Genomic DNA, 55,778 nt, shown 5'->3' with positions numbered 1-55,778 from the left:
CGCCACCGGCCGCAACTGGATGGCAATGCGCGACATGGACGTCGCCGCCTCCGTGATCGGCATCCGCCCGGTCTACGCCAAGCTCAGCGCCTTCGCCGTGAGCTCCTTCATCGTCGGCATCGCCGGCGCGCTCTGGGGCTTCGTGCACCTGGGCGCCTGGGAGCCCGCGGCCTTCAGCCTGGACCGCTCCTTCCAGCTGCTGTTCATGATCATCATCGGCGGCCTGGGCTCGATCATGGGCAGCCTGTTCGGCGCGGCCTTCTTCGTGCTGCTGCCACTGGTGCTCACGCATGTGCCGCACTGGCTCGGCCTGCCCCTTTCCACGGCCAGCGCGACCTACATCGAACACATGGTGTTCGGCGCGCTGATCGTCTTCTTCCTGATCGTCGAACCCCACGGCCTGGCCCGGCTGTGGTCCACCGCCAAGCAGAAACTGCGGCTCTGGCCTTTCCCGCATTGAGCCGTTTGCCCCAAAGCACTCGCAGAAGTGCCTCGCGCCCTTGTGATCCCTAAACCATTCAGGAGACAAAGCATGATGTTGAAGAAAGCCGCGCTTGCCGCCGCCACCGCCGCCCTGGGATTCGGGGCGCTGACGGCGGCCCCCATGGTCCACGCGCAGGACCAGTTCGTGCCGCTGCTGGTCTACCGCACCGGCCAGTTCGCCCCGCTGGGCATTCCCTGGGCCGACGGCAAGCAGGACTATCTCAAGCTGGTCAACGCCAAGGGCGGCGTCAATGGCGTGAAGATCGCCTACGAGGAGTGCGAGACCGCCTACGACACGGCCAAGGGCGTCGAATGCTACGAGCGCCTGAAGAACAAGGACGGCGGCGCCGCCGGGTTCGATCCGCAATCCACCGGCATCACCTTCGCGGTGAGCGACAAGGCCCCGGGCGACAAGCGCCCCATCGTCACCGTCGGCTACGGCCTGTCGCAGTCGGCCAACGGCGCGGTGTTCGAGTGGAACTTCCCGCTGCTGGGCAACTACTGGACCGCGGCCGACTCCATCATCCAGGACATCCTGAAGAAGGAGAAGGGCAGCCTCAAGGGCAAGAAGATCGCGCTGGTCTACCACGACTCGCCCTACGGCAAGGAGCCGATTCCGCTGCTGCAAAAGCGCGCCGAGAAGGAGGGCTTCCAGCTGATGCTGCTGCCGGTGACGGCGCCCGGCGTCGAGCAGAAGTCGACCTGGCTGCAGGTGCGCCAGCAGCGCCCCGACTACGTGCTGCTGTGGTCGGCGGGCGTCATGACGCCCACGGCGATTCGCGAAGCGCAGGCCACCAACTTCGCGCGCGACAAAATTTATGCCATCTGGTGGGCCGGCTCGGACCACGACGTCAAGGACATCGGCGCGGGCGCCAAGGGCTACAACACCGTGACCATCCACAACACGGCCGAGCGCGACAAGGTGCATGACGAGGTCAAGAGCCTGGTCTACGACAAGAGCCAGGGCACGGCGGCCAATGTCGCCAGCGTGGGCAGCATGGCCCACACGCGCGGCATGGTGATCTCGATGCTGCAGGTCGAGGCGATCCGCACCGCGCAGGAGAAATACGGCAAGGGCAAGGTCATGACGCCCGAGCAGGTGCGCTGGGGCCTGGAGAACCTGAACCTGACGCAGGACAGGCTCAACGCGCTGGGCTTCGGCAAGATCCTGCGCCCGATCCAGACCAGCTGCTCCAACCACCTGGGCACCGACTGGTCGCGCATCGCGCAGTGGGACGGAGCCAAGTGGAACGTGGTCTCCGACTGGTACCAGGGCGACAAGAGCATGGTCGAGCCGCTGGTCAAGGAGTACGCCGACAAGTACGCCAGGGAAAAGAACGTCAAGGCACGCAGCTGCAACTAAGGGCGGCCGGCGCCGGTCCTCCAGCGGGCCGGCGCCCCCTGCTTTCCGTCATTCTCCAGAGGCCGCACCATGTCCCAAACAACTACGCCCCCTGCCGAGCCGCTGCTTGTGGTCAACGGCATCGAGGTCATCTACAACCATGTGATCCTGGTGCTCAAGGGCGTGTCGCTGCAGGTGCCGCGCCGGAGCATCGTCGCGCTGCTTGGCGGCAACGGCGCGGGCAAGACGACCACGCTGCGCGCCATCTCCAACCTGCTCAGGGGCGAGCGCGGCGAAGTCACCAAGGGCACGATCGCGCTCGAGGGCGAGCAGATAGCAAACCTCACGCCCTCCGACCTGGTGCGGCGCGGCGTGGTGCAGGTCATGGAGGGCCGGCACTGCTTCGCGCACCTGAGCATCGAGGAGAACCTGCTCACCGGCGCCTACACGCGCAGCGACGCGGGCGAGATCGCCGCCAACCTGGAGAAGGTCTATACCTATTTCCCGCGGCTCAAGACGCGGCGCCATTCGCAGGCCGCCTACACCTCGGGCGGCGAGCAGCAGATGTGCGCTATCGGCCGCGCGCTGATGAGCAACCCGCGCATGGTGCTGCTCGACGAGCCCTCGATGGGCCTGGCGCCGCAGATCGTCGAGGAAGTGTTCAACATCGTCAAGGACCTGAACGCGCGCGAGCAGGTCACCTTCCTGCTGGCCGAGCAGAACACCAGCATGGCGCTGCGCTACGCCGACTACGGCTACATCATGGAAAGCGGCCGCATCGTCATGGACGGCCCGGCCTCGGAACTTGCCAACAACGAGGATGTCAAGGAGTTCTACCTGGGCATGGGCGGCGGCGAGCGCAAGAGCTTCAGGGATGTGAAGAGCTACAAGCGGCGCAAGCGCTGGCTGGCGTGAGCCGTATATGTCTTTGCATCGAGCATGGACGTTCATCCTTCGACAGGCTCAGGACGAACGGCTAGACCACCGCTCGCCTCGAGACTGCTTCCCCTCCGCCGTTCACCCTGAGCTTGTCGAAGGGTGCAAGGAATTTGTCCATGACCGACCACTACGACGCTCTTGAAGCGCGCTCCCCCGAGGAACGCGAGCAGGCCCTGATGTCCGCCCTGCCGCGCCAGATCGCGCACGCCCAGCAGGCCTCGCCCGCGTTTGCCGAGATCCTGCGGGGCATCGACGCTGCAACCGTGAGTTCGCGCGCCGCGCTCGCCAGGCTGCCCGTGACGCGCAAATCGCAACTGCTCGAGCGCCAGCTGGCCCAGCGCGCTCAGGGCCCCTTTGGCGGCTTCAGCGCGTTGGCCTTTGGCGCGCGGATGCCGCGCGTGTTTTCCAGCCCCGGCGGCATCTACGAGCCCGAGGGCTGCGGGCGCGACTACTGGCGCATGGCGCGCGCCATCCATGCCGCCGGCTTTCGCGCCGGCGAGCTGGTGCACAACAGCTTCAGCTACCACTTCGTGCCCGCGGGCGCGATGATGGAGACCGGCGCCCAGGCGCTGGGCTGCACGGTGTTCGCGGCGGGCACGGGCCAGACCGAGCAGCAGGTGCAGGCCATTGCCGACCTGCGCCCTGCGGGCTACATCGGCACGCCCAGCTTCCTGCGCATCCTGATGGAGAAGGCGCACAGCCAGGGCCAGGGGCTGCCGAGCCTGCGCAAGGCGCTGGTCTCGGGCGAGGCCTTCCCGCCTTCGCTGCGCGATTGGCTGGCGGAGCGGGGCGTCGAGGGCTACCAGTGCTATGCGACGGCCGACCTGGGGCTGATCGCCTATGAGACCTCGGCGCGCGAGGGCCTGGTGGTCGACGAGAACGTGATCGTCGAGATCGTGCGCCCGGGCACGAACGATCCCGTGCCCGAGGGCGAGGTTGGCGAACTGGTGGTGACCACGCTCAACCCCGGCTATCCGCTGGTGCGCTTCGGCACCGGCGACCTGTCGGCGGTGCTGCCCGGCGCCTGCCCCACGGGCCGCACCAACACCCGCATCCGCGGCTGGATGGGCCGTGCCGACCAGACCACCAAGGTGCGCGGCATGTTCGTGCATCCCTCGCAGGTCAACCAGGTCGTGCAGCGCTTCGAACAGGTACTGCGCGCGCGCCTCGTGGTGCGCGGCGAGATGGCCAGCGACACGATGGAACTGCTGGTGGAGACACGGGAATCCGACGCCGGATTGCTGCGCCAGATCGGAGATTGCGTGCGTGAACTGACCAAACTGCGCTGCGAAGTGCAGCCGCTGGCGCCCGGCGCGCTGCCCAACGACGGCGTGGTGATCGAGGACGCAAGAAGCTACCGCTGAGTTTCCGTTGAAATGAGCTGTTCGAAGTGGGTACTTACAGGGAAAACACTTATTTTTCGATGTAAGTAAATCGAACAAACGTTCTTATCATGAGCATCCCCTAAGGAGCCTATTCATGCAGAAGTTGTTTAAGCTGGCCACTATCGCCCTGGCTGCCGTTGCCGCCACCGGAGTTCAAGCCCAGGACTTCCCCGCCGCGGGCAAGAGCATCACCATCGTGGTGCCCTTCACCGCCGGCGGCCCGACCGACCGCGTGGCGCGCGATCTGGCCGAGTCGATGCGCAAGCATCTGAACAACGCCACCATCGTGATCGACAACTCCGCCGGCGCCGGCAGCGCCATCGGTATCGCCAAAGTGGCGCGCGCCAATCCCGACGGCTACACGCTGCTGCTCAACCACATCGGCATGGCCACCGTGCCTTCGCTGTACCGCAAGCTGTCGTTCAACGTGGTCAACGATTTCGAGTACCTGGGCATCATCAACGATGTGCCAATGACGCTGATCGGCAAGCCCACGCTGCCCGCCGACAACTACAAGGACCTGATCAGCTGGATCGGCAAGAACCCGGGCAAGGTCAACCTGGCCAACGCCGGCGTCGGCTCGGCCTCGCACCTGTGCGGCCTGATGCTGCAGTCGACGCTGAAGACCGAAATGACCCCCGTGCCCTACAAGGGCGCGGCCCCCGCGATTGCCGATCTGATGGGCAACCAGGTCGACCTGCTGTGCGACCAGACCACCAACACCACGGCGCAGATCGAGTCCAAGAAGGTCAAGGCCTATGCCGTCACGACGCCCAAGCGCCTGACCACGCCGGCGCTCAAGTCCCTGCCCACGCTGGACGAAAGCGGCCTGAAGAACTTCCAGGTCACCGTGTGGCACGGCCTGTACGCGCCCAAGGGCACGCCTGCCGCCGTGACCAAGAAGATCAACGACGCGATGCGCCTGGCGCTCAAGGAAGCCGACTTCATCCGCAAGGAAGAGCAGCTGGGCGCGGTGATCGCTTCGGACGACCGCGTCACGCCCGAAGGACACAAGAAGTTCGTGCAGTCGGAGATTGCGACCTGGGGCAAGGTGATTCAGGCTGCGGGTGCTTACGCGGACTGATCTCGTTTCATTTCAGGAAAGCCAGCCTTCGGGCTGGCTTTTTTTTGCCGGAGACATGTGAGTCCGGCGCCACCAAGGAAAAGCAGATACTGATCCTGAGGGCAGGCCGTTCATGGTTCGATGGGGCCGCCCAGGCAGCCTCACCACGAACGGTTCGACCGTTCGCCTGAGCCCGTCGAAGGGTGAAGGGCCTGCCCTCAAGAACGCGCGCATGGTTTCCCTGTGGTGAAGTCGACTCTACAGATTCACCCTCACCAAGTCACCTCCCGCCCCTGTGCCGCACTGCGCTTGAGCATGTCCAGGAACGGCGCCGTGCGCTGGCGCAGGCTTACCGGGTCCCAGGCACCCGCGGGCGCCTCGTCCCTTTGCGCATCTTCATCGGCATCCTGCGTTTCCTTGGCCGCGGCGCGCTGCTCCTCCTCGCGCTGCACCGCCTGCTCCAGCGCGGCGATGGCGCCCGGGATCTGCTCCACGGTGATGATGCCGTGGCCAGTGGTGTCCTTGCCGAGGATATCCAGCAGGCGGCGCGCGGTGGCGTCCAGCATGATCAGATCGGCGGTGGCACGGGACTTGAACTTGTAGGGCATGCGATTCCTTTGCGGTACATGTATTCGCGGTTGAAAGGGTACTCCGACCGGGCGCCGGGCAGTGCACCGCCGTCCACCTGGCCGTCGGGGCGGGCCACGAGCATCTGGTGCAGCGCGATCCAGCCGCGCTCGAAACCCATGGCGCAGCCGGCCAGGTACAGCCGGTAGGCGCGCAGCGCGCGCGCGCCGCGCTCGCTGTCGGTCTGTTCGGCAAGGATACGCTGTGCCTCGGGCAGCCGGGCTTCCAGCGCGTCGGACCAGGCCCAGAGCGTGCGTGCGTAATGCGGCCGCAGGTTCTCCGTGTCGCACATCTCCAGCCCGCCCTGCGCAAACGCGTGCAGCACCCGGCTCACGTGCAGCAGCTCGCCGCCGGGAAAGATATAGCGGCCGATGAATTCGCCCATGCCCGCGCCGACCTGCGCATTGTCCACGCCGCCCGCGGTGATGCCGTGCAGCAGCGCCAACCCGCCGGGGCGCAGCAGACGGTGCACGGTCTGCGCGTAGGCCGGCATCTGCGCGTGGCCCACATGCTCGAACATGCCGACCGAGGCAATCTTGTCGAAGGCGGTGTCGGGCGGCAGCTGGCGGTAGTCGCGCAGCTCTATCCGCACCCGCTCCTGCAGCCCGCGCGCCGCGATCAGCTGCTGCACGTAGGCGTGCTGGTTGCGCGACAGCGTGATGCCCCGGGCCTGCACCCCGTAATGCTCGGCGGCCCACAGCAGCAGACCGCCCCAGCCCGCGCCGATGTCGAGGAAGCTCTCGCCCGCGCGCAGCTGCAGCTTGCGGCAGATATGGTCGAGTTTGGCCTCCTGGGCCTGCGCCAGGCCCATGCCCGGCTCCCGGAAATAGGCGCAGGAATAGACGCGCCGCGGATCCAGCCAGAGCGCATAGAAATCATCGGACAGGTCGTAGTGGAACTCGATCTGCTCGGCATCGCGCGCCAGCGTATGCAGCGCCATCGAGCGCGTGCGCGCCATGATCTGCGACCACCAGCCGGACGTGCCGCGCACCGGGTCGGACTGCAGCAGCGCCGAGGCCGCGCGCATGATGTCGCGCACGCGCCCCTCGAGCTCCACCTGGCCTTCGACCACGGCCGCGCCCAGCGTGCCTATATGGCCGGCGGCCAGCGCCGTCAGCGGCGCCAGCGAACGAAAACGCAGCGTCACCTCGGCCTGGGGCTTGCCGACCCGCTTGCCCGAGGGCAGCTCCACCGCCATGGCGACAGGCAGCGGGGCCAGCCGGGACTCGAGGGTATCGATGAGGTTTTTCATGACGCCACCATTCTGGCGGGCATGCAGGCGCCGGCAATTGCGGCAAACCTGAGGCGACGATCGGCTTTGTCCGGCAGACCCGCGCCGCGTTAACGCTTACCGATCAGCTGCAGATAGCTCTTGCGCGTGGCCGGCGAGACCGCGGCCAGCACCTGTTCGTAGCTGGTCTGGTGGCGCGCCAGCAGCCGCACGGAAGCCACCGTCAGCGACTTGCAGAACCAGTGGCAGCTGTGCTGCATCAGGAAGATCTCGGCCGTCAGCATGAAGGCGCGCCGGCGGCGCTCCTCGTCGTCTTGCGCGGCATGGACCTGCACGGCGCCGATGCTGCGGGCATGCAGCTTCACCATGTCGCGCATGTCGAAGCTGCCCTGCGGATAGATGCGCTCGACGTAGGGCAGCGCCAGCGGCAGCGTGCTGACGCGCACCTGCTCGGCCGGGGCGCGCGCGAAGTCCTCGGCGAAGCGCTGGAACTGGTCGGCCAGGCTCTTTTCCGTGCCCTCCAGCAGCGCCCAGACCTGGGTGCGGCGCTGCAGGTCGCTCTCGCCCAGCGCGCGCAGGTAGCCTTCGATCAGGCTGCCCATGAGCTTTTCGATCTGCAGCCGGCCCAGGTATTCGGCCAGCAGGCGCGTGCGCCGGCGCTGGTCCTGGCGCTTGAGCACATAAACGGCAATGGTGACAATGATTGCCAACGTGAAGAAGTCCATCGGATCGGGGGAAAACAGCGTGAATGAAGCCATGAGTGTAGTCAGGCCCTGGGCGCAGCGCGGCGCCAGAGCCCTGGCGGGAACCGTGTTTTGCGCCCTGCTGGCCGGCTGCGCGGTGCCGGATATCGGTTATTACTGGCAGGGCGCGCGCGGCCAGCTGCAGATGCTGCATGCGGCGCGGCCGGTCGCGGACTGGCTCGAGCAGCAGGACCTCGCGCCCGCGCTGCGCAGCCAGCTGCTGCTGGCGCGCCAGGCGCGCGATTTCGCCAGCCAGGCGCTGGCCCTGCCCGACAACGCCAGCTACCGCCGCTATGCCGCGCTGCAGCGCCCGGCTGCGGTATGGAACGTCACGGCCGCGCCGCCCGATGCGCTGGAGCTGCACCAGTGGTGCTTCCCGGTGGCCGGCTGCGTGGGCTACCGCGGCTATTTCGCGCTGGCCGATGCGCAGGCCCAGGGCGCGCTGCTGGCGGCGCGCGGCCTCGATGTCCATGTCTACCCGGTGCCCGCGTATTCGACGCTGGGCTATTTCAACTGGCTGGGCGGCGATCCGCTGCTCGACACCTTCGTGCGCTGGCCCGAGGGCGAACTGGTGGGCCTGCTGTTCCACGAGCTGGCGCACCAGCGCGTCTATCTGCCCGGGGACATGGCGTTCAACGAATCCTATGCCACGGCCGTGGAGCAGCTGGGCACCCAGGCCTGGCTGCGGCAATCGGCCACGGCAACGGCCGCCGCCACGCCCGCCTGGCAGGCCGCCCAGCAGCGGCGCACGCAATACCGCGCCCTCGCGCACGGCACGCGCCAGGCGCTGGAGGCGCTGTATGCGCAGCCGCCCGCCGATGTGCTGGCCGCGAAGGCCGCCATCCTGGAGGATTTCCGCGCGCGATACGCGGTGCTGCGCGCGCAGTGGCTGGCAGCGCCCGAACTGGCCGCGCGCCCGGATGCCGCCGCGCAGTCGCTGCAGCGCCTGGACCGCTGGGTGGCCGAGGCCAACAATGCCTCCTTTGGCGCACTGTCGGCCTACGACCTCTGGGTGCCGGCATTCACCGCGCTGTTCGCGCAGCAGTCGGCCCAGGCCGAGCCCTGGGCCGCGTTCCACCGCGCGGTCGAGGAACTGTCACGCCAGCCCGAAGCCGCGCGGCTGCAGGCGCTGTGCGCGCTGATGCCGGATGCGCCGCCCGCGCAGTGCGACACGGGCGCCGCGCCCCTCAGCCCAAAGAGTCAATAAGCTCGATGTACTGCTCGCGCGCGGCATCGCTGTCGGTGCCCTTGAGCTTTTCCCAGGCGTCCCACTTGGCGCGCGCCACCATGTCGCTGAAGCTGGGCTTGTCGTCCTCGTTGTCGCCCTGCGTGGCCTGCTTGTACAGGGCGTAGATCCGGAGCAGCGTGGCGTTGTCGGGGCGCTCGCTCAGGTCCTTCGAGCGGGCCACGGCGTCTTCAAAGGCAGTGTTCAGTTCGGACATGCAGGTTGCTCCTTAGAATCGGTGGATGCGACAGATCGAGTGTAGCCACCGCTGCGCGCAGCCCCAACCGCCACTTCACCCGGACTAACCCTTGCCTGACATCCAGATTTCCCGCACCCACACCCTGGGCCTTGCCGCCGCCCGCGCGCAGGCCCGGCGCTGGGGCGAAAAGGCCACCGAGAAATTCGGCGTGCAATGCGACTATGCCAGCGGCGACACCGAGGACCTGCTGCGCTTCAGCGGCAACGGCGTCGACGGCCAGCTGCGCGTGACGGCCAGCGCGCTGGAACTGCAGGCCGAGCTGGGTTTCCTGGCGGCGATGTTCAAGGACAAGATCGAGTCCAAGATCAATGCGCAGTTCGATGAGTTGCTGGCGCAGGCCTAACCGTTCGTGGTGAGCCCGTCGAACCATGAACGTCCTGCTCTCCGATAGAGGGCAGGCCGTCCATCCTTCGATCCTTCGACGGGGCCGCCCAGGCAGGCTCAGGATCAGACGAACGGATGGATAGCGTGCGGCCCTGCAACAAACCAAGCATGTCCGAGTTACGCCATGACTCCTGAAAACCCGGAACGAGGCGATATTTTCAGCGCGTAGGCTCCGCCAGCCACTCCTTTGCCAGCTCCACCCAGAACGTCGCCCCCAGCGGAATCAGCCGGTCGTTGAAGTCATAGCTCGGGTTGTGCAGCATGCAGGGCCCGGCGCCATGCCCCGGCGCGCGGTGGGCGCCCGCTCCCGCGCCATTGGCGATGAAGCAGTAGGCGCCGGGCTTTTCCTGGAGCATGAAGGCGAAGTCCTCGGCGGTCATGGTCGGCTCCTGGTCCAGCACCTGATCCGCGCCCGCCACGCGCTGCATCACCTTGCGCGCCAGCGCCGCCTCGGGCGCGGAATTGATGGTCGGCGGGTATTCGCGCTCGAACGCGTATTCCGACTGCAGGCCCTGCGCCGCGCAGATGCCCTCGACCACCTGACGCATGCGCTGCTCGACCATGTCCAGCACGGCCAGCGAGAAGGTGCGCACCGTGCCCTCGAGCTGCACGCTGTCGGGCACCACATTGTTGGCCTCGCCGCCATGCACCATGGTCACCGAGATCACGCCCGCATCGACGGGCTTGAGGTTGCGGCTGACGATGGTCTGCAGCGCCAGGATGATCTGCGCCGCCACCGGCACCGGGTCGAGCACCAGGTGCGGCATGGCCGCATGCCCGCCCTTGCCGCGCACCGTGATGCGGAACTCGTTGCTCGACGCCATGACCGGTCCCGGGCTCACCGCCATCTGCCCTTCGGCCATGCCGGGCCAGTTGTGCATGCCGAACACCGCCTGCATCGGAAAGCGCGTGAACAGCCCGTCGCGGATCATCTCGCGCGCGCCGCCGCCGCCCTCCTCCGCCGGCTGGAAGATGAGGTAGATCGTGCCGTCGAAATCGCGGTGCCGCGCCAGATACCGGGCCGCGGCCAGCAGCATCGCGACATGCCCGTCATGGCCGCAGCCATGCATCTTGCCCGCGTGCCGGCTCGCGTGCGCAAAGCGGTTGCCCTCCTGCATCGGCAGCGCGTCCATGTCGGCGCGCAGGCCCAGCGCGCGGCCGCAGGCGCCCGCGTCGCGCCCATGCACAATGCCAACCACACCGGTCTTGCCCAGGCCGCGGTGCACGGGAATGCCCCACTCGGCGAGCCGCGCGGCAATCAGGTCGGCGGTGCGCACCTCTTCAAAGCTCAGTTCGGGATGGGCGTGGATGTCACGGCGCAGCGCCGCCATCTCCCCGGCCTCTTCAACGATCTCTTCAATCAACGGCATGCGGAAAAAACCTCCTGCGGCCATTGTCGCGGCAAGCGGCGGCCGCCACCCCCATTCCCGACCATGCTGCCCCGGGTGCCGCGCATGCGGGACAATGGCGGCGCTTCGACCGCTCGCACGCTCCGCACCATGTCCTTCACTCTCAGCCCGTCCGCCCTTTCCGGCCCCGCCACCCACGTGCGCGGCGCCTGTCCGCATGACTGCCCCGATACCTGCGCCCTGCTGACCACCGTGGTCGATGGCGTGGCCACGCGCGTGCAGGGCAATCCAGACCATCCCCAGACCGACGGCGTGCTCTGCGCCAAGGTCAGCAAGTACCCCGAGCGCACCTACCACGAAGAGCGCGTGCTGACGCCGCTCAAGCGCACGGGCCCCAAGGGCAGCGGGCAGTTCACGCCGGTGTCGTGGGACGAGGCGCTGGGCGACATCGCGCGGCGCCTGCATGCCATCGCGCAGCGCGCGCCCGAGGCCATCCAGCCCTACAGCTACGCCGGCACCATGGGACTGGTGCAGGGCGAGAGCATGGACCGGCGTTTCTTCCACCAGCTCGGCGCCTCGCTGCTCGACCGCACCATCTGCGCCAGCGCCGGCGGCGAAGCGCTCATGCAGACCTATGGCGGCAAGATCGGCATGCGCGTGCAGTTCTTCGCCGAGAGCCAGCTGATCGTGATCTGGGGCAGCAACAGCATCGGCAGCAACCTGCATTTCTGGCGCTACGCCCAGGCCGCCAAGCGCGCCGGCGCGCGCCTCGTCTGCATCGACCCGCGCCGCTCCGAGACCGCCGAGAAATGCCACGAGCACCTGCAGCTGCGCCCCGGCACCGACGCCGCGCTGGCGCTGGCGCTGATGCACGAGCTGATCCGCAACGACTGGCTCGACCACGACTACATCGCGCGCCACACGCTGGGCTGGGAGGCACTGCGCGAGCGCGCGCTGCAATGGCCGCCCGAGCGCGCGGCGGCCGTCTGCGGCCTGCCGGTGGAACAGATCATCGAACTGGCGCGCGCCTACGGCACGACCGCGCGCGCCGCGATCCGCCTGAACTACGGCGTGCAGCGCGCGCGCGGCGGCGGCAACGCGGTGCGCGCGATTGCCTGCCTGCCGGCGCTCACCGGCGCCTGGCGGCATCGCGCCGGCGGGCTGCTGCTGTCGTCATCGGCGGCCCTGCCGGCGCGCCGCGCGGCGCTGCAGATGCCCGAGCTGCTGGGCGCGCGCCGCCCGCGCACCGTCAACATGAGCACCATCGGCAACGCGCTGCTCGAGCCCGGCGGCGCGGAATTCGGCCCGCGCATCGAGGCGCTGGTGGTCTACAACAGCAACCCCGTGGCCGTCGCGCCCGAATCCGCCAAGGTGGCGCGCGGCTTTGCGCGCGAGGACCTGTTCACGGTGGTCATCGAGCACTTCCTCACGGACACCGCCGACCACGCCGACTACGTGCTGCCGGCCACGACGCAGCTCGAGCACTGGGACATCCACGGCAGCTACGGCCATACCGACGTGCTGCTCAACCGCCCGGCGATCGCGCCCGTGGGAGAGGCGAAAAGCAACGCGCAGATCTTCCGCGAACTGGCAGCACACATGGCCGCGCACGACCCGGCCTTTGCCGCGCCCTGCTTTGCCGACAGCGATGAAGCGCTGTGCCGCCAGGCGCTCGATCCCGCCCAGGTCGACTACGAGCAGCTGCTGGCCACCGGCTTCGCGCATCTGCCCGTGCCCGACGCGCCCTTTGCCGAGGGCGGCTTCGCCACGCCTTCGGGCAAGTGCGAATTCTTCAGCGCGCGTCTCGAGGCGCAGGGCATCAACCCGCTGCCCGACTACCTGCCCAACCACGAGCTGCCCGACCCGCAGGGCCCCTACCCGCTGGCCATGATCTCCCCGCCGGCGCGCAACTTCCTCAACAGCACCTTCGTGAACGTGCGCCAGCTGCGCAACGCCGAAGGCCGCCCGCTGCTGGAGATGCACCCGCGGGACGCGGCCGCGCGCGGCATCGAAGACGGCGCGCTGGTTCGCGTGTTCAACGCGCGCGGCGAGCACCTGTGCCACGCCAGCCTCAACGGCCGCGCGCGCGAGGGGCTGGTCATCGGGCTGGGGATCTGGTGGCGCAAGGATGGGGCCAACGGGACCAATGTGAATGAGCTGACGCACCAGCACCTGACGGACCTGGGGCGGGCGCCGAGTTTTTACGACTGTGCAGTGCAGGTGGCGGTGGCCTGAGCCTTCCTTTTGAACTTAGACATCCTTCGACAGGCTCAGGACGAACGGGTTCTTGAACGTTCGCCCTGAGCCTGCGCTTGTCTAAGGATCGAAGGCTGGACGGGTTCTTGAACGTTCGTCCTGATCCTGAGCTTGTCGAAGGATCGAAGGATGGACGGCCCCGCCTCCAATGGAGCGCGCAGCCTCAAATCGCCAGCCCCAGAATCTCCCTTGCCTTCCGCGCATCGATATCCCGATGCTCCGAAAGCGCCACCATCCCGTGCTTCTCCAGCTGCGCCACCACCGCGTCTGCAGTTTCAGGCCCCAGGTCATAAGCCGACAACCGCGTAGGTACCCCCAGCCCCTCGAAGAAGTTGCGCGTCTGCGTGATCGCGGCGTTCACGCGCCCCTCCTCCGAGCCCTCGGTGATGCCCCAGACGCGCTCGGCGTACTGCAGCAGCTTGGCGTGCTTCTGGTCGCGGCGCGCGTCCATCATCGCCGGCAGCACGATCGCCAGCGTGCGCGCATGGTCGATGCCGTGGAGCGCCGTGATCTCGTGGCCGATCATGTGCGTGGACCAGTCCTGCGGCACGCCGGCGCCGATCAGGCCGTTGAGCGCCAGCGTCGCGCTCCATACCAGGTTAGCCCGGTCGGCGTAGTCGGGCGTCTCGGCCTGCACCACGCGCGGGCCGATCTCGATCAGCGTCTGCAGCAGGCCTTCGGCAAAGCGGTCCTGCACGCGCGCATCGACCGGGTAGGTCAGGTACTGCTCCATGGTGTGCACGAAGGCATCGACCACGCCGTTGGCCAGCTGGCGCGTGGGCAGGGTATAGGTCTTGGTGGGGTCGAGCAGCGCGAACTGCGGAAACAGCAGTCGGTTCGAGAACGGCAGCTTCGCGCCTTCGGCCGCGTGGGTCAGCACGCCGCCGTTGTTCATCTCGGAACCCGTGGCCGGCAGCGTCAGCACCACGCCCAGCGGCGCGGCCTGGGCCACGCTGCGCCCGCCCTTGCGCACCAGCTCCCAGGCGGCAGCCGGGTCGGCGCCGGGCAGGCGCACGGCTGCAGCAATGAACTTGACGGCATCGATCACCGAGCCGCCACCGACGGCGAGAAGGTAGTCGAAGCCGCCCTGCTGGAACTGCGCGACGGCGCGCATTGCGGTTTCCAGCGTGGGGTTGGGCTCGATGCCGGTGAAGGTCTCGTGCCGGCGCTCGCCCAGCGCGGCGCGCACCTCGGCCAGCGTGCCGTTCTTCTCGGCGCTGCCGCTGCCGGTCACGATCAGCACCTGCGCCGCCTCGGGCAGCAGCTTGCCCAGCCGGGCGATGACGCCCTCGCCGAAAACAATGCGCGTGGGGTTGGTGAAATCGAAATTCAGCATCTGGCTCTCCTGGAAATGGTGGCGCAGCCGAAGCCGCGCCCAAACCCCATTCTCGCAGGGAGCAGACTCAATCGAGCTTGATGCCGGCCTGCCGGATCACCTCGCCCCAGCGCTTGGCCTCGGCACGCGCCATGGCGCGGAATTGTTCAGGCGTACCGGGCAGTGCCTCCATGCCGAAGTCCTGCATGCGCTTGACGACGGCCGGGCTGGCGAGCGCCTTGTTGAGCTCGGCGTTGAGCCGCTGCACGATGGGCGCGGGCAGGTTCTTCGGTCCCAGGATGCCCTGGAAGGCGAACACTTCGGTGTCGGCCACGCCGGCCTCGGCCAGCGTCGGCAGCTGCGGCAGGCTGGCAATGCGCTGCGCCGAGCCGATGGCCAGCGCGCGCAGCTTGCCCGACTGGATGATCGGCAGGCCCGCCGCCAGGTCGATGAACATGCACGGCACCTGGCCGCCCATCACATCGGCCACGGCCGGGGCCGCGCCGCGGTAGGGGATGTGCGTGAGGAAGGTGCGGGTGCGCGCCTTGAACATCTCCATCGCCAGGTGGTGCGGCGAGCCGTTGCCGGGCGAGGCGTAGTTCACCTTGCCCGGGTTGGCGCGCGCGTAGGCCAGGAACTCCTGCAGCGTCTTCGCCTGGAAGTCCGGGTGCACCACCAGCGCCAGCGGAAAGCGGCTGATGCCGCCCACATAGGTGAAGTCCTTTTCCGGGCTGAAGGGAAGCTTGCCGAACAGATGCTCGTTGTAGGCCAGCACGGCATTGTCCGCCGACATGATGGTGTAGCCATCGGGGCGCGCCGTCGCCACCTGCTGGGCACCGATATTGGTCGAGGCGCCGGGCTTGTTCTCGATCACGATGCTCTGGCCCAGGGCCGGGCGCATGGCCTCGGCCACGGTGCGCGCCAGCACGTCGGTGCCACCGCCCGGCGGATAGGGCACGACCCAGCGGATCGGCTGGTCCGGCCAGTTCTGCGCCTGCGCCAGCGGCACGGCGGCAGCGGCCGCCAGCGCGGCCAGGAAATGTCTGCGTTGCATGGTTTGTCTCCTCGGGAAAAAATGGCTGCGTGGGCCGGTGAATGCGGTCTCCGGTGGCGCTGGCCGGCACTCTGCGGTGCCGGTCCTGCGCGCCCGCGCTGCGTCAGTCGTCGGAACCGGCGGATTCGGGCGCGACGATGGCCTGGTCGATGGCGCCGAAGATGCTCTGGCCGGCACGGTCCTTCATCTCGATGCGGATGGTGTCGCCGAACTTCATGAACTCGGTCGCGGGCTGGCCGCTCTGGATGGTCTCGATGCAGCGCTTCTCGGCAATGCAGCTGTAGCCCTTGGGCCACTGCATGGCGCTGCCCTCGCCCACGCCCTTGTTGCTCACCGTGCCGCTGCCGACGATGCTGCCGGCGCGCACGTTGCGCGTCTTGCAGATGTGGGCGATCAGCTCGCCGAAATGGAAGGTCATCTCCGGGCCGGCCTCGCACATGCCGACCTTGCGGCCATTCCAGGTCGACTCCAGCGTCAGGTGCAGGCGGCCCGCGTCCCAGGCGTCGCCCAGCTCATCGAGCGTCACCGCCACCGGGCTAAAGGCCGTGGCCGGCTTGCTCTGGAAGAAGCCGAAGCCCTTGGCCAGCTCGGCGGGAATCAGGTTGCGCAGCGAGACGTCGTTGGCCAGCATCACCAGCCGGATGCCCTGCAGCGCGCGCGTGGGCGTGCTGCCCATCGGCACGTCGCCCGTGACCACCGCGATCTCGGCCTCGAAGTCGATGCCCATGGCCTCGCTGGGCACCACCACGTCGTCGCAGGGCCCGATGAAATCATCGGCGCCGCCCTGGTACATCAGCGGATCGGTATAGAAGGTGGCCGGCACCTCGGAGTTGCGCGCCTTGCGCACCAGCTCCACATGGTTCAGGTAGGCCGAGCCATCGGCCCACTGGTAGGCGCGCGGCAGCGGCGCCATGCACTGCTCGGGGTTGAAGGCAAAGGCATGCGGCGCCTTGCCGGCGTTGAGCTGCTGGTACAGGTCCTGCAGCTGCGGCGCCATGAAGTTCCAGTCGTCCAGCACCTGCTGCATGCGGCTGGCGATGCCGGTCGCATAATGGGCCAGGCCCAGATCGCGGGAGACGACAACCAGCTGGCCGTCGCGCGAGCCGTCTTTGTAAGTAGCGAGTTTCATGGAGGCTGAACGTGAAGGGGCAAAGGGAACTGCCAGGGGCAGCAATCGAATTACGATAGGGTAAATCAGTTTACCTAAACAAAACGAGTGGATTTTAGTGCAATGAACAAGGAACGCGCGGGCATACAGTCGGTCGAGGTGGGTTTTGCGCTGCTGCAGGGGCTGGCGCAGGCGCGCGCGCCGCTGATGCTCAAGGAGGCTGCGGCCGCGGCCGGCATGAGCGCCGCCAAGGCGCACCGCTATCTGGTGAGCTTCCAGCGCCTGGGCCTGGTGGTGCAGGATGCAAGCACATCGCGCTACGATCTGGGGCCGGCCAGCCTGCAGCTGGGTCTGGCGGCGCTGACCCGGCTCGATCCGGTGCGCCTGGCGCGCGAGCGCCTGCCGGCGCTGCGCGAGGCGCTGCAGCACACCGTGGCGCTGGCGGTCTGGGGCAACCATGGGCCGACCATCGTGCACTGGGAGGAATCGGCGCAGTCGGTCACCGCCAACCTGCGCCTGGGCGACGTGATGCCGCTGCTGTCGTCGGCCACGGGCCGCTGCTTTGCGGCGCACCTTCCCGCGGACATCACCGCACCCATGCTGGAGGAAGAAACGCGGCGCGCGCGCCAGCTCGGCCGCAGCGACCTGCCGCTCACGCCCGAAGGCCTGCAGGCCATGCTGGGTGAAGTGCGCGCCCAGGGCACGGCGCGCGTGGTCGACACGCTGCTGCCCGGCATCGTGGCGTTTTGCACGCCAGTGTTCGATTCCTCGGGCCATATCGTGATGGGCATCACCACGCTGGGCTCGGCTGCCACCTTCGACCCGGCCTATGGCGGCGCCATCGACGCGCGGCTGCGCATGGCGGCGCAGCAATTGTCGGCAGATCTGGGCCATCATGGCCTGGGCCATAGCGGCCTGGGCCATACCGGCCATTGAAGGCTTTGGATGCGCGCGCGTGCCCTGCTGCCCCTGACCGCCGCCGTGCTGGCGGCGCATGCATGGCTGCTGTGGCAACTGCCGGCCTGGTCCAGCGCGTCTGCCATTCCTGAACAGATCCAGGCAGACGCGCCGGCGTTCATGACGCGCAGCATTGCGCCGCCGCCTCCAGTATCCCTTCCAGCACCGCCGCCGCCTCCAGCTCCTGCACCGGCTCCTGTGCCGCAAGCCAAGCCCCGCCCTCAGCCGCCGGCACCGCCCGCACCGCCCGCACCGCCCGCACCGCCCGCACCGCCGGAGGTTGCGGCTCCGGAACCGGCCGCTGCGCCCGTCCTGCCGGCACCGCTGCCGGAGGATGCGCAATCGGCAGCTGCGCCCGAAGCGGCTGCGTCCGAACCGCCCGAGGAAGCGCTGTCCACCGAAGCCGCTGCGCCCACCGAGACGAGCGAGGTGGCTGCAGCGCAATCGGCAGCGCCCCCCGAAGCCCAGGCCCCGCCACCGCCTGAAACCCTGCAAGGCGTGCAGCTGGCCGCCCCCGGCGGCAAGGCGGCACCGCTCGATGGCGCGCAAGTGCAGCTGCCGCCGCCTGCACGCCTGACGTTTGAAGTGGCGGGCCGGGCCCAGCGTTTCGACTACCGCGCCAGCGCCGAACTGCTGTGGCAGCATGACGGCCACAGCTACGAGGCGCGCCAGCAGATCAAGGCTTTCCTGGTCGGCACGCGCGCGCAGGGCAGCCGCGGGCAGATCACGGCCGCGGGCCTGGTGCCGCAGCGCTTCACCGACCAGGGCCGCCGGGAAAAATCCGCCGAGCTGGACTTTGCCGCGCAGCAGGCACGCTTCACCCCCGCCGCCACGCCCGCGCCCATCGGCCCCGGCGCGCAGGACCGGCTCAGCGTGTTCTTCCAGCTCTCGGCGCTGCTGGCCGCGGCGCCCGAGCGCTATCCGCCGGGCAGCGAGATCAGCTTCACCACCGTGGGCAGCAACGATGCCGAGCGCTGGACCTTCCGCGTGCACGCCATCGAGAACCTGGAGCTGCCCGCGGGCAGGCTGCCGGCACTGCACCTCGAGCGCCTGCCGCGCCACGCGCGCGACCAGCAGGCCGCACTGTGGCTCGCGCCCTCGCTCGGCTATCTGCCGGCGCGCATCCGGCTGACCCAGGGCGACGGCAACTTTGCCGACCTGCGCCTACAGTCGCACGCGCCGCCCTGATACAGGGCAGGCCACACGCTGATCCATTCCGTGGAATACTGAGGTCAAGCGCCTTTTGCCGGCGACCCCGCCGGCGGTGCTTGAAGTCTGGCGTTTTGCAGCCATATGACTGTCAACAGCCAGACTTTGCAACCAGGGGGGACCACCATGCAGACGCTATACGACTCCGACACTTTTGCGGTGCTCCATATCCGGCCCGACCTGCCGGCCATGGACGAGGGCGAATCCGCCGAGGAGCTTGCCACCACGCAGATCCAGATGCCACGCCACGGTTTTGAAATCGTCGACAAGCGCTCGGGCAAAGAGGTCTATCTCGATGGCTCCTGGGCGGAGATGTTCCAGAAGATCATCCTTGGCTGGCAGCAGCAGACGCCCACCCAGGAAGAGGTGGAGAGCACGCTGGACAGCTATGCGGGGCTGGCGCAGAACCCGGTGCTGGTTCATTGAGCGAGTGATAGGCTTGAGAGCGGCGCATCCTTTTTGAAGGAGGCCGTTCACCCTTCGACAAGCTCAGGGCGAACGGTTCAGGCAACGCCGCGCTATGAATAATCCGTTCGTCCTGATCCTGAGCTTGTCGAAGGATCGAAGGATGAAGGTCCCATATCCGTTCGTCCTGAGCTCGTCGAAGGATGAAGGGCCTGCCCTACAGTTATCCCGGCAGCCTTTCCTCCCGCCCCGCTTTATGGAGCCACCGATAAACCGGCTCCACCAGCAACAGCACCGCCATCAACCGGCACACCTGCAGCGCCGTCACCACCGGCACCCCCAGCTGCAGCACCTTGGCGGTGATCGCCATTTCGGCAATGCCGCCAGGCGCCGTCGCCAGCACCATGGTGACCCACGGCTGGCCGGTGGCCCAGGCCACGGCGCCCGCAAATCCCGCGCACAGGGCCATCAACACCAGGGTGCCCACGGCCACCGTGCCCAGCCAGGCCGGCGCCGTGCGCAGGAAGTCGCGCCGGAAGCGCACGCCCAGGCTCACGCCGATCAGCAGCTGGGCGGCATTCATCATCGGCTGCGGCACGGCCGACAGCTCCAGACCGCACATCGCCAGGCCCATCGAGGCCAGCAGCGCGCCCAGGAACCAGGGATTGGCGCGGTCCAGGCGCAGCATCAGCCAGGCCCCCAGGCCGGTGCACAGCGCCAGCAGTGCCAGCCCCGGCCCATGCACCGCGCGCGCCGCCGCCCATTCTCCCGAGGAGCCATGCAGGCCGCTCCACTGCAGCGCGAAGGGAATCACCAGCGTGACGATCACCAGCCGCAGGGTGTGGCTCGATGCCACCAGCTCGGTCAGCGCCTTCTCGCGCTCGGACAGCAGCGTCATTTCCGAAGCCGCGCCGATCGCTCCCGCGAAATAGCAGGTGGCGCGCATGCGCTGCGCCGGCACGCCGGGCATGCGCGGCGCGTGCACGCGGTACAGCCACAGGCCGAGCAGCCAGCCCAGCAGCAGCGCCCAGCCAATACTCAAAAGAATCACCCACCACATGCTGGCCACGAGCGCGGTCACGGCCGGCGTGAAATAAAGCCCGAGCGCCGCGCCGATGGTCCACTGCGCGCCATTGCGCGCCACGCCCCAGCTGGCGGTCTGCGCCCCGACCATCGAGGCCAGCGAGGTGGCGATCAGAGGGCCCAGCATCCAGGGCAGCGGCGTGTTCCACCAGCGGAACAGCTCGGCCGCGGCCCAGGCCCCGGCCCCGGTCAGCACGACGCGCAGCGCGAAGTTCACGCGCATGGCCGGTCCGCCAGCGCCACACCGCCGCTGCTGCGCAGCAGTTGCTCGAAACCTTCGGCCGGCAGCGGCCGGCTGCACAGATAGCCCTGGAAATGGTCGCAGCCGCGCGCGCGCAGGAACTCCAGCTGCTCGGCGGTCTCCACGCCCTCGGCCAGCACCGTCAGGCCCATGCTGTGGCCCATGGCGATGACGGCGGCGCTGATCGCCATGTCGTCGGCGCTTTGCGGAATGTCGCGGATGAAGCCCTGGTCGATCTTCAGCACGTCGAGGGGAAAGCGCTTCAGATGGGCCAGCGAGGAGTAGCCCGTGCCGAAGTCGTCGATCGCCAGCCGCAGCCCCAGGCCGCGCAGGCGCCGCAGCACCTGCAGCGCCTGCTCGGGCTCCTGGGCCAGCGCGCTCTCGGTGATCTCCAGCTCGAACTGCTCGGCCGGGAAGCCCGCGTCGGCCAGCGCCGCCTGCGTGCTGCCCACCAGGTCGGTGAGCAGGAACTGGTGCAGCGAGACATTGACCGCCAGCGTGATTCCGGGCAGCCCCATCTCGCGCCAGCGCTGGCCCTGCGCGCAGGCCTCGCGCGTCACCCACTCGCCGATCGGGCCGATCACGCCCGAGCTCTCGGCCACGGGAATGAAGCGCGCGGGCGAGATCAGGCCCTCGACCGGATCGAGCCAGCGCAGCAGCGCCTCGGCGCCCGTGATCCGGCCGGTGGCGATATCGACCTGCGGCTGATAGTACAGCTGCAGGTGGCCCTCGGCCAATGCCTGGCGCAGCCGCGCCTCGAGCTCCAGGCGCTCGCGCGCGGAATGGGTCATCGCTTCCTGGAAGAAGCACCAGGCGTCGGGCCCGTTGTGCTGGCGCGCGGCATGCACCGCGGAATGCGCGCCCTGCAGCAGCGCATTGGCCGTGCCCGCATGGTGCGGGTAGAGGCACATGCCGACGCTCACGCCGGCCACCACCTCCATGCCGCCGGGCGTGTGCCAGGGCTGCGCGGCGGCCGCGATCAGCCGCCGCGCCAGCTGCGCGGCGTCGACCTCGCTGCCCAGGCCCGGCGCGGCCACGGCGATCTCGTCGCCGGCCATGCGCCCGATCAGGTCGCCCGGGCGCAGCACCTCCTGCATGCGCGCGGCGACATGGCACAGCACCTGGTCGCCCACGGCATGGCCGTAGCTGTCGTTGAAATCGCGCAAGCGCCTGATGTTGAGCAGCATCACGGTCAGCGGGCTGGACGCGGCCGCCGCGCCCTGCAGCGCCTGCTCCAGCCGGTGGCAGAACCAGGCGCGGTTGTTCAGCCCGGTCAGGGGGTCGGTGTGCGCCAGGTATTCCAGGCGCTGCGCCTGTGCCTTCTCCGCGGAGATGTCGGTGAACATGCAGACGTAATGCGTCACGCGCCCGGTGCCGTCGTGGACCGCGCTCAGCGACATGCGCTCGGGAAACGCCTCGCCATCCTTGCGCCGGTTCCAGATCTCGCCCTGCCAGTGGCCGGTGCGGCGCATGCTCTCCCACATCGCGTCGTAGAAGGCCTGGTCATGCAGGCCGGACTTGAACATGCGCGGCGTCTGGCCGAGTATCTCCTGCTCGGAGTAGCCCATCAGGCGCGTGAAGGCCGCATTGACCGAGAGGATGGTGCTTTTGGCATCGGTCACCACCACGCCCTCGATGGTGTTGTCGACCACGGTGGCCGCCAGGCGCTGGCGCTCCTCTTCCTGGCGCTCGCGCCGCTGGCTGCGCTCCAGCGCCGCGCGGCGCACCGCCTCGGAGCGCAGCAGGCGCCGCAGCAGCCAGGCGCCCATCAGGGCGTTGAGCACGATGGAGACATAGCCCTGGAGATCCTTCCAGCGCGCGATCTGCCACGGATCCTGGCTCCAGTGCGCGAGCACCGTGCCGCTGCCCGCCAGCCACAGCAGTGCGGTCAGCGTGTACAGCCCCAAGATCCAGTACGGCCATGCCTGGCGGGCTGCGCCCTGTTTTCGCATCTATTTCCTCAATCCACAACCAATGGCCCTTGCTGCGACAATCGCAGGGCTATGACCCAAGCCTACATTCTTACCCTATCCTGCCCCGACCGACTGGGGCTGGTGCATGCCGTCTCCGGTTTCCTGCTGGAACATGGCGGCAACATCGAGGAAGCCGCGCAGTTCAACGACAGCGCCACCGGCCTGTTCTTCATGCGCCTGCAGTTCGCCTGCACGCAGACCGACGCCGCCACGCTCAAGACCGCCCTGGCCGAACTCGCCGCGCGCTTCGACATGCGCTGGAGCCTGCATTCCCAGGCCGAGAGCATGAAGACCGTGCTGCTGGTCAGCAAGGAGGGCCATTGCCTCAACGACCTGCTGTTCCGCTGGAAGTCCGGCCTGCTGCCCATCGACATCCGCGCGATCATCAGCAACCACCGCGACTTCTACCAGCTCGCGGCCAGCTACAACGTGCCCTTCCACCACATTCCCGTGACGGCAGCGACCAAGGCCCAGGCCGAGGCGCGCCAGTTCGAGATTATCGAGGCAGAAGGCGCCGAGCTGGTGGTGCTCGCGCGCTACATGCAGGTGCTGTCCAACGACCTGTGCACCAAGCTCGCCGGCCGCGCCATCAACATCCACCACAGCTTCCTGCCCAGCTTCAAGGGCGCCAAGCCCTACTACCAGGCGCACGACCGCGGCGTGAAGCTGATCGGCGCCACCGCCCACTATGTGACGGCCGACCTCGACGAAGGCCCGATCATCGAGCAGGACGTGGCGCGCGCCGACCACACCGACACCGTCGAGGACCTCACGGCCCGCGGCCGCGACACCGAAAGCCAGGTGCTGGCGCGCGCCGTCAAGTGGCACAGCGAACGCCGCGTCATCCTCAACGGCCACAAGACCGTCGTCTTCCGCTGAAGGGCGCAGCATGGCGGCGGCCCCTGCACCCGGCGCGGCGCGGCGCATTCCGCCGATCCAGTGCCTGCTGACCTTCGAGGCGCTGGCGCGGCTGCGCAGCGTCACGCAGACCGCCGATGAGCTGTGCGTGACGCCCAGCGCCGTCAGCCACCGCGTGCGCCAGCTCGAGCAGATGCTCGGCAGCCGGCTGTTCGGGCGCGCCGATTTCTCGCTGACCAGCGAGGGCAGCGCCTACCTGTCGCACGTGCGCGAGGGGCTCGGGGCGCTGCAGCGCTTTCCCGGCAGCGCCGGCGTTCCCGGCCGGCGCCGGCTCAAGCTGGCCGTGACGCCGACCTTCGCGCGCTGCATCCTGATTCCCCGGCTGAGCCAGTTCACCGAGGCCTATCCGGAGATCGATCTGGCGCTGCATGTGAGCATTCCGCTGCTCGACGTGGTGGCCGAGGACGCCGACCTCACGGTGCGCTTCGGCCCGGGCCATTACGCCGACATGGAGCACATGGAGATCGCGCGCGACGTGCTCACGCCGCTGGCCTCGCCGGCCTTCGTGCGCGCCCATGGCCCCTTCGAGCAGCCCTCCGACCTCGAAGGCCTGCCGCTGCTGCGCAGCCCGCTCGAGCCCTGGCGCAACTGGTTCGAGGCCGCCGGCCTCGACTGGCCCGAGCCCGCCGAGGGCTCGCAGTTCCACGACATCGGCCTGCTGTGCGATGCCGCGGCCGCGGGCATGGGCGTGGCGCCGGTGCGCCTCAAGCTGGGGGCGCCGTGGCTGGACAATGGGACGCTGGTGCGCTTGTTCCCCCTGGATGTGCCGAGCCCGCATGCGCACTATCTGTGCTGGCATACGGGAACGATGGACCGGTGGGAGTGCGCGGCGTTTGCGCAGTGGCTGGGGCAGGCGGTGTCATGATTGGAAGCTGACCGCTGACGCCCCAGGCAAGCAAGTGCCGTTCGCCCCGACTCCAAGCAAATAACTACCGTTCGCCCTGAGCTCCAAGCAAAATAACTACCGTTCGCCCTGAGCTCCAAGCAAATAACTACCGTTCGCCCTGAGCTCCAAGCAAATAACTACCGTTCGCCCTGAGCTCCAAGCAAATAACTACCGTTCGCCCTGAGCTTGTCGAAGGGCGTTTTGGGGCGCAATCTGCGTTTGATTGATGCGCCGCAAGGAGGTGCCTTGGTTCAACAAGACGCCGGACGTCCATCCCTCGACAAGCTCAGGACGAACGTTTTTGATGCCCGTCCCGCGCGCATATTCAAACCAGACCCTTCGCCCCCGGCAGCACCTTCCCCGGATTCAGCAGATTCCCCGGATCCAGCGCCCGCTTGATCTGCCACATCAGCTCCAGCTCCACCGGCGACTTGCATTCCAGCAGGTCGTCGCGCTTGGCGACGCCGATGCCATGCTCGGCCGAGATCGAGCCGTTCTGCCGGGTGGCCAGCCCGTCGACGGCGTGCGAGACGCGCGCATAGTTCTGCGCCAGGAATTCGGCCGCGGCCATGTCCTTGGGCCGCAGCGGATTGAAGTGCACGTTGCCGTCGCCCATGTGGCCGTAGATCACCATGCGCGCGTCGGGCGCCAGTGCCAGCACCTGCGCCGAGGCCTCGGCAATGAAATCGGCGATCTTCGACAGCGGAATCGAGATGTCGCACTTGATGCTGCCACCGGTGCGCGTCTGCGCATCCGAGATCTCCTCGCGCAGCTGCCAGAAGGCGCGCGTGTCGGCCAGGCTGGCAGCAATGGCCGCGTCCGTCACCAGCCCGCGCTCCAGGCCCTGCTCCAGGATGCCCATCAGCATCGCGTCCAGGCCTTCGGCGTCGCCGCCCGAGGTCAGCTCGATCAGCACCATCCAGTCGTGCGTTTCAGGCAGCGGCGCGCTCAGCTGCGGCATGGATTCCAGCACCAGCGTCAGCGCCGGGCCGGAGATCAGCTCGAAGGCCGTCACCGCCTGCCCGGCCACGCGCTTGGCCTCGGTCAGCAGCTCGACGGCCGCATGCGGGTCGCGCACCGCGATCCAGGCCGCGGCCGTGGCGCCGGGCAGCGGCATCAGCTTGAGCACGGCGGCGGTGATGATGCCCAGCGTGCCCTCGGAGCCGATGAACAGCTGCTTGAGGTCGTAGCCGGTGTTGTCCTTGCGCAGGCCGCGCAGCGACGAGTAAATGCGGCCGTCGGGCAGCACTGCCTCGATGCCCAGCGTCAGGTCGCGCATGTTGCCGTAGCGCAGCACCGCGGTGCCGCCGGCATTGGTCGAGAGATTGCCGCCGATCTGGCACGAGCCCTCCGAGCCGATGCGCAGCGGGAACAGCCGTCCGGCCTCTTGCGCCGCGGCGCGCGCCGCCTGCAGCGTCACACCGGCCGAAAGCGTCATCGTGTCGTTGACGACATCGATCTCCTGCACCTGGTTCATGCGCCGCAGGTTCAGCACTACCGCGTCGCCCGCGGCATCGGGCACGGCGCCGCCCATCAGCGAGGTGTTGCCGCCCTGCGGCACCACCGGCACGCCGTGCCGAAAGCACAGCGCCATGACCTCGCTGACCTGCTGCGTCGTGGCGGGCAGCACCACGGCCAGCGCCTTGCCATGGTAGAGCTTGCGGTAGTCGGTGGTGAAGGGCTGCATGTCGTCAGCAGCTTCCATGCAGGCCTTGTCGCCGACGATGGCGCGCAGGCCCTGCAGCAGCTGGGCGGAGGAATTTGCGGATGTGGCGGTCATGGGGATAGACGTTGAGGGAGCAGCTGCAATTATTGTCCAGAGGGCGAGGCGCAAAGTTTCACGGGCCGATGCAATAAAACTCACGCTGCAACGCCGCGCCATCGCCTAAAGTCCGAGACCATGAACACCGTTTCCCCCGACGCGCCCACGACCGCCGAGCGCGCACGCCGCCAAGCCGAGATCGTGCAGGCGCTGGGCAGGCATGTGCCCGCGCATGCGCTGCTGTGGCACAGCGAGGACACCACGCCCTACGAATGCGACGGCCTCACCGCCTACCGCCAGCGCCCCTTGGTCGTCTGCCTGCCAGAGACCTATGAACAGGTGCAGGCCGTGCTCAAGGCCTGCCACGCGCTGCGGGCGCCGGTCGTGGCGCGCGGCGCGGGCACCGGGCTGTCGGGCGGGGCCATGCCGCATGCGCTGGGCGTGGTCCTGTCGCTGGCCAAGTTCAACCGCATCCTCCAGGTCGATGCCTTCAGCCGCACCGCGGTCGTGCAGTGCGGCGTGCGCAACCTGGCGATCAGCGAGGCCGCCGCGCCCCACGGCCTGTATTACGCACCCGATCCCTCCAGCCAGATCGCCTGCACCATTGGCGGCAACGTGGCGGAGAACTCGGGCGGCGTGCACTGCCTCAAGTACGGCCTGACGGTGCACAACGTGCTCGAGGTCAAGGGCTTCACCATGGCCGGCGAGCCCGTCACCTTCGGCAGCCAGGCGCTCGACGCGCCGGGCTACGACCTGCTGGCGGCGGTGATCGGCAGCGAGGGCATGCTGGCCGTGGTCACCGAGGTCACGGTGCGGCTGATTCCCAAACCGCAGCTCGCGCGCTGCATCATGGCCAGCTTCGCCGACGTGCGCCAGGCCGGCGCCGCGGTGGCGCAGGTCATTGCCGCGGGCATCATCCCGGCCGGGCTGGAGATGATGGACAAGCCGATGACCGCGGCGGTGGAGGATTTCGTCAGGGCCGGCTACGACCTCACGGCCGAGGCCATCCTGCTGTGCGAGTCCGACGGCACGCCCGAGGAAGTGGCCGAGGAAATAGAGCGCATGAGCGCGGTGCTGCGCGATGCGGGCGCCACGGCCATCACCGTGAGCGCCGACGAGGCCGAGCGCCTGCGCTTCTGGAGCGGGCGCAAGAACGCCTTTCCCGCCAGCGGCCGCATCAGCCCCGACTACATGTGCATGGACTCGACCATCCCGCGCAAGCGCCTGGCCGACATCCTGCTCGCCATCCAGGACATGGAGCGCAAGTACCAGCTGCGCTGCGCCAACGTGTTCCATGCCGGCGACGGCAACCTGCACCCGCTGATCCTGTTCGACGCCAACGACCCCGACCAGCTGCGCCGCTGCGAGCTGTTCGGCGCCGACATCCTCGAGACCAGCGTGGCGATGGGCGGCACCGTGACCGGCGAGCATGGCGTGGGCATCGAGAAGCTCAACTCGATGTGCACCCAGTTCAGCGCCGAGGAAAACGCGCAGATGTTCGCGCTCAAGGCGGCGTTCGATCCCGAGGGCCTGCTGAACCCGGGCAAGGTGATTCCCACGCTGCACCGCTGCGCCGAATACGGAAGGATGCTGGTGCGTGGCGGGCAGATCAAGCACCCGGAGCTGCCGCGGTTCTGACAATGGCCCTGCCATGGAGCCGCCTCCATGGACAGTGCAGAATCTAGGGTTTTCCCTTACATTCACCGAGGGCAATGGCGGCAACCATGGGGGTGCATGCCATCTGGCAACCAAGGAAATTCATCCATGACGCATCGCATCGTGATCGTCGGCGGCGGCGCCGGCGGGCTGGAGCTGGCCACGCGGCTGGGCCAGCGCCTGGGCAAGCGCCGGCAGGCCGAGATCATCCTCGTCGACAGCCACCTCACGCACATGTGGAAACCGCTGCTGCACGAAGTGGCCGCAGGCTCGCTGAACCAGTCGGAAAACGAGTTCAACTACATCGCGCAGGCCAAGTGGAAGCACTTCCAGTTCCAGATCGGCCGCATGTGCGGCCTGGACCGCAAGGCCAAGACCATCGAGCTCGCGCCGTTGCTCAACGACGACGGCAGCGAAGCCGCGCCCGCGCGCCGGCTGGCCTACGACACGCTGGTCATGGCGATCGGCAGCGTGACCAATGACTTCCACACGCCCGGCGCAGCCGAGCACTGCATCTTCCTCGATGCGCCCGAGCAGGCCGAGCGCTTCCACCGCCAGCTGCTGGCCAAATACCTCGCCGCGCACGCCGGCAGCAATACCCAGGCCGAGCTGCGCATCGCCATCGTCGGCGCGGGCGCCACGGGGGTCGAGCTGGCGGCCGAGCTGCGCAACGCCGCGCAGCAGCTGGCCGGCTACGGGCTGGGCAATATCGCGCCCGAGAACCTGCACATCACCGTGCTGGACGCCGGCAAGCGCGTGCTGCCGGCGCTGCCCGAGCACATCGGCCGCGATGCGCACCAGACGCTGGAAAAGCTCGGCGTGCAGGTCATCACCGAAGCGGCCGTGAGCCGCGTGACGGCCGAGCAGCTCGAGACCAAGGACGGGCGCGTCATTCCCGCCAGCCTCAAGGTCTGGGCCGCGGGCATCAAGGCGCCGGACTTCCTGCAGGGCCTCGACGGCCTGGAGAGCAACCGCATCAACCAGCTGGTGGTGCGCAGCACGCTGCAGACCACGCTGGACGACGACATCTTCGCGCTCGGCGACTGCGCCGCCTGCCCCATGGACGACGGCAGCGGCAGGAACGTGCCGCCGCGTGCCCAGGCGGCGCACCAGCAGGCCTCGCTGCTGGCGCAGTCGCTGGTCAAGCGCCTGCAGGGCCAGCCGCTGCCGCACTACCGCTACCGCGACTACGGCTCGCTGGTCTCGCTGTCGCGCTTCTCGGCCGTGGGCAACCTGATGGGCAACCTGATGGGCTCGGTCAAGGTCGAGGGCTGGCTGGCGCGCATGTTCTACATCTCGCTGTACCGCATGCACCAGGTGGCGCTGTTCGGCTTCTTCCGCACCGGCCTGCTGATGCTCAGCGACCGCATCGGCCGGCGCACCGATCCGCGGCTGAAACTGCACTGAGCGCTGCGGCTGGCGCTTTTCGCGCACAATCGGCCGCATTTCCGTTTCGCCGATTTGCGCCCGCCATGACTGCTGCTGCCGACTACGCCTCGCTTCTTCAATCCGGCAACGACCTGGTGGCCCAGGCCCAGGCCGTCGCCACCCAGGACTTCGCGCAGGCCCGCGCGCTTTGGCAGCAGGCCGGCGCCTTCTTCGCCAAGGCGCACCAGGCCGACCCCGAGCAGCACGCCGCCGCGCTGCGCCTGGCCCAGGCCTGGATGGCCGAGGCCCACGCGCTGCAAAAGCAAGGCTCGGCCAATGCCGCCATCATGTGGACCAATGCCGCGGCCCAGTGCGAGCGCGCGTTCGACCTTCAACCCGACCATGCGCCGACGGCGATGATGGCGGCAAGCTGCCATGCGTGGGCGAAGAACGAGGAGGCGGCGCAGGCGTGGATGCAGCTGGCGAAGCATTTGCAGCAGCTGGGGGCGGAAGAGGCGTCGAAAAATTAAAGCTTGGGCGCAAAAAACCGTTCGTCCTGAGCTTGTCGAAGGATGGTCATAAAAACCGTTCGTCCTGAGCTTGTCGAAGGATGGTCATAAAAACCGTTCGTCCTGAGCTTGTCGAAGGATGGACGGCCTGTCCTCAAGTATGAGGCCCGAACCAGGATTGCGCCCTGAAACGCCCTTCGACAAGCTCAGGGCGAACGGTGTGCGGGAGTTGGAGCGCGCGGTTTTAAACCCTCACCTCCCCGCCTGCAGCGCCCCCTTGATCTCCCCCACATTCCGCAGCATCGCTGTCGGCCCGGCGCTGCCCAGCAGATACCACCCCTTGGGATCGAGGAACACCACGCGCCCCTTCTGCCCCGCCTGGGTGGCGCGGATCTGCGCGTTGTCGAACAGCTGCTTCGAGGGCACCACCGGCTTGCCGTCCTTGTCGGTCTGCGTGCCGGTGCCGGCATTGCGGTCGATCACGTAGATCCAGGCGGGGTCGAGTTTCGCGATGTCCTCCATCTTCACCGGCACGCCGCGCGGCTTCGATGGATCGGCGGGAATCCCCGGCTTGATGCCCAGCACATCGTGCAGCAGGCCAAAGCGCGCGCCGGGCGGCTGGGCGCTCATGTTGCGGTTCACGGCCAGCACCAGCAGGCCGGGTTCCGCCTGGGCGGCAACCGCCTTGAGGCTGTCGACCTCGCCGCGCACCCTGGCCATCAGTTGCCGGCCCTCGGCCTGCTTGCCCCAGAGGCTGGACAGCGTGGTGACATTGCGCTCCATGTCGTCCAGCAGCCGCTGGTTGTTGACGCTCAGGTCCAGCGTGGGCGCGATCTTCGACAGCACCTCGTACTGCGCGGCCGAGCGCCCCGCCACCACGATCAGATCGGGCTGGATGCGGCTCAGCGCTTCATAGTCGGGAATGAACAGCGTGCCCGCAGCCTGGTATTTCGCATCGGCATAGGCCGCGAGGTAGTCGGGATACTGGGCCTTGGCCACGCCGGCCACGGGCAGCTGCAGGGCCTGCATCGCATCGAGCGCCGCCAGGTCATAGACCACGACGCGCTGCGGCTTGAGCGGCACCGTGGCCGTGCCCTTGGCATGCTGGACGGTGATGTGGGCGGGCTGCGCCGGTGCGGCAGCCATGGCCGGGGCCGAAAGGCCCCAGGCGGCGGCCGTCAGGGCAATGGTCACGCTGCGGCGCGAAGTCATGAAGTTCATGGGTTTCATCCGGTAGGAAATGACGAAGCCGCGCAACCGAAGCTGCGCGGCACAGGTGCCATGGCAAGCCATGGCGGAATGCTTAGAACTTCACGTTCATGCCCAGCCAGTAGCGGCGGCCGTCCTGCACCGAGTCGTAGTTGACACCGTCATACAGCACTTCCTTGTCCAGCAGGTTGTAGATGCCCGCGTAGAGCGTGACGGTCTTGCTGAACTTGTACGAGCCGCCCAGGTCCAGCAGCGCATAGCTCTTCTGGTTGAAGCTGCCGGACGAGGCCGATCCCGGGCTGTCGCTTTCCTTGCCGCGGTACGAGAGCTTGGTCCAGGCGTTGATCTGGCCGGTGGGGTTCCAGTCCAGGCCCACGTTCAGCAGGTGGCGTGGCAGCTGGTTCAGCGGCAGGCCGGCGAACTCGCCGCTCTTTTGCTCGGACTTGGTGAAGGTGTAGCTCGAGGTCAGGCGCAGGTCCCGGGTCAGCAGCGTGCCCAGCGAGGCTTCGAGGCCGCGCGTGATGGCCTTGTCGACGTTCACGTTGGTCGTGGGAATCCGGCCGGAGGAATTGAGCGGGCCGCAGGTCGGGCAGGCTATGCGCGTGATCTTGTCCTCGAACTCGTTGTCGAACAGCGTCACGCCGGCGGTGGTGCCGGTGCCGCTGTCGAACAGCACGCCGATTTCCTTGGTCAGCGAGGTCTCGGGCTTCAGGTCGGGATTGCCGTAGATGTCGCCGCCGCGGCTGGACTGGCCCCAGTCGCCCAGGGTCTGGCGCAGCGATGGCGCGCGGAAGCCCGTGGAGACGCCGCCCTTGACGGTCCAGCGCGGGTCCACGGTCCACACGCCATACAGGCGCGGGCTCACATGGCCGCCGGCCTGGCTGTCATGGTCGTAGCGCAGGCCGCCGGTCAGCGCGAAGTCCTCGCGCAGGCGCCATTCGTCCTCGGCAAACACCGCGTACTGGCTGCGGTCGGCCGCGTCGCGGGTCGAGCCGCGCAGCGTGTTGGTGGTCGTGTCCTTGAGGTCCTGGTTGTTGTAGAACACGCCCGTCGTGAGCAGGTGCTGGTTGCCCAGGGGCATGGTCCAGCTGCTGTTGAACACCGTGTTCTTGATCGTCATGTCGCGCGACAGGTTCTTCGTTTCCTCCTGCTGCAGGTAGGTGTCCGAGGTCGCCCAGCCAAATCGGCCCTTGTGCTGCAGCGAGTAGTTGTCGCGCTCGAACTTGCGGTCGCTGAGCGCGGCGGTGGGCGCCAGCGTCATGCCGGGCGAGGAGATGAAATGCTGCCGGGCCGTGCCCAGCTCGAGGATCACGTCGTGGTCCTTGTTGGGCGTCAGCGCCAGCTTCACGTTGATGGCGCGGTTTTCATAGTCGTTGAAACCCTGCAGGATGCGGTCTTCCTCGCGCTTGTTGTAGTTGCCGTAGATGCTCAGGCCCAGCAGCTCGTCCTGGATCGGACCCGACAGGTAGAAGTTGCCCTGGTAGGCGTCGCCCGAGCTCGAGCGTTCCTGCAGCGTGGCATCGGTGCGCACCGAGCCATGCCACTCCTTGGCCACCTTGCGGGTGATCACGTTGATCACGCCGCCCATGGCGTCCGAGCCGTACAGCGACGACATGGGGCCGCGCACGACCTCGATGCGCTCGATGGCTTCCAGCGGGGGAATCCAGCTCTGGTCGGTGCCGGTGCTGCCGTTGGTCTGGGTCTCGCGCGTGTTCGAGCGCTTGCCGTCGATCAGGATCAGCGTGTAGTTGGCACCCATGCCGCGCAGGCTGATGTCGTTGGAGTTGTTGTCCGAGGGCGTCAGGATCACGCCGGGCACGTCGCGCAGCGCGTCATGCAGGTTGGTGTAGGCGCGCTTTTCCAGCTCCTCGCGCGTGACCACGGAAATCGATGCGGGCGCTTCCTTGATCTGCTGCTCGTAACCGGCAGCCGTCACCACCACCGTATCCATGGCCTTGGTCTCCTGGGCAGCGGCCAGTGCGCTGAAACCAGTGGCCATGATGGCCGCGGCAAGGGTGGGATACGGGATACGAAGCGAATGCATGGTCAGGTCCGGTAAATGAAAAAAATACGGATTCTTCTTGAGAATCAATCGCATTATTATTTACCAAGCGGTTACAACACCGACATAACCCTGTGCAATTGTCCTACCCTTGACAATCGACTTTCACTGTGCGCAAAGCTTCTAGGCATGCAGGCTCAGGTCAGCCCCCACCAGTGCGGCAGCTGTGCCAGGAGAAACAGCAGCAGGCCGATGGCGCCGCCGACCAAGGTACCGTTGATGCGGATGAACTGCAGGTCCTTGCCGATGTGCAGTTCCACCAACTGCGACAGCTCCCGCGCGTCCCAGCGCTTGACGGTATCGCTGATGTGCTCGGCCAGGAACTGCGCCATGTCCGGCGCCAGCGCCGCCGCCCAGCGCTCCAGCCGCGCGTTCATCGACTGGCGCAGCGCCGGGTCGCTGGCCAGCGACTGCCCCAGCCAGCGGCCCATGGCCGCAGCCTTGCGCGCGATGTGCGAGTGCTCGTCGGCCAGGTCGGTCTGCAGGCGCTGGCGCAGCTGCCCCCACAGCGTCTGCAGGTAACCGGACAGCTTCTCGTCATGCAGCAGATAGTGGCGCAGCTGCTCGGCCTGGGCCGCGAAGCCGGCGTCGGTGCGCAGCCGTTCGATGAGCCGCGCCACCGCCGCGTCGAGCGCTTCGCGCACCCGGTGCTCGGGGTTGTGCGCGATGTCGTCGAAGAGGCTCTCGAGCGCCTGCGCGATCATTTCCGCGCCCTTGCCGCCCAGCCAGTCGCTGGGCAGCATCCTTTCCTTGAGCGGGTGCTCGCGCTTGAGCCACTCGATGATGCTGGCGGCGATGAACTCGCGCGTGTGCCCGGCCTGCACCGTGGTGGCGATGCGCGCCAGCACATCGTCGAGCAGCTGCTGGTGGCGCCCGCCCTGCGTCAGCGTGGTCAGCACCGAGGCCGCGGCGCGCGACAGGTCGACCTGCGCCAGCACCGCGCGCAACGACTGCATCAGGAAGCGCTGCACCTGCCGGTCCTGCACCATCTCCAGCGCCGCCAGCGCCAGCCGCGCCACCTGCCGGCCCAGCAACGCACTGTTCGCCGGCGCCGTGAGCCAGCTCGCCAGCCACTGCGCGGGATCGTTCCTGCGGATCAGCGCCAGCAGCGAGGCCGGGTCGAGGAAGCGGTCGCGCACGAAATGCGCCAGGTTGTCGCCAATGCGGTCCTTGTTGCGCGGAATGATCGCCGTGTGGCGCCCGACCCAGGGCAGCGGAATGCGCCGGAACAGCGCCGTGACGGCAAACCAGTCGGCCAGCGCGCCGACCATTGCGGCCTCGGTCACGGCCTGCAGGCAGCGCACGCCGAGGCTGGGGGCCATGAAGCCCGTCGCCGCAAAGACCAGCGCCACCGCAACCAGCAGGCCCAGGGCCTGCCGTTTCGCACGTCTCAATGCCAGGGTCTGGGCTTGCATGCTCCGCTCTTTCCTCAGGATGGTTGCCGCAGGCGCAACGCTACCACGCCGGCAGCCGGCGCGGGCTGAAGGAGTCGTACAAGAGCAGGCCGGGAGTATGGGGCCCGGGATCAGGCGCGCAGGGTGCCGGGCATGGGCGCCGCCGGGGCCTGGCAAACCGGATCGCGCCGTGCCCAGTCCAGCGCTGCCGCGCGTTGGGCCGCTTCCTGCGCGGGCGCGGGCTGGCCCTGCAGCGCCCCGATGGCCGCGCGCAGCTGGGCGTGCAGCGGCGTGGCATCGTTCGCATGCCGCGCCAGGAACAGTGCCTGCTCGGCAGGCGACAGCAGCGCAGCCGCGGCCTGCACATCATCCACGAGGTCATGGCGGTAGTTGTGCCGGCTCAGCTCGATATGCGCGAGCGCCTGCTTCAGGGCCTCACGCTTGGCCCTGTCGATGCGCTGCGCCGAGGCATGGAACGAACCGATGCCCAGGTCGCCGTGGCGCACCGGCATGGCCATCAGCCCGGCGGCCCGCACCTTGAGCAGGTCTTCCCCGTTGTGCTTTGCGAACTGCGGATTGCCCGACAGGATCGCCAGCAGCCAGGCCGCAGGCAGGAAATGCGGCTGGGGCGGAGCGTGCATGACCTTGTCCGCGCGGCCATGGTCGGCAAAGGTCATCAGCAGGGTGCGCGCCTGGGTCTCGGCCAGCGCCTGTCCGCTCAGCCTCCCCAGCACCGCCTCGGCCGGGATCAGGCTGCCCACGCCGCCATCGGTCCAGTGCTGGCCCTGCAGGATCACGTCGGCAAACAGCACCGGGACGCTGGCGGAGATGCGGCCGGCCAGCGCCACGGGAAGATCGGGATGGGTCCGGTGCGAGAAATAGCCCACGCGCCGCTCTTCCCGGTTCCAGCCGGTCACGACCAGTTCCTTGAAATGCTGCGGCGCCATCCTGTGCAGCAGGTGCAGGTCGCCAAAGGTCACCATCTGGGTGCTGCGCGGCTGCGAGAAATCCGGTGCGCACAGCTGCCCCAGGCGCTGCTGTTCCTGCGCCGTGCACTGCGCCCACGCCGGCTCGCGCACCAGCTGCGCCCAATGCTCCCGGAGATGACGCGCCACCGTCTCGCCTGTCTGCCGGTCCAGCATCTGCACCAGCGCGCCTCCGGCAAAGCCCGGGCACGCGAACTTCACCTGCGGGTACAGGCGCGCGAAATCCTCGGGGGTACCCAGCATCGACAGCATCTTGCTGCCGTTGAGCAGGCGCTGGAAGCGCTTCGCGGACATCCCGCTGGCCATCAGGACCGCGGTCATCGCCCCGACCGAGCTGCCCACCACCTGCTTGAGCTGCGACAGCAGCCCGAGGTTGTCGAGCGCGCGCAGCGCCGGCGCATTGGCCATGCCCTTGGCGCCGCCCCCGCTGAGCACCAGGTTCTCGATGGCCGGCGCGGGGCGCAGCAGCAGGATACGGCCCGAATCGAGCCTCTGCACCGTCGGCACCGGGTCGCGCATGGGCTCCAGGGACAGCGCGACCTGCTGGTGCCGCTCGACCTGCCTGCGGGCCAGCGCCGCCGCCGCCTCGAAGGCCTCCCGGCGTACGGTGTGGCCGGGGCTGTCGATCATCGCGCTGTGCACGGGATACATGCAGTCGCTGACCACATCGTTGACCATCGTCGCCGCGCGCGCCGCAAACGCCTGGCGCGCATCGGTTTCCCAATGCGCGGCCGCCGCGGCCATCTCGGCAGAGAGCGACGCCTGCAGCTCCTCCTGCTGGTTGATGAGCTGCGCGGTGTTCAGGGTGCGCGTGGCCGGCGCTGCAGGGCGACGGAATCCGGCCTCGGCGGCGGGCTGGCGCGTGGGGGGTGCGGGCAACGCAGGCATCAGCGCTGCAGGCCCGGCAACCCTCATGCGCCCGCTCCCGGCTGTATGCCCAGGCGCCGGCATGGGGGCTCGATGGGTGCGAGGAGATCATGCATATCCGCATGGTCTGCCTGCGGGCGCGCCGCGGCCAGCTCCGGGCGCGCCATCATGGTGCCGGGCAAGAAGCCATGCGCGGATGCGCTGGCCGGGCCCGGCCATGCCGTACCTGGGCCTACGCCAGCGCCTGGCTCGGCCCGAAGAACTCGTGGTGCGTCTGCGCCGCGGGCACGCCCAGCGCGCGCAGGCCCTGCTGCACCGCCGCCATGAAGGGCTGCGGGCCGCAGAAATAGGCCTCGACGTCGCGCGACGCGGGCAGCCAGCGGGCCAGTTGCTCGACGCCGATGCGCTGCGGCGTGCCCGCGTCCGTCCCGTCATAGAGGTAGTGGCACTGCAGCTGCGGGTGCTCGAGCGCCAGTGCATCGAGGCGTGCACGAAAGCCCTGCACCTCGGGCGTGCGCGCGCAGTGGATGAAGACCACCGGCCGCGCGCTGCCCAGCGCCGACGCCAGCATCGGCAGGGTCGGGGTAATGCCCACGCCGCCGCTGATCAGCACCAGCGGCTTGTCGCCCTCGGCCAGCGTGAAATGGCCCGCGGGCGGGAAGATCTCCAGCACGTCGCCTTCCTGCACCACGTCATGCAGATGGCGCGAGACCACGCCCTGCGCTTCGCGCTTGACGCTGATGCGCAGCTCGCGGCCGTTGGCCAGCGCCGACAGCGAATAGTTGCGCCGCTGCTCCTGGCCATCGACCATCACGCGCAGGCCGATGAACTGGCCCGGCAGATGCGCCATCACGGCGCCGCCATCGACGGGCGCGAGATAGAACGAGGTGATTTCCGGGCTCTCGGCCTGCTTGCGCGCCACGCGGAAGGCGCGCGCGCCGCGCCAGCCGCCTTCGGCGCTGGCGTTGCGGTCGTACGCCTGGGCTTCGGCGCCGATCAGGATATCGGCCAGCTGCTGATAAGCCGCGGCCCAGGCATCGATCACCGCATCGGTGGCGATCTCGGCGCCCAGCACCTCGCGGATCGAGGACAGCAGGCACCGGCCGACGATCGGATAGTGCTCGGGTTGCACCTGCAAGGCCACGTGCTTGTTGATGATCTGCGCGGGCAGATTGCCCAGGTTCTCGAGCCGGTCGATATGCTTGGCGTACATCAGCACGCTGAAGGCCAGCGCGCGCGGCTGGGCGCCGGTCTTCTGGTGTGTGCTGTTGAACAGCGGACGCACCTCGGGATGCTCGCCCAGCAGGCGCTGGTAGAAATGGGTGATCAGCGCCTCGCCGCCGGCTTCCAGCAGCGGAACGGTGGATTGGACGATGGCGCGTTGTTCGGCGGTCAGCATGCAGACTCCTGGAATTTCGGGAACAGCCCGGTTGCGTTGACAGGTGCAAGCGGCGTGCCAGCGGCCAACCTCTTAGGAATCAATGGCTTGGCTTGTCATGCGTCAATTCGACCCTGGCAAAATCAAGTCGATTTGACATAGCAGAGAGTCAAAATGACACCCACCCACAGCCTGTTGCGCAGCCTGGTGCCGCTGGTCGCCGATCTCGCCGAAGACCTGCCCGAACGCGAGCGCTACCGCCGCCTGCTGCAGGCGCTGCGCAGCCTGCTGCCCTGCGACGCGGCGGCGCTGCTGCGCCTGCAGGGCGAGGTGCTGGAGCCGATCGCCATCGACGGCCTGAGCAGCGACACGCTGGGCCGGCGCTTTCGCGTCGCCGAGCATCCGCGCCTGGCCGCACTGCTGGCGCATCGACAGGCGCTGCGCTTCGCGCCGGACAGCCCGCTGCCCGATCCCTACGACGGCCTGGTCGAGCACGCCGGGCCGCTGGAAGTGCACGACTGCATGGGCTGCGCGCTGGTGGTGGGCGGCAGCACCTGGGGTCTGTTGACGCTCGATGCGCTCGCGCCCGGCCGCTTCGCCGACCCGGCGCATCTGCAGGCGCTGCAGGCCTTCAGCAATCTTGCCGCCGCGACGGTGGCCGCCGCCGGACGCATGCGCCAGCTGGAGCAAAGCGCGCACGACGCGCGCCAGCGCGCCGAGAGCTGGCGCCAGGCGGCGCTGCCCGACGCCGCGCGCCGCCCGCTGCTGGGCCAGAGCCCGGCGCTGCGGCAGCTGCAAAAGGACATCGCCCTGGTCGCGCCGAGCGAACTCAACGTGCTGATCACCGGCGAGACCGGCGTGGGCAAGGAGCTGGTGGCCCAGGCGGTGCACGCCCAGTCGCTGCGCGCGGGCCGGCCGCTGGTCAGCGTGAACTGCGCGGCGCTGCCCGACACGCTGGTGGAAAGCGAGCTGTTCGGCCATGTGCGCGGCGCCTTCACCGGCGCCGTCGGCGAGCGCCAGGGCCAGTTCGAGCGCGCCGATGGCGGCACGCTGTTTCTCGACGAGATCGGCGAGCTGTCGCTGGCGGTGCAGGCCAAGCTGCTGCGCGTGCTGCAAAGCGGCCAGCTGCAACGCCTGGGCTCGGACCGCGAACACCGTGTCGACGTGCGCGTCATCGCCGCCACCAACCGGCCGCTCGAGGAAGAAGTGCGCTCGGGCCGCATGCGCGCCGATTTCTTCCACCGGCTCAGCGTCTACCCGCTGGCGGTGCCGCCGCTGCGCGAGCGCGGCAGCGACATCCTGCTGCTGTGCGGCTATTTCCTGGAGGAGAACCGCTCGCGCCTGGGGCTGGCCGTCGGTGCGCAGCTCGGCACCCCGCGGCTGGATGCAGCGGCGCAATCGGCGCTGCTGTCCCATTCCTGGCCCGGCAATGTGCGCGAACTCGAGCACCTGATCAGCCGCGGCGTGCTCAAGGCGCTGAGCCGCCATGGCAAGCGCCCGCGCGTGCTGACGTTGACGGTGCAGGATCTATGGCCCGATGCCGCGGGCGGCCTGGCCGCCGTGCCGGCGCCCGCGGCGGCACCCATGGCCGAGCAAAGCCTGGCGCAGGGCCTGCGCAGCGCCGTCGAAGCCTTCGAGCGCCGCAGCATCGAGCAGGCCCTGGCGCAGCACCAGGGCAACTGGGCGGCCGCGGCGCGAACTCTTCGGATGGACCGGGCAAACCTGCAGCGGCTTGCCAAGCGTCTTGGCTGCAGCCTGCCCTGAGCCTTACTTGCCTTTGACCTGAAGCAGCTCGACCTCGAAATTCAGGGTCGCGTTGGGCGGGATCACCCCGCCCGCGCCGCGGCTGCCATAGGCAATCGATGCCGGGCAGGTCAGCTTGGCCTTGCCGCCGACCTTCATCTTCTGCAGCCCCTCGGTCCAGCAGGGAATCACGCCGTTGAGCGGGAAGTCGATCGGCTGGCCACGCTGGATGGAACTGTCGAATTCCTTGCCGGTATCGGGAAAGTAGCCGCGGTAATGCACGCGCACCGTATCGCGCGCCGTGGGGGTGGCGCCCGTGCCTTCCTTGAGGCTCTGGTAGACCAGGCCGCTGCTGGTGGTGACGGGCTCGGCCGCCTGGGCGGCCGTGGCGAGGAAGGCAGCCGCGATCAGTGCGGCGGGAATGAATCGGGTCATGAAAACTCCTTGAAAACAACCCATCAGGCGGCAGGAATGCCCAGCGCATCGAGCGCGGCGCCCAGATGCTCGACGGTGCGGTCCACATGGTGCCACTTCTCCAGCCCGAACAGGCCGATGCGGAAGCTGCGGAAATCCGGGCCTTCGTCGCACTGCAGCGGCACGCCCGAGGCGGTCTGCAGGCCGACCTGCAGGAATTTCCTGCCGCTCTGGATCTCCGGGTCGGTGGTGTAGCTCACCACCACGCCCGGCGCCTCGAAGCCCGGCGCCGCGACGCTGGGGAAGCCGCGCGATTCGAGCAGCGCGCGCACCTTGGCGCCCAGCGCGATCTGCTCCTGCTTCACGGCCTCGAAGCCATAGGCGCGCGTCTCGAGCATCACGTCGCGCAGCCGTACCAAGGCGTCAGTGGGCATGGTCGCGTGATAGGCATGCTGGCCCTTCTCATAGCCCTCGGCGATCTGCATCCACTTCTTCAGGTCGCAGGCAAAGCTCGAGCTCTGCGTGTGTTCGATGGCCTCGCGGGCGCGCGCGCTGAGCATGACCATCGCGCAGCAGGGCGAGCTGCTCCAGCCCTTTTGCGGCGCCGAGATCAGCACGTCCACGCCGGTTTGCCGCATGTCGACCCACATCGCGCCCGAGGCCACGCAGTCGAGCACGAACAGCGCCCCGACCGCATGCGCGGCCTCGGCCACGGTGCGCAGGTAGTCATCGGGCAGCAGGATGCCGCTGGCGGTTTCCACGTGCGGCGCAAAGACCACCTTGGGCCTTTCCTGCAGGATGGCCTGCGCCACCACCTCGGCCTCGCACGGCGCCCACGGGTCCTGCGCGCCCTCGCCCTGCTTGCGTGCCTTGCAGACCACGGCCTCCTCGCCCACCGCCAGGCGGCCGGCCTCGAAGATCTGCGTCCAGCGGTAGCTGAACCAGCCGTTGCGCACGATCAGCACCTTCTCGCCGTTGGCGAACTGGCGCGCCACGGCTTCCATGCCGAAGGTTCCGCTGCCCGGCACCAGCACCGCCGTCTGGGCCGCATAGACTTCCTTGAGCGTGCCCAGGATGTCCTGCATCACGCCGACGAAACGCTGCGACATGTGGTTGAGAGCGCGGTCGGTATAGACCACCGAGAACTCGAGCAATCCATCGGGATCGATCTCGGGCAAAAGTCCTGGCATGAAATTTCCTGAATCGGTTCGTTTGACAGCTGCGGGCATGCAGCCGCAGGAAGTCCAGCTTAGCATGGGCCATCGCGCCGCATGGGCAGGTGTTTTCCGCCGGCCGCAGGGATTCGGCCCCGCGGACGCGGCGCTGTCGTACAACCCGCGGCGCAGCCTCTGGCCACAATGCCAGCCAGCCCTGCGCCAAGCCTGCGGGCGGCTGCGCTCCTTGTGAAACCTGCCTTCGCCGGCCTTGCCCGCGGCGGCCAGACCACCGGATAGACCATGCCCACAACCTTCCCCCTGCACTTTCCGCCCCTGCGCTCCCTGGCCTGGACGCTGGCAGGCGCCGCGCTGCTGGCCGGCTGCCAGCATGCCCCGAAGACCTACACCCACCCCGCGCTGTCCGCGCAGCCGGCGCGCATCGACGCGGGCCAGAGCGCACGGCTGTCCTGGGACGCGCCCGTGGGCAGCAGCCTGCGCATGAGCGGCCTCACCGCAACCCCGCCCGGCGCCGTGCTCGTGCACCCGGCCCAGACCACGACCTATACCCTCAGCGGCCCCGCGCCCAGCGGCGACCCCATCAGCGCCAGCACCACCGTGGAAGTGCGCCCCGCCGCCCAGCCGCTGGCCAGCCTGCGCATCGAGGGGCACCCCGTGGGCAGCCCGATCGCCGAAGGCTTCCTGGGCCTGGCGCAGGGCGCGGGAGCGGCCGACGGCCGCAACCGCCAGCTGCTGCGCAACCTCGAGAACTATGGCGGAGGGCCGCTGCGCGCCGGTGCGCCAGGCACCGGCACCTGTCCCGCTGTGGACCAGCTGGCGCATGCCGAGCCTCCCCGCAGCGCCGTGCGCTGCACGGCCGCGGCCGATGCGGCCCACGGCGCCGCTTCCGCGCTGTGGACCGCGGAGATGCTGCTGGACTATGCCCAGTGGGGCGCGGCCGGCGTGAACCTGCAGGGCCCGCTGCAGGACGCACGGGACGTCGGGCCCGGGTATTACGGCATGCTGTTCTTCGCGCAGTTTGCCGGCGCCCAGGGCCGGTGGCTGGCAACGCAGCTCGAGACCAGCGTGAGACTGCGGGCCTGGGCCGTGCGCGACGAGCGCAACCAGTCGGTGCGCGTCGCGCTGATCCACCGCGACCCGGGAGAGTCAGGCACGGTCGACGTGCAGCTGCCCGCCGGCATGCGCCAGGCCGTGGTCACGCGGCTCACCACCGCCGCGCCCCTGCGCCTGGCCGGCCAGACCTTCGACGGCAGCCGCGACGGCCGACCCATCGGCACCGCCTATGGGGAGATCCTGCAGGCCGATGAAAACGGGCAGGTGGTGCTGTCTCTGCCGGCTTCCAGCGCGGCGCTGCTGACGCTGACGCCGTAGAGCGGCACATCCGTTCGTCCTGGGCCAGTCGAAGGATGGACTGGCTCCGCGACAAGCGCAAGACACCCTTCGACAAGCTCAGGGCGAACGACGGACGGGGACAGGATGGGGCGGCTTGCCAGCGCGCCGCCCTGCAATCCGTTTGCCCGTCGAAGGATCGAAGGCCTGTCCTCCAGAGCTGCGTTCAAGCCGCCCTTGCCCGCCCGCCAAAAATCCCCCGCCCCACCCGCACCATCGTGCTCCCCGCCTGCACCGCCGCCTCGAGGTCGCCGGTCATTCCCAGCGACAGCGTATCGAACGCCGCCAGGCCCGGGGCGCCGCTGGCGGCAATGCTGTCGAAGAGCTGCCTGACACGCCGGTGCACCGCGCATTGCGCCGCGAAATCCCCAGCCTCATCGGGAATGGCCATCAGCCCGCGCAGCTGCAGCTTCGGCAACAGCGCCACGGCCCGGGCCAGCGCCAGCGCCTCCTCCAGCGGCACGCCGGACTTGGTCGTGCCGCCGTCGGGGTTGACCTGCAGGCAGACCTGCAGCGGCGCCATGCCGTCAGGCCGCTGGTCGGACAGGCGCTGCGCGATCTTCAGCCGGTCCACGCTGTGCGCCCAGTCGAAATGCTCGGCCACCAGCCGTGTCTTGTTGCTCTGGATCGGCCCGATGCAATGCCAGGCCAGCGCCGGCTGTTCCCAGTCCATCTCGCGCAGGATGGCGATCTTCTCGACGGCCTCCTGGATGTAGTTCTCGCCGAAGTCGCGCTGGCCCTGCAGCGCCGCCTCGCGCACGGCGTCGGGGCCGAAGGTCTTGGAGACGGCCAGCAGCGCCACGCTGTCCGGCGCGCGCCCGGCATCCACACAGGCCTGTTGCAGGCGCGTCCGGATCTGGTGGAGGTTGATAGCAATCGTTGTCATAATCAGCGCCAAGCGTACCAAACGACAAAGGGTCTCTCGTGGACATCACCCAACTGCTGGCGTTCAGCGTCAAGAACAAGGCCTCCGACCTGCATTTGTCGGCCGGTCTGCCGCCGATGATCCGCGTGCATGGCGACGTGCGCCGCATCAACGTCGACGCGCTGGACCACAAGACCGTCCACGCCATGATCTACGACATCATGAACGACGCCCAGCGCAAGGTCTACGACGAATTCCTCGAGATCGACTTCTCCTTCGAGATCGAAGGCCTGGCGCGCTTTCGCGTCAACGCCTTCAACCAGTACCGCGGCGCGGCGGCGGTGTTCCGCACCATTCCCAGCAAGATCCTGACGCTCGAGCAGCTCAACGCACCGAAGATCTTCGCCGAGCTCGCGCTCAAGCCGCGCGGCCTGGTGCTGGTCACCGGCCCCACCGGCTCGGGCAAGTCGACCACGCTGGCGGCCATGGTCAACTACCTCAATGAGACCGAGTACGGCCACATCCTCACCGTCGAGGACCCGATCGAGTTCGTCCACGACTCGAAGAAGTGCCTGATCAACCAGCGCGAGGTCGGCCCGATGACGCATTCTTTCGCGGCCGCACTGCGCTCGGCGCTGCGCGAAGACCCCGATGCCATCCTGGTGGGCGAAATGCGCGACCTGGAAACCATCCGCCTGGCGATGACCGCCGCCGAAACCGGCCATCTGGTGTTCGGCACGCTGCACACCTCGAGCGCCGCCAAGACCATCGACCGGATCATCGACGTCTTCCCCGCCGAGGAAAAGGAAATGGTGCGCGCCATGCTGTCGGAGTCGCTGCAGGCGGTCATCTCGCAGACGCTTTGCAAGACCAAGGACGGCACGGGCCGCGTGGCGGCGCACGAGATCATGCTCGGCACCAGCGCCATCCGCAACCTGATCCGCGAGGCCAAGGTGGCGCAGATGTATTCGACCATCCAGACCAGCCAGAACGTCGGCATGCAGACGCTGGATCAGAACCTCACCGACCTGGTGCGGCGCAACCTCATCAGCGCCGCCGAAGCCCGCACCAAGGCCAAGATCCCGGACAACTTCCCCGGTTGAGAACTTGCCATGAGCCCGCGCCAGCGCTTTTGCCATGCCTGCCACTGCCGCGGCACGGCAGGGAGCGCATGGTGATGCGCATCCTGCAGCGGCTGCGCCAGACGCCGGAGAGCGATGCGCCGCGGCTCGAGGCCGAGTCCGCGTTCTTCAGCACCGTCTGGCACGAGGGCCATCCCGGACCGTTGGTGCCCTGGGAGGCGCGCGCGGTCGAGCTGGGCGCAAAGCCGCTCGCGGCGCGCGCCGCGCGGCGCAAGCTGCAGGCGCTTTGGGCGCACGACCGCCATTTGGCGACCCTCACCCCCGAGGCGCTCGCGCGCCTGGAGCGCTACCTGCACTTTGCCGCCGTCAAGGCCCAGCGCGACGTCATCCATCAGGACGAATACGGCAACTTCATGGTGGTGGTGCTCAGCGGCGAGCTGGTCGTCAACCGCCGCCAGCCCTGGGGCGAATCGCTGCGCCTGGCGCAGACCGGCCCGGGCGACCTGCTGGGCGAGATGTCGCTGCTCGACAGCGGCCAGCGCTTTTCCAGCTGCACCACCCTGGTGGACAGCGAACTCGCGGTGCTCAGCGCCGAAGCCCTGGACGACATGCTGCTGCACGATCCGGCACTGGCCGCCCAATTGATCGCCATCCTCGCCCGCAAGCTCTCGGTGCGCCTGCGCGCCGTGAGCAGCCGGCTGGGGCCCCAGTCGCCTTGAGCCCCCTATCCGGCAGCGCCCTCCAGGCCCTGCCCAGCCACCGGAGATTCCATGGAACGAGACCAGGCCAGTAAATTCATCAACGATCTGCTCCAGCTGATGGTCAGCCGCAATGGCAGCGACCTCTTCATCACCGCCGACTTCCCGCCGGCCATCAAGGTCGACGGCAAGGTCACCAAGGTTTCGCCCCAGCCGCTGACGCCGCTGCACACGCTGACGCTGGCGCGCTCGATCATGAGCGACAAGCAGATCGCCGACTTCGAGCGCACCAAGGAAAGCAACTTCGCGATCTCGCCGGCGGGCATCGGGCGCTTCCGCGTCAACACCTTCATGCAGCAGGGGCGCATCGGCATGGTCATGCGCACCATCCCCATGAACGTGCCGACCATCGACAAGCTCGGCGTGCCGCAGGTGCTCAAGGAAATCTCGCTGGCCAAGCGCGGCCTGTGCATCCTGGTCGGCGCCACAGGCTCGGGCAAGTCGACCACGCTCGCGGCCATGGTCGACTGGCGCAACGAGAACTCCTACGGCCACATCATCACCGTCGAGGACCCTATCGAATTCGTGCACCCGCACAAGAACTGCGTGGTCACCCAGCGCGAGGTCGGCCTCGACACCGAAAGCTGGGACGCGGCGCTAAAGAACACGCTGCGCCAGGCGCCGGACGTGATCCTGATGGGCGAGATACGCGACCGCGAGACCATGGAGCACGCGATCGCGTTCTCCGAGACCGGCCACCTGTGCCTGGCGACGCTGCACGCCAACAGCGCCAACCAGGCGCTGGACCGGGTGGTCAACTTCTTCCCCGAGGAGCGCCGCCCGCAGCTGCTGATGGACCTGTCGCTGAACCTGCGCGCACTGGTGTCGCAGCGCCTGATCCCGAAGCAGGACGGCAAGGGCCGGATCGCGGCCATCGAGGTGATGCTCAACACCCCGCTGATCTCCGACCTGATCTTCAAGGGCGAGGTCGCCGAGATCAAGGAAGTCATGAAAAAGGGCCGCGAGCTGGGCATGCAGACCTTCGACCAGGCGTTGTTCGATCTGTTCGAGGCCCAGCACATCACCTACGAGGATGCGTTGCGCAATGCCGACTCGGTCAACGACCTGCGCCTGCAGATCAAGCTCAACAGCCAGCGCGCGCGCAATCTAGACCTGTCCTCCGGCACAGAGCATTTCGCGATCGTCTGAGGCCGCAGGCCTCGCCCCCATCCTGCCCGTCCCCGGGCTGTTTTCCGTTGGAGATTTTTTCTATGTCTAGCTCTGCCGTACCGCCACGTTCCGTCGCCTTCCTGGGCCTGGGTGTGATGGGCTACCCCATGGCCGGCCACCTGGCGCGCGCCGGCCACCGCGTCACGGTCTACAACCGCACCCCGGCCAAGGCTGCGCAGTGGTGCGCCGAATACGCCGATACTCCGGCGCCGCGCCAGGCGGCCACGCCGCGCGAAGCCGCCGCGGGCGCCGAACTGGTGTTCTGCTGCGTCGGCAATGACGACGACCTGCGCTCGGTCGTGCTCGGTCCCCAGGGCGCACTGGCCGGCATGGCCCCGGGCGCGATCTTCGTCGACCACACGACGGCCTCGGCCGAGGTCGCGCGCGAGCTCAATGCCGCCGCGCAGGCGCTGGGCCTGCAATTCATCGACGCGCCGGTCTCGGGCGGCCAGGCCGGCGCGCAGAACGGCCAGCTCACCGTGATGTGCGGCGGCGACGCCACGGCATTCGCCACGGTGCAGCCCGTGGCCATGGCCTTCGCGCGCGCCTGCACGCTGCTGGGCGACAGCGGCGCGGGCCAGCTGGCGAAGATGGTCAACCAGATCTGCCTGGCCGGGCTGATCCAGGGCCTGTCCGAAGCCATTGCCTTTGGCGGCAGGGCCGGGCTGGACATGGCGCAGGTGCTGGAGGTGATCGGCAAGGGCGCGGCGCAGAGCTGGCAGATGGACCAGCGCGGCAAGACCATGATTGCCGACAAGTTCGACTTCGGCTTTGCCGTCGACTGGATGCGCAAGGACCTGGGCCTGGTGCTCGACGAAGCCAAGCGCAACGGCGCACGGCTGCCGGTCACTGCCCTGGTGGACCAGTTCTATGCCGACGTGCAGCAGATGGGCGGCAACCGCTGGGATACGTCCAGCCTGATCAAACGCCTGCGCTGAACGCGAAAAAGCCGGCACTGCCGGCTTTTTCCTGGGCGCGGAACGTCAGGGCGCGGGCGTGGACACGGGGGCCGCATCGGTCGTGACCGGCGCCGGCTTGGTCTGGTAGCGTGCCAGCTCGTCCTCGGAAACCACCTCGAACACGCGCACCACCTTGGTCACGTCATTGACCCCGCGCGCGATCTCGGCGGCACGCTTGGCTTCGCGCGGCGTGACGATGCCCATCAGGTAGACGATCTTGTTCTCGGTCACGACCTTGAAGGCCGAGGCCTGCAGGTCCTTGGCGTCCATGAGGCTGGCGCGCACCTTGCCGGTGATGAAGGTGTCGCCCGAGCGCTGGCTCAGCGTCGCGGTGAAGGGCGCGACCGCGGTCTCGTTGACCACCGCGCGCACATTGTCGACGGACTGCACCAGGCGGCCCAGCGCCTGCTTGTCGGTCTCGTTGCCGACTTCGCCGGTCAGCAGCACCTGGCGGTTGTAGCTGGTCACATTGATGCGTGCCTTGTCGCCCATGGTCTCGCGAATGCGGTTCGCGGCCTTGACCTCGATGCTTTCGTCCTCGACCACCGTGCCGGCCGTGCGCCGGTCCACGGCCACCAGCGTGCCGGCCACCATGCCGCCCCCCACGACCAGCGGAACGCAGGCGGACAGCGCGCCTCCCAGCAGCACACAGGCCAAACCCGAACACAGGGCACGACGGATCTCGATCTTCATAAAGGCATCTCCTGTTCACCTAACAACTGGGCATCCACGCCATCGCACAGGCAATGCAGCACCAGCGCATGCACCTCGCGCACCCGCGCCGCGCGGTCGTGCGGCACGCAGACCAGCACATCGGTCTCGCGCATGCGCGCGGCCAGCGCACCGCCGGTGCGGCCGCTGAGCACCACGACCATCATGTCGCGCTCGTGCGCGGCTTCCACCGCCTCGAGCGCGCAGGGGTCGTCGCCGCTCACCGACAGCACCACCAGCAGATCGCCGGCCTGGCCCAGCGCGCGCACCTGGCGCGCCAGGTAATGCTGTGCATTGCCCCCGCCGCCCGACACCGGCAGATTGCCCAGCAGCCCACCCTGCGCCGTCAGCGCCAGCGCGGCCAGCTCGGGCCGGTCGCGCTCGAAGCCCGTCACGCACAGCGCGGCAAACATCTGCGCGTCGGTGACGGAAGGGCCGCTGCCGCAGGCCAGTACCTTGCCGCCACTGGTCACGCAGGCCAGCATGGCCTGCACGGCGGAAGCTATTGGGAGACTCAGCGCCTGCGCCGCCTGGTACTTCAGGTCGGCGCTGTCGATGAAATGCTGTTGGATTCGTTGCTCAAGCATGGAGGCCCGATGATAACTGCGCGGCCACTAACCTTTTGCCGCCCCGCGGTTACCCGGGCAGTGCGGCGCTGTCGAAGGCCGCGCGCAGCCACTGCACGCCCGCGGCCTCGATCAGCACCACGTCGAAGCGGCAGGGAGGCGGCGCCGGCCAGCGCTGCAGGTAATGCCGCGCCGCGTGCACGATGCGCGACTGCTTGATCGCGCCGATGCTGGCGCCCGCGCCGCCATAGCCCGGGCGGCCACGGCTGCGCACCTCGACGAACACCAGGGTGCCATCGGCATCGCGCATGATGAGGTCAATTTCACCACCGCCACGTCCGGGCGTCCGATAATTGCGCTCCACCAGGCGCAGGCCCGCCCCCTGCAGGCAGCGCAGCGCCCGGTCTTCACCGGCCTGGCCCCGCTGCCGCGTGGTGGCCGGCGCCGCCTGCGCTGCGGCAGGATTTTTAAGGAAACCCATTGAGTGCCTCTTTCGCCTCCGCGCTGAGCGCTGCCCACGACGCAGCCTCGGCGCAAAACTACCCGCCGGGCGCGCTGTATGTGGTCGCCACCCCGATCGGCAACCTGGCCGACATCAGCCTGCGCGCGCTGCATGTACTGCAGCTCGTCGACGGCATTGCCTGCGAGGACACGCGCCACACCCAGGGCCTGCTGCGCTCCTACGGCCTTGAGCGCCCGGGCAGCCAGCTGCTGGCGCTGCACCAGCATAACGAAGCCGAAGCCGCGCAGCAGGTGATCGCGCGTCTGCAGCAAGGTCAACGCCTGGCCTATGTCAGCGACGCCGGCACGCCCGGCGTGAGCGACCCGGGCGCGCGCCTGGCCGCGGCGGTGCAGGCCGCGGGCCTGCGCACCATTCCCCTGCCCGGCGCCAGCAGCATCACCGCCGCGCTCAGCGTCGCCGGCGCGGTGGCGCATTCCCAGGCCAGCAGCGGTTTCCTGTTTGCCGGTTTCCTCGCCAGCAAGCAGGCCGAGCGCACGGCCCAGGTCCAGCAACTGGGCCAGGAAGCGCGCTGCTGCGTGCTGCTCGAGGCGCCGCACCGCATCGGCGAGCTGGCGCAGGCCCTGGCCGTGCTGGGCCCGCGCCCGGTCACGCTGGCGCGCGAGATCACCAAGCAGTTCGAGGAAATCGTGACCCAGCCCGCGCAGCAACTGCCCGCCTGGCTGGACGGCTCGCCCCAACGCTCGCGCGGCGAATTCGTCGTCGTGCTGCACCCCGTGGAACTGCAGGATGACAGCGGCGAGGGCCTGCGCGTGCTGCGCCTGCTGCTGGCCGAGCTCCCCACCAAGGCCGCGGTGCGCCTGGCCGCAGAGATCACGGGCGCGCCACGCAATGCGCTTTATGACGCAGCGCTGGAGATAAGACGCGAGGGGACTGAAGAGGAGTGACTCCCCTCATCGGCGCCAGTCATTCTTCGAAAGTGCCGTCCAGGCAGGCACAGGGCGAACGGATTACCCCCCGTTCGTCCTGAGCTCGCCGCAGGATGAACGTCCTGTGCTCGAGATAACGCAACGACCTTCCCTTCCGGCTAGAGTGGCCGCGTCGAAAGATGAACGTCCTGCCTTCGAGACAAGACGAGCCCCCTCACCCCTGCGTGTAAACCAATCCCGAAGCCACCCCGCCAAACAGATCCCCTTCGACCTGCTCCGTCTCCGGAAACGCCGCGCGCAAGGCGCTGCGCAGCGGCCGCAGCGCCGAGGACCCGCCCGTGAGATAGATCGCATCGAGCGCATCCGCAGCCACACCCGCGCGGCGCAGGCATTCCCCGGCGCAGGCCACTACACGTGCCAGCGCCGGCTGCAGATGCAGGGCCAGCGCCTCGGGCGTGGCCTCGGCTTGCAGCTGCGCCTCGAGCCAGCCCAGGTCCAGGGTCTGCGCCATGCCGGTCTGCGACACCGCGATCTTGCCCTGCTCCATGGTGTTGGCCAGACGGTGGCCCAGGCGTTCTTCCAGCACCGTCATCAGCCGCGCATGCAGGCGCTCGTCCTTGTAATCCGTGCGCAGGGCCTGTGCCTCGCGCACTGCCTTGGCGGTGTAGAGCCACTGGATCAGATGCCAGGTCGACAGATCGTGAAACACCCGGCTGGGCACCTCGCGCCCGCTCTTGCCATGGTGGCGCAGGCCCAGCAGTGGCTGCAGCAGCTCGAGATTGAGCCGCTGGTCGAAGTCGGTGCCGCCGATGTGCACGCCGGTCGTTGCCAGCACGTCGGCGCTGCGGTCCGCGTGCGCCATGCGTTCGGGCCCCAGGCGCACGACCGTGAAGTCGGAGGTACCGCCGCCGATGTCGACCACCAGCACCACCGACTCACGGGAAAGGCGCTGCTCGTAATCCAGCGCCGCGGCAATCGGCTCGAGCTGGAACTGCACCTGCGCAAACCCGGCGCGGTGTGCGGCCTCGCGCAGCGCGCTTTCGGCCGCCGCGTCGCGCGCGGCATCGTCATCGACGAAATGCACCGGCCGGCCCAGCACCACGCGCTCGGGCATTTGCCCGAGTTCCTGCTGCGCGCGCGCCGCGAGGTGACGCAGGAACAGCGCAATGATGTCCTGGTAGCTCACCAGGTTGCCGTGCACCACCGTCTTGTCCTGCAGCAGCGCGCTGCCCAGCAGGCTCTTGAGCGAGCGCATGAGCCGCCCTTCCTCGCCTTCGAGGTACTGCGCCATGGCATCGCGGCCGAAATGCGTGGTCAATTCCTCGGCATGGAAGAACAGCGCCGTGGGCATGGCCAATTGCTCCCCCTCCAGCGGAATCAGCCGCGCCGGGCCGCCCGCGCTGCGCAGCGCCATGGCCGAATTGGAGGTGCCGAAATCAATGCCAAGGGTGCTGGGGAAAGAAGAAATCATCGATCGGAGGGCCGCAAAGGCAAGGAAAACGCAAGCGCCGCAAGCGCGGCGCAAAAACAAAAACGCCCACTGAAAAGTGGGCGTTGAATGTTTGGTTGCGCGAGAAGGATTTGAACCTTCGACCTTTGGGTTATGAGCCCAACGAGCTACCAGACTGCTCCATCGCGCGGTATGTAGTTATTGTACAGCAGATTTAGGCTGCTGCGTCGGAAGTTTGCACTTCTTCGGTGCGTTCCACCAGTTCGACGTAGGCCATGGGAGCGTTGTCGCCCACGCGGAAGCCCATCTTCAGGATACGCGTGTAGCCGCCAGGACGGGCGTTGAAACGGGGACCCAGCACGTTGAACAGCTTGGTCACGCTGTCGCGGTCGCGCAGGCGGTCGAAAGCCAGGCGGCGGTTGGCGACGGTGTCGACCTTGGCCAGGGTGATCATGGGCTCGATCACGCGGCGCAGTTCCTTGGCCTTGGGGACGGTGGTCTTGATGGCTTCGTGCTCGATGAGCGAATTCATCATGTTCTGCAGCATCGCCAGGCGGTGCGAAGAAGTGCGGTTGAGTTTGCGGAGGCCGTGACCGTGACGCATGGTGCTTTTTCCTTGATATGTAATTAAATCAGGCAGCCGTATCAGGTACTGCCCGAGGCACTGCCCACCGAAGCGGGCCGCGAATTATAGCTTAACGCTTGTCCAAACCAGCCGGGGGCCAGTTTTCCAGCTTCATGCCCAGCGTCAGACCGCGGGAAGCCAGGACTTCCTTGATCTCGTTGAGCGACTTGCGACCCAGGTTGGGGGTCTTGAGCAGCTCGTTTTCGGTACGCTGGATCAGGTCGCCGATGTAGTAGATGTTTTCGGCCTTCAGGCAGTTGGCCGAACGCACCGTCAGTTCCAGTTCGTCCACAGGACGCAGCAGGATCGGGTCGAAGCTCGCGTTGTTGCGCGGAGCAGCGCTGCCCGTGATGCCTTCCAGATCGCCGCCTTCGAGCTGCGCGAACACAGCCAGCTGCTCGACCAGGATCTTGGCCGAAGCGCGCACTGCGTCTTCCGCCGTGATGGCACCGTTGGTTTCGATTTCCACCACCAGCTTGTCGAGGTCGGTACGCTGCTCGACACGTGCGCTTTCCACCGTGTAGCTCACGCGCTTCACGGGGGAGAACGAGGCGTCCAGCACGATGCGGCCGATCGACTTGGTGGATTCATCGCCATAGCGACGCACGTTGCCCGGCACGTAGCCACGGCCCTTTTCGACCTTGATCTGCATGTCCAGCTTGCCGCCTTGCGACAGGTTGGCAATGACATGATCAGGGTTGACGATCTCGACATCGTGCGGGGTCTGGATGTCGCGCGCCGTGACGACGCCTTCGCCATCCTTGCGCAGGCTCAGGGTCACTTCGTCGCGGTTGTGCAGCTTGAACACCACGCCCTTGAGGTTCAGCAGGATGTTGACCACATCTTCCTGAACGCCGTCGATCGAAGAGTACTCGTGGAGCACACCCGCAATCGTGACTTCCGTCGCTGCGTAACCCACCATGGACGAGAGCAGCACACGGCGCAGGGCGTTGCCCAGCGTGTGGCCGTAACCACGCTCGAACGGCTCAAGTGCAACCTTGGCACGGTTGTGGCCAAGTTGTTCGACATTGATTGCCTTGGGTTTCAGCAAATTGGTTTGCATGCAGACTTCCTCTCAATACCCCCGGCTCGTTACACCGGTAAGGCTGGTGAAGCGCCTAAACCGCGATGCCTCGCGGTTCAGGGACGGTTTAGCGAAAATGAGCCGAAAAAATCAACGCGAATACAATTCAACGATCAGGGATTCGTTGATGTCTGCGCCGAATTCGTCACGGTCAGGAGCCTTCTTGAAGGTGCCTTCAGCCTTGTCCAGGCTGACTTCGACCCAAGCGGGGAAGCCCACTTGCTGTGCCAGTTGCAGGGCTTCGACGATGCGGGCCTGCTTCTTGGACTTTTCGCGCACGGCAACCACGTCGCCGACCTTGACCAGGTAGGAGGCGATGTTCACCGATTGACCGTTCACGGTGATCGCCTTGTGCGACACCAGTTGGCGGGCTTCTGCACGCGTGGAGCCGAAGCCCATGCGGTACACGACGTTGTCCAGGCGGCTTTCCAGCAGCGACAGCAGGTTGGCACCGGTGTTACCCTTCTTGCTGTCGGCAGCTTCGAAGTAGCGGCGGAATTGCTTTTCCAGCACGCCGTACATGCGCTTGACCTTCTGCTTCTCACGCAGTTGCAGACCGTAGTCCGAAGTGCGCTGGCCGGAGGTGCGGCCGTGCTGACCGGGCTTGGTGTCGAACTTCGACTTGTCCGCGATCGAGCGGCGGGCGCTCTTCAGGAACAGGTCGGTGCCTTCACGGCGGGAAAGTTTGGCCTTGGGGCCGATATAACGTGCCACTTGATCTTCCTTGTGTCATCTTCCGCAAGTGCATTGCGGGAGCCACCTGCCTGGCAGAACCATGCAGGTGGCGGTGGGCTTATAAAAAATTAGATGCGACGACGCTTTTGCGGGCGGCAGCCGTTGTGCGGCACGGGCGTCACGTCCGAGATGGAAGTGATGCGGATGCCCAGGGCACCCAGAGCGCGCACCGACGATTCGCGACCTGGACCGGGGCCCTTGATCTCGACGTCGACGTTCTTGATGCCTTGTTCGATCGCGGCACGGCCAGCCACTTCGGAAGCGACCTGGGCTGCGAAAGGCGTCGACTTGCGCGAGCCCTTGAAGCCTTGGCCACCCGACGAAGCCCACGACAGGGCGTTGCCCTGGCGGTCGGTGATGGTGATGATCGTGTTGTTGAACGATGCGTGCACGTGGGCGATGCCGTCAGAAATGTTCTTGCGAACCTTCTTGCGCACGCGTTGCGCTGCGTTGTTGGCGGGAGATTTAGCCATGGTGATCTTTCAATCTCTTTATTTCTTCAAAGCCGCTGCACCCTTGCGCGGACCCTTGCGGGTACGGGCATTCGTGCGCGTGCGCTGGCCGCGCATGGGCAGGCCACGGCGATGACGGAAACCGCGATAGCAGCCGATGTCCATCAAGCGCTTGATGTTCATCGTCGTTTCACGGCGCAGGTCACCTTCGATGGTGAACTGGGCAATCGCGTCACGGATTTTCTCGAGATCGCTATCCGTCAGATCCTTGATCTTCTTGGAATATGCGATGTCGCATGCTTCGCAAATCTTGCGAGCACGGGTACGACCGATACCATAAATAGCGGTCAGGCCGATTTCAGCATGCTGATGCGGCGGGATATTGATGCCAGCGATACGTGCCATATGCGTCCTCTATACTTTCAATCAACCCTGGCGCTGCTTATGGCGCTGGTCTGTGCAGATCACACGCACCACACCCTTGCGGCGGATGATCTTGCAGTTGCGGCAGATTTTCTTGACCGAAGCCGAAACTCTCATTCCAATTCTCCTAAAACTTTGCATCCGTTCCGGCCAATCTGCACGGAACCTTGTGGCGTCCCCATTCGGGACAATCTACTAACTTTGGGCTGGAGGCTGCGGGCACCGCCCGAAGCCTCCATGACTTTTTCTCAAGTGCCCGGCGTACCCTTGAAGTTCGCTTTCTTGAGGAGCGACTCGTACTGCTGCGACATCATGTAGTTCTGCACCTGTGCCATGAAGTCCATGGTCACCACCACGATGATCAGCAGTGATGTGCCACCGAAGTAGAACGGAACGTTGTACTTCAGGATCATGAACTCGGGCAGCAGACACACGAAGGTGATGTAAACCGCGCCAGCCAGGGTCAGGCGAACCAGGATCTTATCGATGTAGCGCGCCGTGTGCTCACCTGGGCGAATACCCGGAATGAACGCACCGCTCTTCTTCAGATTGTCGGCGGTTTCCCGGCTGTTGAAGACCAGGGCCGTATAGAAGAAGCAGAAGAAGATGATGGCCGCCGCATAGAACATCACGTACACCGGCTGACCAGGGGTCAGGGCGCCTGCGATGTCACGCAGCCAACGCATCGATTCTCCAGCGCTGAACCAGTTCACCACCGTGGCGGGCAACAAGATGATCGAGGAAGCGAAGATGGGAGGAATGACCCCGGCCATGTTCAGCTTCAGCGGCAGGTGCGAGGACTGGCCGCCATAAACCTTGTTGCCGACTTGACGGCGTGCGTAATTCACCAGGATCTTGCGCTGCCCCCGCTCGACGAACACGACGAAATACGTCACGCCCGCCACCACGAGAACAATGAAGATCGCAGCCAGAATGCTCATCGCGCCGGTGCGCACCAGTTCCAGCAATCCACCGATCGAGCTGGGCAGGCCTGCGGCAATACCAGCGAAGATCAGGATCGAGATACCGTTGCCCAGACCACGTTCCGTGATCTGTTCACCGAGCCACATCAGGAACATGGTGCCTGCGGTCAGGCTCACCACCGCCGTGAGGCGGAAGCCGAAGCCTGGGCTGAGCACCAGCCCTGCCGAGCTTTCCAGAG

Annotated in this window: 53 protein-coding genes and 1 tRNA gene (2 of these 54 cut by a window edge); 23 read left to right on the top strand and 31 right to left on the bottom strand. The window is 67.7% G+C overall.

The window, feature by feature from the left end; genetic code table 11:
* The 5 genes from M9799_RS09895 to M9799_RS09875 all read left to right on the top strand — a co-directional run.
* A protein-coding gene (locus tag M9799_RS09895; protein ID WP_231041512.1) for a branched-chain amino acid ABC transporter permease crosses the window boundary here: on the top strand, positions 1-460 show its final stretch. It extends 605 nt beyond the left edge of the window; the window shows 460 of its 1,065 coding nt (coding positions 606-1,065); its start codon lies beyond the left edge, outside the window; its stop codon occupies positions 458-460.
* Positions 461-532: 72 nt separating this feature from the next.
* On the top strand, positions 533-1,846 hold the full coding sequence (locus M9799_RS09890; RefSeq protein WP_231041511.1) for an ABC transporter substrate-binding protein: 1,314 nt from the start codon (positions 533-535) through the stop codon (positions 1,844-1,846).
* 69 nt (positions 1,847-1,915) lie between these two features.
* On the top strand, positions 1,916-2,740 hold the full coding sequence (locus M9799_RS09885; protein WP_231041510.1) for an ABC transporter ATP-binding protein: 825 nt from the start codon (positions 1,916-1,918) through the stop codon (positions 2,738-2,740).
* A gap of 140 nt (positions 2,741-2,880) precedes the next feature.
* Complete coding sequence (locus M9799_RS09880; RefSeq protein WP_231041509.1) at positions 2,881-4,128, top strand: phenylacetate--CoA ligase family protein; 1,248 nt, start codon at positions 2,881-2,883, stop codon at positions 4,126-4,128.
* 115 nt (positions 4,129-4,243) lie between these two features.
* Positions 4,244-5,233, top strand: coding sequence for a tripartite tricarboxylate transporter substrate-binding protein (locus M9799_RS09875; protein WP_231041508.1), 990 nt, complete (start codon positions 4,244-4,246; stop codon positions 5,231-5,233).
* A 251-nt stretch (positions 5,234-5,484) separates the two neighbouring features.
* Here M9799_RS09875 and M9799_RS09870 read toward each other — a convergent pair whose 3' ends face one another.
* The 3 genes from M9799_RS09870 to M9799_RS09860 all read right to left on the bottom strand — a co-directional run bounded on the left by M9799_RS09870 (position 5,485) and on the right by M9799_RS09860 (position 7,795).
* The gene (locus tag M9799_RS09870) at positions 5,485-5,820 is read right to left on the bottom strand and encodes a DUF1840 domain-containing protein (protein ID WP_231041507.1); all 336 of its coding nucleotides are present in this window, start codon (positions 5,818-5,820) and stop codon (positions 5,485-5,487) included.
* On the bottom strand, positions 5,781-7,091 hold the full coding sequence (locus M9799_RS09865; RefSeq protein ID WP_231041506.1) for a class I SAM-dependent methyltransferase: 1,311 nt from the start codon (positions 7,089-7,091) through the stop codon (positions 5,781-5,783). The genes M9799_RS09870 and M9799_RS09865 overlap by 40 nt, the downstream gene beginning before the upstream one ends.
* An 89-nt stretch (positions 7,092-7,180) precedes the next feature.
* Positions 7,181-7,795 (bottom strand): hypothetical protein, encoded by a 615-nt coding sequence (locus M9799_RS09860; RefSeq protein ID WP_231042152.1) that lies wholly within the window; start codon positions 7,793-7,795, stop codon positions 7,181-7,183.
* 31 nt (positions 7,796-7,826) lie between these two features.
* Between M9799_RS09860 and M9799_RS09855 the strand changes: the two genes are divergently transcribed.
* Complete coding sequence (locus M9799_RS09855; protein WP_231041505.1) at positions 7,827-9,020, top strand: aminopeptidase; 1,194 nt, start codon at positions 7,827-7,829, stop codon at positions 9,018-9,020.
* Here M9799_RS09855 and M9799_RS09850 read toward each other — a convergent pair.
* Complete coding sequence (locus M9799_RS09850; RefSeq protein WP_231041504.1) at positions 9,001-9,255, bottom strand: acyl-CoA-binding protein; 255 nt, start codon at positions 9,253-9,255, stop codon at positions 9,001-9,003. The two genes, M9799_RS09855 and M9799_RS09850, sit on opposite strands and share 20 nt — an antisense overlap.
* Positions 9,256-9,346: 91 nt before the next feature.
* Here M9799_RS09850 and M9799_RS09845 point away from each other — a divergent pair, with 91 nt between their 5' ends.
* On the top strand, positions 9,347-9,640 hold the full coding sequence (locus M9799_RS09845; protein WP_231041503.1) for a polyhydroxyalkanoic acid system family protein: 294 nt from the start codon (positions 9,347-9,349) through the stop codon (positions 9,638-9,640).
* Positions 9,641-9,839: 199 nt separating this feature from the next.
* On the opposite strand, the gene M9799_RS09840 is transcribed toward M9799_RS09845, so the two are convergent.
* Positions 9,840-11,051, bottom strand: a complete 1,212-nt coding sequence (locus M9799_RS09840; RefSeq protein WP_231041502.1) for a M20 aminoacylase family protein — start codon at positions 11,049-11,051, stop codon at positions 9,840-9,842.
* Positions 11,052-11,180: 129 nt separating this feature from the next.
* On the opposite strand from M9799_RS09840, the gene M9799_RS09835 reads away from it, so the two are divergent.
* The gene (locus M9799_RS09835) at positions 11,181-13,265 is read left to right on the top strand and encodes a molybdopterin-containing oxidoreductase family protein (protein ID WP_231041501.1); all 2,085 of its coding nucleotides are present in this window, start codon (positions 11,181-11,183) and stop codon (positions 13,263-13,265) included.
* A 184-nt stretch (positions 13,266-13,449) separates the two neighbouring features.
* Here M9799_RS09835 and M9799_RS09830 read toward each other — a convergent pair whose 3' ends face one another.
* From M9799_RS09830 to M9799_RS09820, 3 genes are all read right to left on the bottom strand, one after another.
* Positions 13,450-14,622, bottom strand: coding sequence for an iron-containing alcohol dehydrogenase (locus tag M9799_RS09830; RefSeq protein WP_231041500.1), 1,173 nt, complete (start codon positions 14,620-14,622; stop codon positions 13,450-13,452).
* Positions 14,623-14,689: 67 nt separating this feature from the next.
* A complete protein-coding gene (locus M9799_RS09825) occupies positions 14,690-15,655 on the bottom strand; it encodes a Bug family tripartite tricarboxylate transporter substrate binding protein (protein WP_231041499.1) in 966 nt (321 codons plus the stop codon).
* A gap of 103 nt (positions 15,656-15,758) precedes the next feature.
* A complete protein-coding gene (locus M9799_RS09820; protein WP_231041498.1) occupies positions 15,759-16,784 on the bottom strand; it encodes a fumarylacetoacetate hydrolase family protein in 1,026 nt (341 codons plus the stop codon).
* A 102-nt stretch (positions 16,785-16,886) separates the two neighbouring features.
* Between M9799_RS09820 and M9799_RS09815 the strand changes: the two genes are divergently transcribed.
* The 3 genes from M9799_RS09815 (at position 16,887) to M9799_RS09805 (ending at position 19,355) form a co-directional block, all read left to right on the top strand.
* Positions 16,887-17,699 (top strand): IclR family transcriptional regulator, encoded by an 813-nt coding sequence (locus M9799_RS09815; RefSeq protein ID WP_231041497.1) that lies wholly within the window; start codon positions 16,887-16,889, stop codon positions 17,697-17,699.
* Positions 17,700-17,708: 9 nt separating this feature from the next.
* Entirely contained in the window at positions 17,709-18,908 is a 1,200-nt protein-coding gene (locus tag M9799_RS09810) for a DUF3108 domain-containing protein (RefSeq protein ID WP_231041496.1), read from the top strand.
* A 147-nt stretch (positions 18,909-19,055) separates the two neighbouring features.
* A complete protein-coding gene (locus tag M9799_RS09805) occupies positions 19,056-19,355 on the top strand; it encodes a BTH_I0359 family protein (protein ID WP_231041495.1) in 300 nt (99 codons plus the stop codon).
* Positions 19,356-19,557: 202 nt separating this feature from the next.
* Here the strand turns inward: M9799_RS09805 and M9799_RS09800 are convergent, their stop codons facing one another.
* Together M9799_RS09800 and M9799_RS09795 are read right to left on the bottom strand one after the other, a co-directional pair.
* The gene (locus tag M9799_RS09800; protein WP_231041494.1) at positions 19,558-20,640 is read right to left on the bottom strand and encodes an AbrB family transcriptional regulator; all 1,083 of its coding nucleotides are present in this window, start codon (positions 20,638-20,640) and stop codon (positions 19,558-19,560) included.
* On the bottom strand, positions 20,631-22,610 hold the full coding sequence (locus M9799_RS09795) for a putative bifunctional diguanylate cyclase/phosphodiesterase (RefSeq protein WP_231041493.1): 1,980 nt from the start codon (positions 22,608-22,610) through the stop codon (positions 20,631-20,633). Before M9799_RS09795 ends, M9799_RS09800 begins: the two co-directional genes overlap by 10 nt.
* 51 nt (positions 22,611-22,661) lie before the next feature.
* Between M9799_RS09795 and purU the strand changes: the two genes are divergently transcribed.
* Positions 22,662-23,510, top strand: a complete 849-nt coding sequence (gene purU / locus M9799_RS09790; RefSeq protein ID WP_231041492.1) for a formyltetrahydrofolate deformylase — start codon at positions 22,662-22,664, stop codon at positions 23,508-23,510.
* A gap of 10 nt (positions 23,511-23,520) precedes the next feature.
* On the top strand, positions 23,521-24,414 hold the full coding sequence (locus M9799_RS09785) for a LysR substrate-binding domain-containing protein (RefSeq protein ID WP_231041491.1): 894 nt from the start codon (positions 23,521-23,523) through the stop codon (positions 24,412-24,414).
* Between the two features lie 346 nt (positions 24,415-24,760).
* Here the strand turns inward: M9799_RS09785 and M9799_RS09780 are convergent, their stop codons facing one another.
* On the bottom strand, positions 24,761-26,215 hold the full coding sequence (locus M9799_RS09780; RefSeq protein ID WP_231041490.1) for an FAD-binding oxidoreductase: 1,455 nt from the start codon (positions 26,213-26,215) through the stop codon (positions 24,761-24,763).
* 120 nt (positions 26,216-26,335) lie between these two features.
* On the opposite strand from M9799_RS09780, the gene M9799_RS09775 reads away from it, so the two are divergent.
* The 3 genes from M9799_RS09775 (at position 26,336) to M9799_RS09765 (ending at position 29,751) form a co-directional block, all read left to right on the top strand.
* Complete coding sequence (locus M9799_RS09775) at positions 26,336-27,835, top strand: FAD-linked oxidase C-terminal domain-containing protein (protein WP_231041489.1); 1,500 nt, start codon at positions 26,336-26,338, stop codon at positions 27,833-27,835.
* 126 nt (positions 27,836-27,961) lie between these two features.
* Positions 27,962-29,260, top strand: a complete 1,299-nt coding sequence (locus M9799_RS09770; protein ID WP_231041488.1) for an NAD(P)/FAD-dependent oxidoreductase — start codon at positions 27,962-27,964, stop codon at positions 29,258-29,260.
* A 65-nt stretch (positions 29,261-29,325) separates the two neighbouring features.
* Positions 29,326-29,751 carry a hypothetical protein gene (locus M9799_RS09765; RefSeq protein ID WP_231041487.1) on the top strand — a complete coding sequence of 142 codons (426 nt, stop codon included), beginning with the start codon at positions 29,326-29,328 and terminating at the stop codon, positions 29,749-29,751.
* A 231-nt stretch (positions 29,752-29,982) separates the two neighbouring features.
* Here the strand turns inward: M9799_RS09765 and M9799_RS09760 are convergent, their stop codons facing one another.
* The 5 genes from M9799_RS09760 to hmpA form a co-directional block, all read right to left on the bottom strand.
* Positions 29,983-30,951, bottom strand: a complete 969-nt coding sequence (locus M9799_RS09760; RefSeq protein ID WP_231041486.1) for a siderophore ABC transporter substrate-binding protein — start codon at positions 30,949-30,951, stop codon at positions 29,983-29,985.
* 82 nt (positions 30,952-31,033) lie between these two features.
* Entirely contained in the window at positions 31,034-32,983 is a 1,950-nt protein-coding gene (locus M9799_RS09755; protein ID WP_422688318.1) for a ligand-gated channel protein, read from the bottom strand.
* Between the two features lie 155 nt (positions 32,984-33,138).
* A complete protein-coding gene (locus tag M9799_RS09750) occupies positions 33,139-34,416 on the bottom strand; it encodes a DUF445 domain-containing protein (RefSeq protein WP_231041485.1) in 1,278 nt (425 codons plus the stop codon).
* A 110-nt stretch (positions 34,417-34,526) separates the two neighbouring features.
* Positions 34,527-36,260: a patatin-like phospholipase family protein gene (locus M9799_RS09745; protein WP_263725075.1), complete on the bottom strand. Its 1,734-nt coding sequence runs from the start codon at positions 36,258-36,260 to the stop codon at positions 34,527-34,529.
* A 220-nt stretch (positions 36,261-36,480) separates the two neighbouring features.
* Complete coding sequence (hmpA, locus tag M9799_RS09740) at positions 36,481-37,647, bottom strand: NO-inducible flavohemoprotein (protein ID WP_231041483.1); 1,167 nt, start codon at positions 37,645-37,647, stop codon at positions 36,481-36,483.
* Positions 37,648-37,800: 153 nt separating this feature from the next.
* On the opposite strand from hmpA, the gene norR reads away from it, so the two are divergent.
* Entirely contained in the window at positions 37,801-39,390 is a 1,590-nt protein-coding gene (gene norR / locus M9799_RS09735) for a nitric oxide reductase transcriptional regulator NorR (RefSeq protein ID WP_231041482.1), read from the top strand.
* A gap of 3 nt (positions 39,391-39,393) precedes the next feature.
* Here norR and M9799_RS09730 read toward each other — a convergent pair whose 3' ends face one another.
* Complete coding sequence (locus M9799_RS09730) at positions 39,394-39,804, bottom strand: FKBP-type peptidyl-prolyl cis-trans isomerase (RefSeq protein ID WP_231041481.1); 411 nt, start codon at positions 39,802-39,804, stop codon at positions 39,394-39,396.
* Between the two features lie 23 nt (positions 39,805-39,827).
* Positions 39,828-40,973: an aminotransferase class V-fold PLP-dependent enzyme gene (locus M9799_RS09725; RefSeq protein ID WP_231041480.1), complete on the bottom strand. Its 1,146-nt coding sequence runs from the start codon at positions 40,971-40,973 to the stop codon at positions 39,828-39,830.
* 267 nt (positions 40,974-41,240) lie between these two features.
* On the opposite strand from M9799_RS09725, the gene M9799_RS09720 reads away from it, so the two are divergent.
* Positions 41,241-42,329 carry a glycosyl hydrolase family 79 C-terminal domain-containing protein gene (locus M9799_RS09720; protein WP_231041479.1) on the top strand — a complete coding sequence of 363 codons (1,089 nt, stop codon included), beginning with the start codon at positions 41,241-41,243 and terminating at the stop codon, positions 42,327-42,329.
* 184 nt (positions 42,330-42,513) lie between these two features.
* Here M9799_RS09720 and M9799_RS09715 read toward each other — a convergent pair whose 3' ends face one another.
* Complete coding sequence (locus M9799_RS09715) at positions 42,514-43,233, bottom strand: YggS family pyridoxal phosphate-dependent enzyme (protein ID WP_231041478.1); 720 nt, start codon at positions 43,231-43,233, stop codon at positions 42,514-42,516.
* Between the two features lie 38 nt (positions 43,234-43,271).
* Between M9799_RS09715 and M9799_RS09710 the strand changes: the two genes are divergently transcribed.
* The 4 genes from M9799_RS09710 to M9799_RS09695 all read left to right on the top strand — a co-directional run bounded on the left by M9799_RS09710 (position 43,272) and on the right by M9799_RS09695 (position 47,160).
* Positions 43,272-44,315, top strand: a complete 1,044-nt coding sequence (locus tag M9799_RS09710; protein WP_231041477.1) for a type IV pilus twitching motility protein PilT — start codon at positions 43,272-43,274, stop codon at positions 44,313-44,315.
* Positions 44,316-44,389: 74 nt separating this feature from the next.
* The gene (locus M9799_RS09705) at positions 44,390-45,013 is read left to right on the top strand and encodes a Crp/Fnr family transcriptional regulator (RefSeq protein ID WP_231042150.1); all 624 of its coding nucleotides are present in this window, start codon (positions 44,390-44,392) and stop codon (positions 45,011-45,013) included.
* A gap of 51 nt (positions 45,014-45,064) precedes the next feature.
* Positions 45,065-46,201, top strand: coding sequence for a PilT/PilU family type 4a pilus ATPase (locus M9799_RS09700; protein WP_231041476.1), 1,137 nt, complete (start codon positions 45,065-45,067; stop codon positions 46,199-46,201).
* Positions 46,202-46,263: 62 nt separating this feature from the next.
* Entirely contained in the window at positions 46,264-47,160 is an 897-nt protein-coding gene (locus M9799_RS09695) for an NAD(P)-dependent oxidoreductase (RefSeq protein WP_231041475.1), read from the top strand.
* Positions 47,161-47,205: 45 nt separating this feature from the next.
* On the opposite strand, the gene M9799_RS09690 is transcribed toward M9799_RS09695, so the two are convergent.
* The 3 genes from M9799_RS09690 to M9799_RS09680 are packed head-to-tail and all read right to left on the bottom strand — an operon-like array spanning position 47,206 to position 48,939.
* The gene (locus M9799_RS09690) at positions 47,206-47,874 is read right to left on the bottom strand and encodes a BON domain-containing protein (RefSeq protein WP_231041474.1); all 669 of its coding nucleotides are present in this window, start codon (positions 47,872-47,874) and stop codon (positions 47,206-47,208) included.
* Positions 47,871-48,479 carry an SIS domain-containing protein gene (locus M9799_RS09685; RefSeq protein WP_231041473.1) on the bottom strand — a complete coding sequence of 203 codons (609 nt, stop codon included), beginning with the start codon at positions 48,477-48,479 and terminating at the stop codon, positions 47,871-47,873. The genes M9799_RS09690 and M9799_RS09685 overlap by 4 nt, the downstream gene beginning before the upstream one ends.
* 49 nt (positions 48,480-48,528) lie before the next feature.
* On the bottom strand, positions 48,529-48,939 hold the full coding sequence (locus tag M9799_RS09680) for a YraN family protein (protein ID WP_231041472.1): 411 nt from the start codon (positions 48,937-48,939) through the stop codon (positions 48,529-48,531).
* On the opposite strand from M9799_RS09680, the gene rsmI reads away from it, so the two are divergent.
* The gene (gene rsmI / locus M9799_RS09675; protein ID WP_231041471.1) at positions 48,939-49,865 is read left to right on the top strand and encodes a 16S rRNA (cytidine(1402)-2'-O)-methyltransferase; all 927 of its coding nucleotides are present in this window, start codon (positions 48,939-48,941) and stop codon (positions 49,863-49,865) included. The two genes, M9799_RS09680 and rsmI, sit on opposite strands and share 1 nt — an antisense overlap.
* Before the next feature lie 196 nt (positions 49,866-50,061).
* Here rsmI and M9799_RS09670 read toward each other — a convergent pair whose 3' ends face one another.
* The 9 genes from M9799_RS09670 to secY form a co-directional block, all read right to left on the bottom strand.
* Complete coding sequence (locus M9799_RS09670) at positions 50,062-51,318, bottom strand: Hsp70 family protein (protein WP_231041470.1); 1,257 nt, start codon at positions 51,316-51,318, stop codon at positions 50,062-50,064.
* Between the two features lie 92 nt (positions 51,319-51,410).
* Positions 51,411-51,487: transfer RNA gene (locus M9799_RS09665), tRNA-Met, on the bottom strand.
* 24 nt (positions 51,488-51,511) lie between these two features.
* The gene (rplQ, locus tag M9799_RS09660) at positions 51,512-51,901 is read right to left on the bottom strand and encodes a 50S ribosomal protein L17 (RefSeq protein ID WP_231041469.1); all 390 of its coding nucleotides are present in this window, start codon (positions 51,899-51,901) and stop codon (positions 51,512-51,514) included.
* Positions 51,902-51,992: 91 nt separating this feature from the next.
* The gene (locus tag M9799_RS09655) at positions 51,993-52,985 is read right to left on the bottom strand and encodes a DNA-directed RNA polymerase subunit alpha (RefSeq protein ID WP_159911552.1); all 993 of its coding nucleotides are present in this window, start codon (positions 52,983-52,985) and stop codon (positions 51,993-51,995) included.
* Between the two features lie 111 nt (positions 52,986-53,096).
* The gene (gene rpsD / locus M9799_RS09650; protein WP_231041468.1) at positions 53,097-53,720 is read right to left on the bottom strand and encodes a 30S ribosomal protein S4; all 624 of its coding nucleotides are present in this window, start codon (positions 53,718-53,720) and stop codon (positions 53,097-53,099) included.
* Positions 53,721-53,809: 89 nt separating this feature from the next.
* Positions 53,810-54,214, bottom strand: coding sequence for a 30S ribosomal protein S11 (gene rpsK / locus M9799_RS09645; protein WP_175502557.1), 405 nt, complete (start codon positions 54,212-54,214; stop codon positions 53,810-53,812).
* An 18-nt stretch (positions 54,215-54,232) separates the two neighbouring features.
* Positions 54,233-54,598, bottom strand: coding sequence for a 30S ribosomal protein S13 (rpsM, locus tag M9799_RS09640; protein ID WP_231041467.1), 366 nt, complete (start codon positions 54,596-54,598; stop codon positions 54,233-54,235).
* A gap of 21 nt (positions 54,599-54,619) precedes the next feature.
* Positions 54,620-54,733 (bottom strand): 50S ribosomal protein L36, encoded by a 114-nt coding sequence (gene rpmJ / locus M9799_RS09635; RefSeq protein WP_003050535.1) that lies wholly within the window; start codon positions 54,731-54,733, stop codon positions 54,620-54,622.
* Positions 54,734-54,864: 131 nt separating this feature from the next.
* On the bottom strand, positions 54,865-55,778 hold the 3' portion of the coding sequence (gene secY, locus M9799_RS09630) for a preprotein translocase subunit SecY (protein ID WP_231041466.1). Its footprint extends 406 nt past the window's final position; the window shows 914 of its 1,320 coding nt (coding positions 407-1,320); the start codon falls outside the window, past its right edge — the gene reads right to left on this strand; the stop codon is at positions 54,865-54,867.

Source organism: Comamonas endophytica (genome assembly GCF_023634805.2).
GTDB classification, from domain to species: domain Bacteria; phylum Pseudomonadota; class Gammaproteobacteria; order Burkholderiales; family Burkholderiaceae_C; genus Comamonas; species Comamonas endophytica.
Note: the sequence above shows the minus strand (reverse complement) of the source record. Positions and strands in the feature narration are given on the sequence as shown.

Bases quoted from the DNA above. Each gene is read 5' to 3' on its own strand.
- M9799_RS09700 (WP_231041476.1), top strand. From the start codon at position 45,065: ATGGAACGAGACCAGGCCAGTAAATTCATCAACGATCTGCTCCAGCTG.
- M9799_RS09815 (WP_231041497.1), top strand. From the start codon at position 16,887: ATGAACAAGGAACGCGCGGGCATACAGTCGGTCGAGGTGGGTTTTGCG.
- M9799_RS09875 (WP_231041508.1), top strand. From the start codon at position 4,244: ATGCAGAAGTTGTTTAAGCTGGCCACTATCGCCCTGGCTGCCGTTGCC.
- M9799_RS09830 (WP_231041500.1), bottom strand. From the start codon at position 14,622: ATGCTGAATTTCGATTTCACCAACCCCACGCGCATTGTTTTCGGCGAG.
- M9799_RS09870 (WP_231041507.1), bottom strand. From the start codon at position 5,820: ATGCCCTACAAGTTCAAGTCCCGTGCCACCGCCGATCTGATCATGCTG.
- M9799_RS09680 (WP_231041472.1), bottom strand. From the start codon at position 48,939: ATGGGTTTCCTTAAAAATCCTGCCGCAGCGCAGGCGGCGCCGGCCACC.
- M9799_RS09785 (WP_231041491.1), top strand. From the start codon at position 23,521: ATGGCGGCGGCCCCTGCACCCGGCGCGGCGCGGCGCATTCCGCCGATC.
- M9799_RS09730 (WP_231041481.1), bottom strand. From the start codon at position 39,804: ATGACCCGATTCATTCCCGCCGCACTGATCGCGGCTGCCTTCCTCGCC.
- M9799_RS09670 (WP_231041470.1), bottom strand. From the start codon at position 51,318: ATGATTTCTTCTTTCCCCAGCACCCTTGGCATTGATTTCGGCACCTCC.
- M9799_RS09890 (WP_231041511.1), top strand. From the start codon at position 533: ATGATGTTGAAGAAAGCCGCGCTTGCCGCCGCCACCGCCGCCCTGGGA.
- M9799_RS09820 (WP_231041498.1), bottom strand. From the start codon at position 16,784: ATGAAACTCGCTACTTACAAAGACGGCTCGCGCGACGGCCAGCTGGTT.
- M9799_RS09775 (WP_231041489.1), top strand. From the start codon at position 26,336: ATGAACACCGTTTCCCCCGACGCGCCCACGACCGCCGAGCGCGCACGC.
- M9799_RS09715 (WP_231041478.1), bottom strand. From the start codon at position 43,233: ATGACAACGATTGCTATCAACCTCCACCAGATCCGGACGCGCCTGCAA.
- rpmJ (WP_003050535.1), bottom strand. From the start codon at position 54,733: ATGAGAGTTTCGGCTTCGGTCAAGAAAATCTGCCGCAACTGCAAGATC.
- M9799_RS09750 (WP_231041485.1), bottom strand. From the start codon at position 34,416: ATGCAAGCCCAGACCCTGGCATTGAGACGTGCGAAACGGCAGGCCCTG.
- M9799_RS09695 (WP_231041475.1), top strand. From the start codon at position 46,264: ATGTCTAGCTCTGCCGTACCGCCACGTTCCGTCGCCTTCCTGGGCCTG.
- M9799_RS09855 (WP_231041505.1), top strand. From the start codon at position 7,827: ATGAGTGTAGTCAGGCCCTGGGCGCAGCGCGGCGCCAGAGCCCTGGCG.
- M9799_RS09810 (WP_231041496.1), top strand. From the start codon at position 17,709: ATGCGCGCGCGTGCCCTGCTGCCCCTGACCGCCGCCGTGCTGGCGGCG.
- M9799_RS09840 (WP_231041502.1), bottom strand. From the start codon at position 11,051: ATGCCGTTGATTGAAGAGATCGTTGAAGAGGCCGGGGAGATGGCGGCG.
- rpsK (WP_175502557.1), bottom strand. From the start codon at position 54,214: ATGGCTAAATCTCCCGCCAACAACGCAGCGCAACGCGTGCGCAAGAAG.
- M9799_RS09780 (WP_231041490.1), bottom strand. From the start codon at position 26,215: ATGACCGCCACATCCGCAAATTCCTCCGCCCAGCTGCTGCAGGGCCTG.
- norR (WP_231041482.1), top strand. From the start codon at position 37,801: ATGACACCCACCCACAGCCTGTTGCGCAGCCTGGTGCCGCTGGTCGCC.
- M9799_RS09825 (WP_231041499.1), bottom strand. From the start codon at position 15,655: ATGCAACGCAGACATTTCCTGGCCGCGCTGGCGGCCGCTGCCGCCGTG.
- M9799_RS09795 (WP_231041493.1), bottom strand. From the start codon at position 22,610: ATGCGAAAACAGGGCGCAGCCCGCCAGGCATGGCCGTACTGGATCTTG.
- M9799_RS09800 (WP_231041494.1), bottom strand. From the start codon at position 20,640: ATGCGCGTGAACTTCGCGCTGCGCGTCGTGCTGACCGGGGCCGGGGCC.
- M9799_RS09755 (WP_422688318.1), bottom strand. From the start codon at position 32,983: ATGCATTCGCTTCGTATCCCGTATCCCACCCTTGCCGCGGCCATCATG.
- M9799_RS09835 (WP_231041501.1), top strand. From the start codon at position 11,181: ATGTCCTTCACTCTCAGCCCGTCCGCCCTTTCCGGCCCCGCCACCCAC.
- hmpA (WP_231041483.1), bottom strand. From the start codon at position 37,647: ATGCTGACCGCCGAACAACGCGCCATCGTCCAATCCACCGTTCCGCTG.
- rplQ (WP_231041469.1), bottom strand. From the start codon at position 51,901: ATGCGTCACGGTCACGGCCTCCGCAAACTCAACCGCACTTCTTCGCAC.
- M9799_RS09880 (WP_231041509.1), top strand. From the start codon at position 2,881: ATGACCGACCACTACGACGCTCTTGAAGCGCGCTCCCCCGAGGAACGC.
- M9799_RS09685 (WP_231041473.1), bottom strand. From the start codon at position 48,479: ATGCTTGAGCAACGAATCCAACAGCATTTCATCGACAGCGCCGACCTG.
- M9799_RS09720 (WP_231041479.1), top strand. From the start codon at position 41,241: ATGCCCACAACCTTCCCCCTGCACTTTCCGCCCCTGCGCTCCCTGGCC.
- M9799_RS09885 (WP_231041510.1), top strand. From the start codon at position 1,916: ATGTCCCAAACAACTACGCCCCCTGCCGAGCCGCTGCTTGTGGTCAAC.
- M9799_RS09655 (WP_159911552.1), bottom strand. From the start codon at position 52,985: ATGCAAACCAATTTGCTGAAACCCAAGGCAATCAATGTCGAACAACTT.
- M9799_RS09850 (WP_231041504.1), bottom strand. From the start codon at position 9,255: ATGTCCGAACTGAACACTGCCTTTGAAGACGCCGTGGCCCGCTCGAAG.
- M9799_RS09860 (WP_231042152.1), bottom strand. From the start codon at position 7,795: ATGGACTTCTTCACGTTGGCAATCATTGTCACCATTGCCGTTTATGTG.
- M9799_RS09760 (WP_231041486.1), bottom strand. From the start codon at position 30,951: ATGAACTTCATGACTTCGCGCCGCAGCGTGACCATTGCCCTGACGGCC.
- M9799_RS09690 (WP_231041474.1), bottom strand. From the start codon at position 47,874: ATGAAGATCGAGATCCGTCGTGCCCTGTGTTCGGGTTTGGCCTGTGTG.
- M9799_RS09770 (WP_231041488.1), top strand. From the start codon at position 27,962: ATGACGCATCGCATCGTGATCGTCGGCGGCGGCGCCGGCGGGCTGGAG.
- rpsM (WP_231041467.1), bottom strand. From the start codon at position 54,598: ATGGCACGTATCGCTGGCATCAATATCCCGCCGCATCAGCATGCTGAA.
- purU (WP_231041492.1), top strand. From the start codon at position 22,662: ATGACCCAAGCCTACATTCTTACCCTATCCTGCCCCGACCGACTGGGG.
- M9799_RS09805 (WP_231041495.1), top strand. From the start codon at position 19,056: ATGCAGACGCTATACGACTCCGACACTTTTGCGGTGCTCCATATCCGG.
- M9799_RS09725 (WP_231041480.1), bottom strand. From the start codon at position 40,973: ATGCCAGGACTTTTGCCCGAGATCGATCCCGATGGATTGCTCGAGTTC.
- M9799_RS09765 (WP_231041487.1), top strand. From the start codon at position 29,326: ATGACTGCTGCTGCCGACTACGCCTCGCTTCTTCAATCCGGCAACGAC.
- M9799_RS09705 (WP_231042150.1), top strand. From the start codon at position 44,390: ATGCGCATCCTGCAGCGGCTGCGCCAGACGCCGGAGAGCGATGCGCCG.
- M9799_RS09865 (WP_231041506.1), bottom strand. From the start codon at position 7,091: ATGAAAAACCTCATCGATACCCTCGAGTCCCGGCTGGCCCCGCTGCCT.